Raw genomic sequence first — 56,009 nt, 5'->3', positions numbered from 1 at the left:
GTTGCACCCCCGCCGAACAGGCAACCAACCCCCAAACCCCCGCCCGCCCGCAACGCCAGGTGCAACACCGCCCGCACCAGGAGGCAAAGCGGCCCTCGGCGCACAAGCCACCAAGCACGCCGCCGAGGGCCGCACCTCCAACCGATCACGGAACCGCCAGGTCCCTAGAAGGAGGTCACTCCATGATGACACCGAACCAAGTCCCGTTCCCGCCGGTCGAGCAATGGCCCGTGCTGGCCGCCCCCGACTGCCCCACCTGCCGCCGCTCCGCCGACGTGGCATGGATCGGGCCCGCCACGTTCGCCGAGGGCGACGAGGTCAACGTCTGGCGCTGCCGCGCCTGCCCCACCGACTGGTTCATCCCCGTCACCCACTGGCCCGTGCTGGACGGCCCCGGCTGCCCGCACTGCCGCACCGTCGTCACCTGCTGGGCCGCGCTCGCCCCCGAGACCCCGGGCAACCTGTGGACGTGCGAGCACGGGCACGAATTCGTGCTCACCCCCGAAGGGATCGTCATCACCTCTGGCAACGAGGACCTGTCGGACTGGGCGCCGGTCTGGCCGCACACTCGGCGCGACCCGCAGGACGGCGAGGCCGCGTGACCATGCCGACCGCCCTGTCCCTCGGGTCGATGTGCACCGGGTACGGCGGGCTGGACCTGGCCGTGTCCGCCGTGCTGGACGTCGAGCCCGCATGGGTTGCCGACCCCGACCCCGGCGCCGCCGCGATCCTGGCCCACCACTGGCCCGGCGTGCCCAACCTCGGCGACATCGCCGCCGTGGACTGGACGACCGTGCCGCCCGTCGATGTGGTGGCCGCCGGGTTCCCCTGCACGGATCTCTCGCTCGCCGGCGCCGGTGCCGGGATCAAGGAAGGAACCCAAAGTGGGCTCTGGCTCGTCATCGCCGCCGCCCTCGGTGTACTACGACCTCGGCTCGTCGTGCTGGAGAACGTGCGCGCCATCGTTGCTCGACGACCGGGGCTCGATCGTGTCCTCACCGACCTTGCCCGCCTCGGGTTCGATGCGGAATGGACGTGTATCCGAGCATCGGACGTCGGCGCCGCACACCAGCGGTGGCGGTGGTTCCTGCTGGCCTGGCCTGCCGACGCCCCGCGCCCGCGACTCCAAGGGCCGCGGCTACGCCGACGGCCTCCCGGCGGTGGTGGAACTCCTGCCCACCCCGACCGTGTCGGAGACCAACGGGACCGGCCCGCCGGGCAGCCCGCGCAACGACACGCTACGGGCTCAGGTGGCGCTGCTACCGACCCCGCGGGCATCGGTGAACGAGAACCGGCAGACCCGCCGCACTCCATCCCAGGAAGCGGGCACACACGGCCTGAACCTGGCGGCCGAGGTGTGCAACCTGCTGCCGACCCCGCGCGCCACCCGCGGCGGATCCTCGACCGAAACCGCGGCCCTGCTGCCGACCCCGCGTGCGACCGACGGCACCAAGGGCGGCCCGAACCAGCGGGGAACCTCGGGCGACCTGATGCTGCCCTCGGCGGTGGCCCACATGTCGACTGGGGCGCCTACCGCCCCGCCATCGACCGATGGGCCCGCGCCCTCGGGCGGCCAGCTCCTACTCCCCGGCTTCCCACCGGACGCGGCGGAGCCGACCAGCTGAACCCCGCATTCGTCGAGTGGCTCATGGGCCTCCCCGAGGGCCACGTCACCGCCGTTCCCGGCCTGACTCGCAACCAGATGCTCAAAGCCCTGGGCAACGGCGTCGTCCCCGCCCAAGGCGCCGCCGCACTCACCGCCCTCCTCACCCGCCTTACCACCGACCAACCACTGTCCGAGGGAACCGCAGCATGACCAAGCCCGCATCGTTGCGCGTGGTCGACAGCGCGCCCGCCGACGCCGACCTCGACGCGACGCCGCACAGCATCGACGCCGAGCAATACGTCCTCGGCGGGGTGATGCTCTCGCCGGCCGCGCTCGCCGAGGTCCGGCCGCTGCTGGACGGCGCCGACTTCTACCGGCCCGCGCACGCTCAGATCTGGGAGGCGGTGTGCGCGCTCGCCGACCGCGGCGCGCCCGCCGACCCGCTCTCGGTCGGTGCGCACATCGGCGCCCGCCAACTGGCCAAGCTCGGCGGTGGCCCGTACCTCCACACGCTGATCAGCCGTGTTCCGACCGCGGCGAACGCTGTCTACTGGGCTCACATGGTGCGGGACCTGGCCTATGCCCGGACCGTCGCCGAGACCGGTACTCGACTCGTCCAGCTCGCCACCGTCGCCGAGGGCGACGCCGCCGAGCTGCGGGCGCAAGTGGCCGCCGAGGTCGCCGCCGTGACCGGCGCCGACCGGCGCGGCTGGCCCGACCCGACGCCGCTCTCGACCGCGCCCGACCTGCCGACGTTCCCCATTTGGTGCCTGCCGGACTGGGCCGCCGAGTACGCCGCCGGTGTCGCCGACGTCACCCAGACGCCGGTAGATCTGGCCGGGTGTCTCGCCCTTGCCGCGCTCGCCGTGGCCGCCGCCGGCAACGTGACGGTGAGCGCCGGGGCATGGTCCGAGCCGGTGAACCTGTTCCTGGTCATGGTGCTGCCGCCCGGCAACCGGAAGTCCGAGGTCTACAAGGCCATGACCGGACCCATTCGGGCCGCCGAGGGCATCCTGACCGACCTGGCCGCGCCGCTCATCGCCGAGGCGACCATTGCCCGCAAGGTCGCCGAGGCCGAGGCCGAGCGTTCGGAGAAGGCCGCCGCCGACCACCCGGACAGCCTCGAGCGGCGCGCCGACGCGTCCGCCGCGCGAATGGCTCTCGACAACGCCACGGTGCCCGCCGAGCCCGCGCTCTTCGGCGGTAACGACTCGACCGTTGAGAAGGTCACCTCACGACTGGCCGAACAGAACGGCCGATACGCCGTCATGGCGCCCGAGGGCGGCAAGCTGTTCTCAATCGCTGGTGGCCGCTACTCCGGTTCTCCGGACATCGGCGTCTTCCTGTCCGGGCACGCTGGCGAGGAAATGCGCATCGAGCGTGTGGGCCGCTCGTCCGAGCGCATCGACGCCGCCGCGCTCACCATCGGCGTGTGCCTGCAACCCGGCGTGCTGGCCGGGCTCGGCGACACCCCCGAATTCCGCGAACAGGGCTTGCTCGGACGCCTGCTGATCACCATGCCGGAATCCATGCTCGGCCACCGCAACGCCCGTCCCGCCCCCATCCCCGCGCACGCCGCCCACGCCTACGAGCGGACGCTTACCGATCTCGTCCTGTCGCTGCGAAGGTTCGGCGACCCGGACGGCACGCCCGTCGCCCTGACGTTCACGAGCGAGGCACAAGAGGCCGTCATCGACCTACTGGAGGCCACGGAACCGCGATTCCGCCCCGGTAGCGGCGACCTCGCCCACATGACCGATTGGGGCGGCAAGCTGGTCGGCGCCGTCGTGCGCATTGCCGCGCTTCTTCACCTGGCGAAGCACTTGCGCGACGGGTACGGGCGCCCGATCGACCTCGCCACATTCCGGGAAGCCTGCCAGCTCGGCGAGTACTTCACCGCGCACGCCCAAGCGGCCTATGACGCCATTGGCGCCGACCCTGCCGTTAACCACGCCCGCACCGTTCTGGACTGGGCACGCCGTACCGAAACCACCCGGTTCACCGCCCGCGACCTCATGCGCGGCCCACTCAAGAACCGCGCCCGCAAGGTCGCCGACCTCGAACCGGTCTTGCGCGTCCTGCAAACCCACGGCTGGATCCGGCAGATACCCGGCACACGGACGGGAGGACGGCCCACCTCACCGGCCTACGAGACTCACCCCGACCTGTCGGAGGACTTCCGGTGACTCGCCTCGGACGCCGCTACGTGCCGTTACCGCGCCCGGCGCAGATCTGGCGACCGGGACGCCGGGACAGGGTGACAGAAGCCGACGCAAGCCCTTGTGTCGCCTTCTGTCCCCGTGTCCCCTGTCCCCGCGCGCCCCCTCGGCCCTCGACTCGTCTCACGCTCCGTCGCCCGGCGCACAAGCCACCAAGCCCGCCGCCGGCGCCGTCCAACCGATCACGTTCAGGAAGGGCCCCAGAATGGCCGCTCGGAATCCCGCCGCGCCGTCCGACCTGCTCACGCTCGCCGAGGTGCTCGACGAGCTTCGCGTGTCCCGTAGCACCTTCGACACCTGGCGAACGCTCGGCACCGCCCCCAAGTGCTTCAAGCTGCCGAACGGGCGCATTCGCGTCCACCGCAACGACCTCGACGCGTGGCTCTCGACGCGCGCCGAGGTTGCGGAGGCGGTCTGAAGTGGCCTACTCCCACGACGTCAGCGTTTGGGAGCTGGCCAGGAAGAAGAACCGCAAGCGCGGTCACGGCGTCCGCTGGACGGTCGCCGGCAAGGAATCCTCGAAGTGGTTCACCGAACGCGCGCTGGCCGACAACTACCGGTCCAAGCTCATGCAGGCCGCGAGGAAAGGAGAGGGCTTCGACACGGACACGGGCCTTCCCGAGTCCATGGTCCGGGCCCAACTCGCGGTCACGTGGCTCGACCTCGCTTGCCGGTTCGTAGATCTCAAGTGGCCGCACGCCGCGGCCAAGTCCCGGACCGGCATCGCCGATGCCCTCGCGACCGTCACGCCGGTTCTGGTGACTTCGAAGCGCGGGAAGCCTGACGACAAGGTTCTACGCGCGGCGCTGTACGGCTGGGCCTTCCACAAGGTCCGCCGCGAGACGACCAAGCTCACCGGCAAGGAGGGCGCCGCGCTCAAGTGGCTACAGGACAACTCGTTGCGAGTCGTCACGCTCAACGAGAAAGAGCAGCGGTCGCAACTCATCCGCTCGGCACTCGACACGATCGCGCTCAAGATGGACGGCACGCCCGCCGCGGCAAAGACCGTCGCGAGGAAGCGAGCGATCTTCTACGGCGCGCTCAACTACGCCGTAGAACTCGACATCTTGCCGGCGAACCCCATCGACCGCGTGGCCTGGAAAGCCCCGGCCATCGCCGAGGAGGTCAACCGCAACGTCGTCGCCCGGCCTCGCCAGGTCCGGGCGCTCCTGGCCGCGATCGAGGACAAGCGGCCCGAACTCACCGCGTTCTACGGCTGCCTGTACTACGCCTACATGCGGCCCGGTGAGGCCAAAGTCCTGCGTAAGGGCGACTGCATCGACCTGCCCGACGAGGGATGGGGACAGCTCTTGCTCACCGGCAACTCGCCCCGCGTCGGCTCGGAGTGGACAGACGCCGGGACGAGTCACGAGGAAAGGCAGTTGAAGCACCGGGCGAAGAAGATCGCTCGGCCCGTTCCCATCCCGCCCGAACTCGTCCGGCTGCTGCGTCGTCACCTGGCCGAGCACGGGACGGCGCCGGACGGTCGGCTGTTCTCCGGTGGGCGCGGTGGGCCGCTCTCAGAGAGCGTGTACGGGCGCGTCTGGCAGCTCGCCCGCGGCATGGCGCTCACGCCCACACAGGTGGCCTCTCCCCTGGCCGGACGGCCCTACGACCTCCGCCACAGCGGCGTCACGCTGGCGCTCAACGCCGGCGTACCGGCGCCCGAGGTCGCCCGCCGCGCCGGGCACGGCGTTGACGTGCTCCTACGGGTCTACGCCGGGTGCATCGACGGCCATGAGCACATGTGGAATGGCCGCATTGAGGACGCTCTCAAGGACGACGACTAGGGAGGTCACGGCCGCAAAGCCTGTCCCGTGACTGTCCCGCGAACACCCGGCAATCGCCGGTAGGAGCCGGGACTCACCGGGAAGCAACGAGAACGGCCCCTGACAGCGTTCTAGCTGGTCAGGGGCCGTTCTGCATGGTGGTGGCGGGTGCAGGGTTCGAACCTGCGTAGGCTAAGCCGACGGATTTACAGTCCGCTCCCATTGGCCACTCGGGCAACCCGCCTGGCGCCGCTGTCGCGACGGCACTCGAAAGGATAGCGGACCTCTGGGGCGGGTGTGACATCGGCGGGTGGGGGCGTGCGGCGGGCGGGCTCGCTAGGCTCACAGGACCGCGAAGATGCTGCTGAAGGAGAGTGTGCCGGATGGCGGATAGCTCGTTCGACATTGTGTCGAAGCTCGATCGGCAGGAGGTCGACAACGCGCTGAACCAGGCCGCGAAGGAGGTGGCCAACCGGTTCGACTTCCGGAACGTGGACGCGGGGATCAAGTGGTCGGGCGAGTCGATCGAGATCCAGGGGAACACCGAGGAGCGGGCGAACGCCGTCCTGGACGTCCTGAAGGACAAGCTCGTCAAGCGGGGCATCTCGCTGAAGGCGATCGACCCGGGCGAGCCGAAGCTGTCGGGGAAGGTCTACAAGCTGGGCGTCGCGCTCAAGGAGGGCATCTCCCAGGAGGACGCCAAGAAGATCGGCAAGATCATCCGGGATGAGGGCCCGAAGGGCGTCAAGGCGCAGATCCAGGGCGACGAGCTGCGCGTCAGCTCGAAGAAGAAGGACGACCTCCAGGAGGTCATCTCCCTGCTGAAGGGCAAGGATCTGGACGTCGCCCTGCAGTTCACGAACTACCGGTAGCCGTTCGGCCGCACGTGAGGCGCACCGCCCCGCGCGGTGCGCCTCACGCCTTTCTGAGGGGTGCGCCGGACGTTCCCCCGCAGAAATGCCCGGCGCACCCGGTTCGTAGGACGCCGGGACGGGGCCATCGGTTTCGGTGAAGTCGCCGCGCCTCAGCGTCCGGCCATCCGCTCCAGGCGGGCGATCCGGTCGGCGGTCGGTGGGTGGGTCGAGAAGAGGCGGCCGATGCCGGCGCCGCGGAACGGGTTCGCGATCATCAGGGCGCTGGCGGACGCGAGCTCAGGGTCCTGCGGGAGCGGCATCGCGCGGGTGCCGGCCTCGATCTTGCGGAGGGCGCTCGCGAGGGCGAGGGGGTCGCCGGTGAGGCGGGCGCCGGACGCGTCGGCCTGGTATTCGCGGGTGCGGCTGATCGCCATCTGGACGACGACGGCGGCGATCGGCCCGAGGACGAGCATGAGGAGGGCGCCGAGAAGGCCGGGGCCCTCGTCGTCGTCGGTGCGGCCGATCGGCAGGAAGATCGCCAGGTGGGACAGGTACGTGATCACGGTGGCGAGGGCGGCGGCGACCGACGAGACCAGGATGTCGCGGTTGTAGACGTGGGACAGCTCGTGGGCGAGGACGGCCCGCAGTTCCCGTTCGTCCAGCATGCGGAGCAGGCCGCGGGTGCAGCAGACGGCGGCGTTGCGGGGGTTGCGGCCGGTCGCGAACGCGTTCGGCTGGAGCGTCTCGGACACGTAGAGCCGGGGCATGGGCTTGCGGGTCTCGGTCGACAGTTCCCGGACGAGCCGGTACAGGACGGGCGTCTCGACCTCGCCGACGGGGTGGGCGCGCATGGAGCGCAGGGCGATCCGGTCGCTGAAGACGTAGGCGACGCCGTTGGTGGCGAGGGCGATGAGCAGGGCGAGGGCCAGGCCCGCGCCGCGGCCGACCAGCCAGCCGAGCGCGAGCATCAGCGCCGACAGCGTGCCGATCAACGCTGCCGTTCTGACGCCGTTCAACCGCACTTCGCCGCCTCCCCGCCGACTCACATGGTCAACGGTTTGACCTGGTTCGACGTTCCCGTCAGGTCGCGTTCGTGACGGTCTGCAGGACGATCTGGGGCGCGATCGACAGGACGACGGCGGCGGTCGCGGCGGCCGCGACGGCGGCGCGGACCGGCAGGCCGGGAGCGGCGTCGTAGCGGGCCCCGGATCCGGCGGTGAACAGCCGCGCGGCCCAGACCAGGTAGTAGTACAGGCCGATCACGGTGTTGATCGCCATGACGACGGCGAGCCAGGTGACGCCGCCCGCGACGGTCGCGCGGAACACGACGATCTTCGCGAACAGCCCCATCACGCCGGGGGGCAGGCCGGCCAGGCAGATCAGGAAGAACGCCAGGGCGGCGGCGACGGCGGGGCTGCTGCGGGCGAGGCCACGGTAGTCGTCGAGGGTGTCGTAGGCCGTCCGGACGGAACCGTGGCGGCGGTTGAAGCCGATCACGACGGCGAACGCGCCGAGGTTCATGACGGCGTAGAGCGCGACGTAGGCGGTGGTGGCGGCGACGGCCTCGGGGAGGCGGCGGTCGCCCACGGCCAGGGGCGCGAGCATGTAGCCGGACTGGGCGACGGACGACCATGCCAGCAGCCGGATGGCCGTGTTCTGGCGCAGCGCCAGGAGGTTGCCTAGCGTCATCGTGACCGCGGCGAGGACGCCCACGACCGGGCCCCAGATGTGGGCGTAGGCGGGGAAGCCGAGCGCGAGGACGATCGCGAGTCCCGCGAAGCCGGCGGCCTTGGACACGACGGACAGGAACGCGGCGACGGGCAGCGGCGCGCCCTGGTAGACGTCCGGGGCCCAGAAGTGGAATGGGACGGCGGCGACCTTGAACGCGAACCCGGCGAGGACGAGGACGATCCCGGCGGCGGCGACGGGGTCGAGGTCGGCGGGGAGCCGTTCGAGGGCGGGCGCGACGCGGTCGAGGTGCATGGCGCCGGTGGCGCCGTACACGAGGCTGATCCCGAACAGCATGACCGCGGCGGAGACGACGGAGACGAGGAACAGCTTCAGTGCCGCCTCGGACGCCGTCCCGTCGTAGCGGCGGAGGCCGACGAGGGCGAACACGGGCAGGGACAGGGTCTCCAGCGCGACGACGAGGAGGACGAGGTCGCGGGCCGCCACGAGGGTCAGGGCGCCGATCACGGCGGCCAGGATGAGGAAGTGGTACTCCCCCGCCGGGATGTCCGAGTCGGTGATCTCCTGCAGGGAGAGCAGGACGACGACGACCGCGGCGGCCAGGACGATGCCCTGGAACAGGAGGGTGAAGTCGTCCGCGACGTAGGAGCAGGAGCGGGGGCCGCCGGAGCGCAGGCCGTCCGGGAGGCAGAAGGTGGCGCGGCGGTCGCCGGGTGCGAGGGCGGCGACGGCGATCAGCGCGGCGGCGAGCGATCCGGCGCTGAGCAGGCCGAGGAGGCGGCGCGGGGCGTCGAACGCGTCGGCGAGCAGGAGGCCGATCGCGGCGACGGCGAGGATCAGCGGCGGCGCGATCGCCGCGTAGTCGATGCCCTGGATCATCAGCCGCCTCCGAACAGGGCGCGGACCGGTGCGGTCGTCACGTCCAGCAACGTCTTGGGCCACAGGCCGACCAGCAGGGTGAGCGCGATCAGCGGCGTCCAGGCCGCGTACTCCGGCAGCGTGATCGCGGCCTCTCGGGCGGGTGCGTGCGCCGGGGACGCCTCCGGCTCGGTCCCGGCCGGCGCCGCGGAGCCTTCGGGCAGCGGCGGGGCGGACCCCTCGGGTGCGGGTGTGACGGGGCGGCGGGCGGTCACGCCGTCGGCGCGGCCGTGGGTGAGGGTGGCGAGCAGGCGCAGGAAGTAGGCGGCGGTGAGGACGGCGCCGATCGCGGCGACCACCATGAACGTCACGAACGTCTCGCGGGGCAGGTCGGCGTGCGGGCGGTACGCGCCGAGCAGCGCGAGCATCTCGCCCCAGAACCCGGCGAGGCCGGGCAGGCCGAGGGACGCGATCGACGCGAACGTGAGGAGCGACGCGAGGCGGGGCGCGGTGCCGAGCAGCCCGCCGCCGAGGGCGGTGAGGTCGGTGGTGCCCCAGCGGTCCTTGACGGCGCCGGCGAGGAAGAACAGCAGGCCGGTGATCAGCCCGTGCGCGATGTTGCCGAACAGGGCCGCGTTCACGCCGACGGGGGTCAGCGTCGCGATGCCGAGCAGGACGAAGCCCATGTGCCCGACGGACGAGTACGCGATCATCCGCTTGAGGTCGCGCTGCGCGAGGCAGGCGAGCGAGCCGTAGATGATCCCGATGACGGCGAGCAGGCCGAGCCACGGCGCCCAGAACTCGGCGCCCTCGGGGGCGAGCGGCAGCGCGACGCGGATCAGGCCGTACGTCCCCATCTTGAGCAGGACGCCCGCCAGCAGCACGGACCCGACCGTCGGGGCCTCGGTGTGCGCGTCCGGCAGCCAGGTGTGCAGCGGCCACATCGGGGCCTTGACCGCGAACCCGAGGCCCATCAGCGCGAACGCGGTGATCTGGACGCCGCGGGTGACGCCGGAGCCGTGCCGCGCGGCGAGTTCCGTCATGTCGAGGGTGCCCGCGGTGACGCCGACGAGCAGCATCCCGGCGAGGAGGAGGCCGGAGCCGAGGAGCGTGTAGAGGATGAACTTGTAGGCGGCCGCGCGCCGTCCCGGGCCGCCCCACAGGATGATCACGACGTACATCGGGATCAGGACGACCTCGAAGAACACGAAGAAGAGGATGAGGTCGAGGGCGGTGAACGTGCCCAGCAGCCCGACTTCGAGGACGAGCAGCAGCGCCGTCAGCAGCCGGATCCGTCCTCCGGCGGGCGGGTGCTTCAGCGTGTAGAGGAAGCACAGGAACGTCAGCAGCGCGGTGAGCGCGACGAGCGGCAGCGAGATCCCGTCGACGCCGAGATGGAAGCGCAGGTCGATCGCGGGCGCCCAGGCGCGGTCGATCTCCAGCTGCACGGTGGACGTGGCGCCGTAGTCGAACGCGGTCAGCGCGGACACGGCGACGAGCAGCGTCGCGCCCGAGATCGCCGCCCCGAACCGCCGCACCGCGGCGTCGCCGGGCAGGAACCGCGCGGGCGGGGCCATCAGCGCGAGCGCCCCGCACAGCGGGATCGCCATCATCAGCACGAAGATCATCGGAACAGCACCACCCCGGCCGTGATGACGATGACGCCCGCGAGCAGGCCGGTCAGGTACGCCTGCGCGTTGCCGTTCTGCGGGACGCGCAGGACGCCGCCCAGCCACCGCGCGGCGCGTCCGGTGCCGACGACGGCGGCGTCGACCCCGCGCGCGTCCACGGTGACGGTGTGCCGCGCCAGCGCCCGGACCGGCCGGACGATCAGCAGGTCGTACAGCTCGTCCACATAGAAGGCGCGGGCGAAGACGGGACGCACCCGGCCCAGCGCGCGTGCGGGGTCGAGCGCCGGATCACGGTTCCAGACGTAGAACGCCCCGCCCGCGCCCAAGGCGACCAGGACGGCGCTCAGGAGCGCCGACCCGACGTGCGGCCGCAGCTCCTCGGCCCCGAGCCCGAAGAACCCGAGAATCGCGGCGGGCACGGCCAGCGCCGCGACCGTCCACGTCATGATCCTGGACGGGTCGCGCGCCTCGAACGTGCCGCGCTGCTCGCCGAAGAAGGTCATCAGCCAGGTCCGCATCGCGTACGCGGCGGTCAGCGCGACGGTGACGAGCAGCCCGAGGTAGATCGGCCACGCGAGCGCGGACGGCGTTTCGAGCGCGTAGATCCCGACGACCGCGGAGTTCTGGTCGAGCGGTTCGTAGGCGAACCAGCCGGTCGAGTTCAGCTCCGCCTCCGGCCCGCCGTGCAGGGCGGCGTGCTGGGCGGCCTCGATGACGGAGTCCTTGCTGAACCAGCCGCTCAGCGGCGGGACGCCCGCGAGGGCGGCGAGGCCGATCGTCATCGACACGAAGGTGATCGGCATGGCGCGGCGGAGGCCGCCGTAGTGGGCCAGCATGTTCGACCCGGCGGTGACGATCACGCAGCCGGCGGCGAGGAAGAGCAGCGCCTTGAACGCGCCGTGCGTGACGAGGTGGAAGATCGCGGCGGTGTCGGCGCCGACGGCGAGGCCGCACGCCATGACGGCGAGCTGGCTGATCGTGGAGTAGGCGAGGACGCGCTTGAGGTCGTCCTGGGCGAGGGCGGCGAGGGCCGACCCGACCATGGAGATCACCGCGAGGACGCCGAGGACGGCCAGCGCGGCGGACGCGGTGGCGAACACCCCGAAGAGGCGGGCGACGACGTAGATGCCCGCCGCGACCATCGTGGCGGCGTGGATCAGGGCGCTGATGGGGGTGGGGCCCGCCATCGCGTCCGGGAGCCAGGTGTGCAGCGGGAACTGGGCGCTCTTGCCCGCGACCCCCGCGAGGAGGAGGAGCGCGGCGGCCGTCACCGCGGAGTGGGGCAGCTCGAAGACCTGGCGCAGGACGCCTTCGATGGAGAACGTCTTCGCGCTGATCCCGAGGATCAGAATTCCGAGGAGGAAACCGACGTCGCCTGAGCGGGTGACCAGGAACGCCTTCACGGCGGCCCGGGAGTTGGCCCTGTCCTCCCAGTGGTGGCCGATCAGGAAGTAGGAGCAGACGCCCATCACCTCCCAGCCCGCGTACAGGACGAGGAGGTCGCCCGAGTAGACGACGAGCAGCATCGCGGCGGTGAAGAGCGCGATGAACGCGGCGTAGGAGGAGTGGCGGCGGTCGCCGTCCATGTAGGCGACCGAGTACATCTGGACGGCCAGCGCGACGCAGCAGACCATCAGCCCGACGAGGGCGGCCAGCCCGTCCACCTGGAGGGCGACCTGGATCGGGACGGAGCCGGTGTCGATGACGGTGAGCGAGCCCGTCCGGGCCCCCGGATCGCGCCAGACCGTGAACGCGACGGCGGCGGACAGGACGAGGGAGACCGCGATCGGCGCGCACGCGATCAGCGCGGGGCCGCTGCGGAGCGGGGAGCCGCCGCCGAGGAGGCGGGTCAGGCGCGGCCCGAGCAGCATCCCGGCGAAGGCGCCGAGGAACGGCAGCAGGATCGTCAGCGAGGCCAGCCAGATCATCGGGCGGCCTCCTCGAGGTCTCCGGCGTCCCCGGGCTCATCGGCGGGGCCGGGCTCGTCGGTGCGCTCGGGGTCGCCGGTGCCCTCGGCGAGGGTCCGGAGCCGGTCGACGTCGATCGTCCGCCGGTTCCGGTACACCAGCAGGACGATCGCGAGGCCGAGCCCGATCTCCGCCGCCGCGATCACGATGGTGAACAGCGTGAGGACCTGGCCGCCGTGCAGCCGGTCGCGGAACCACACGTCGAACGCGACCAGGTTCAGGTTGACGGCGTTCAGCATGAGCTCGACCGACATCAGGACGAGGATCGCGTTGCGGCGCGCCAGCACCCCGTAGACGCCGATGGAGAACAGCAGGGCCGCGACGACGGCCGGGTAGGCGAGGTGCATCAGTCGCCCTTCCCGCGGGAGCGCGCGCCGCCGATGTCGGTGCGGGACAGGACGATCGCGCCGACCAGCGCCGACAGCAGCAGCACCGACAGCACCTCGAACGGCAGCACCCACGTCCGGAAGACCGCGGATCCCAGCGCCTCCGCGGAACCGCCGCCGGCCTCCAGGGGCATCTTCGCGTCCCCGAAGCCCATGACCACGACGGTGACCAGCAGCGCGGCGGTCGCGACGGCGACGGCCGCGGCGATCCAGCGGTTGCCTGAGTCGAGGTCGGGGGCCGTCCCGATCGGCGCCCGGGTCAGCATGATCCCGAACAGCAGCAGGACGACGATCGCGCCGACGTAGATCAGGACCTGGACCCAGGCGACGAACTCGGCGGTCAGCACGAGGTACATGCCGGCCAGCGCGCCGAACGACAGGACCAGCCATAACGCGGCGTGCACCAGCTGCCGGGTCGTCACCACCATGATCCCGGAACCGACGGCGACCGCGCCGAGCAGGGCGAAGACGATCTCCTGGCCGGTCACCGACCCGGCGCCTTCCCGGCGGCCCGCGCGGCGGCCTTCTCGGCGGCGGCCAGCTCCTTCGGCGGTTCGGCGGCGGCGTCGTGGGCCTGGGGAGGCGGGACGGTCCACATCCACTCCCGCAGCCGCTCCTTCTCGTGGGTCAGCTCGGCGATGTCGTACTCGGAGTACTCGAACTCGGGCGACCAGAACAGCGCGTCGAACGGGCAGACCTCCACGCAGATGCCGCAGTACATGCAGAGCGAGAAGTCGATGGCGAAGCGGTCCAGGACGTTGCGGGTGCGGGCGCGCCCGCCGCCCTCCGCCGGGAGCGTCTCCTTGTGGGAGTCGATGTAGATGCACCAGTCGGGGCACTCGCGGGCGCACAGCATGCAGACCGTGCAGTTCTCCTCGAACAGCGCGATCACACCCCGGCTGCGCGGGGCGAGATCGGGCTGCACTTCCGGGTATTGACGCGTGATGGAACGCCGCGTCATCGTCCGCAACGTGACCGCCAGCCCTTTGGCCAGCCCGCCTCCTGGTAGCCGTCCCACGCGCCCCATGATTGCGTACCGGGGGCCCGGGGGGAACGCGGAGGGCTCCGCGTTCGTCGAACCTGACGTGGACCTGCGCGTCCACGGCCGGACAGGCGCGGCGAAGGAGGGCATGTGAGCCAGCACGCGGACGGCCCCCACGGCCCCGATCCCGACCGTTCCGGCGCGCACCGCGCCCATCCCGGTGATCGGCCGTTCCCCCTGGGCCACCAGGGGCCTTCCCGTCCGCCGGCGGGCCGGCCGGAGGTGCCGCCGGGCTGGCGTCCACCGTTCCCGCTGCCGCCGCGGCCGCCGCAGCAGATGCCCGTCCCGGTTCCGGGGCCGGGCGAGCCGCGCGGGATCTTGTGGGCGTTCGTGCCGTTCATCACATTCGGCTATGGAACGCCGTTCTCGTTCCTGTACGCATCGGTCCGGCGTGGTTCGTGGAGCCTCGGGACGAGTGCCGCCGGCTACGGGCTCGGCACGGTGTCCGCCGTGACGATGATGCAGACGGGCGAGCCCGCCCTGATGATGTTCGGCTTCTTCCTGACGATGATGCTGTGGATCGCGGGCACGGTGCACTCGTTCGCCGTCCGGCCGTCGGTCTTCCCGCGCACCGCCCCGCCGAACCGCTACAACCAGCACGCCGTGAACGTCGCGAAGTACCGCCGGACGCTCCGCCAGGAGGCGCGCGTGCTGGCCGCCGAGGACCCGGCGCTCGCCCACGAGCTGCGGATCGGACGCCCCGACCTGCCGCGCGCCTACGACGACGGCGGCCTCATCGACGTCAACCACGCCCCGGCGGAGGCCATCGCCGCGCTGCCCGGCATGACGCCCGAACTGGTCGAGCGGATCGTCGTCCGGCGCGACGAGCAGGGCACGTTCGTGTCGGCGGAGGAGCTCGGCGTGGACGCCGACCTGCCGCCCGACATCGTCCCGCAGATCGCCGAGTACGCGATCTTCCTGCCCTGAGCGGTCAGGCCGTCGCGACCTTCACCACGCCGGTGAGCGCCAGCTGGGCCAGCGACAGCGGCACGAGCCACGCCCACGCCAGCTTCTGCAGCTGGTCCTCGCGCATCCGCGGGTAGCTGACCCGCAGCCAGATGACGAGGAACGACAGGACGCCGACCTTCAGGCCCGTCCACAGCCAGCCCAGCTCGGTATTGAGGAACGGCCCCTTCCAGCCGCCGAGGAACAGGACGGCCGTCAGGGCGCACAGCACGATGATCCCGGCGTACTCGGCCAGCAGGAACAGCGCGAACCGCAGGCCGCCGTACTCGGTGTACGGGCCGAAGATGATCTCCGAGTCGGCGACCGGCATGTCGAACGGCGGCCGGCGCAGCTCCGCGAGGCCCGCGACGAAGAACACCACGGCGCCGACCGCCTGCCAGGGCAGCCACCACCAGCGCCACTCCCCGACGATGCCCTGCATCGACAGCGTGCCCGCCGCCATCGCGACCGACGACGCCGCGAACACCATCGGCAGCTCGTACGACATCAGCTGGGCCGCGACCCGCATCCCGCCGAGCAGCGAGTACTTGTTCGCGCTCGCCCAGCCCGCCATGATCGCGCCGATCACGCCGACGCCCATCACGGCGAGCGCGAAGAACACGCCGATGCCGAGGTCCAGCGCGACCTGGCCGCCCGGCCCGACCGGTATGACGATCAGCACCAGCAGGTACGGGACGAGCGCCACGCCCGGCGCCAGCTTGAAGATCCACCGGTCGGCCGCGCGGGGGACCACGTCCTCCTTCTGCGCGAACTTCACGCCGTCCGCGACGAGCTGCGCCCAGCCGTGGAACCGGCCCGCGTACATCGGCCCGAGCCGGCCCTGCATGTGCGCCATGACCTTGTGCTCGGCCTGCCCCACCAGCAGCGGCAGGACGGCGAACGCCGCCGCCACCAGCGCCAGCTTGACGACGATCTCAAGCATCGGGCCCCTTCCCTTCCGGGGCCGGCCCCCTCGGCCCTTCCGGGGAGCGCCCCCCGGACCCCCGCGGCCCTTCGGGGGCCTCGGCCGCGGGACGCGCCCGCCTCGGCCGGTCCTCGGCCCGCGGGCGCTCCGCGACGGCCGCCCACGGGCCGTCCTCGGGGACGCCCGGGGGGCGGACCCGGCGGCGGGACGGCGCGCCGTGCCCGGACTCGCCGGGCTCCTTCGCGCCCGGCCACGGCTTAGCGACACGGGCCGCGAGGACGAAGTCCTTGCGCAGCGGATGGCCCTCGAACCCGTCCGGCAGCAGCAGCGGGACGAGGTTCGGGTGACCCTCGAACAGGACGCCGAACATCTCGGACGTCTCCCGCTCATGCCACGCCGCGCCGCGGTACACGCCCGTGGCGGTCGGCAGGACCGGGCGGCTGCGCGGGACCCGCGTCCGGACGAGGAGGTGGTGGCGCCGCTCGATCGAGTACACGTGGACGACGACGGCGAACCCGTCCTCCAGCTCGTCCACGCCGGTGAGCCAGTCGAAGAAGCCGCAGCCGAGGTCGTCGCGGGCGAAGGCGAGCGCGTCCAGCCACAGCTCGGGCGGCACCCCGACGGCGAGGCCGCCGGTCGTCTCCTCGGTGCTGATCTCCTCGCCGAAGCGGGCCGTCCAGGCGGCGGTCAGCTCGGCCGTCACCGGTCCCGCCCCCGCTCGTCGTCGTCGGTGAGGCCGGGGATGATCGACGGGTCGTGCTCGCGCACGGGCCGGACGGGCCGCGTCTCGTCGGTAGGCGACACGGGCGGCTCCGCCCGCGCGGGCTCGTCGGGCACGGGCTCGACGGGGAGGGTGACGTCGGACGGGGAGGGCGCGGACTCATCCGGCACGGGCTCGACCGGCAGGGTCACGTCCGACGGAGACGGCACGGACTCATCCGGCACGGGCTCGACCGGCATGGTCACGTCCGACGGAGACGGCACGGGCTCGTCGGGCAGGGCTTCTACGGGCAGGGTCACGTCGTCCGGGCCTGCGGCGGTCGCCCCGGCGGCCCGTTCCCGCGCGACCTCGGCGGCCATCGGATCCCAGTCGGCGGGAACCGTCTCGTCCGGCGGGGACGCTCCCGCGACGCCCGCCTCCGGCGGCGCGGGCTGCAGCGGCCGCCGCAGCACCGTGGCCGATAGCGGACGTGGCGGCGGCGCCGGAGTCACCGCGTCGTCCCGGTCGTACCGGTCGCCGAGCGACTCCGCGGCGATCTTCTCCTGGAGGTGGACGATCCCCTGGAGGAGCGCCTCCGGGCGCGGCGGGCAGCCCGGCACGTAGACGTCCACGGGGATGATCTGGTCGACGCCCTTCGTGACGCAGTAGGAGTCCCAGTAGGGGCCGCCGCAATTGGAGCACGCACCGAACGAGATGACGTACTTTGGCTCCGGCATCTGCTCGTAGAGGCGGCGGATGGCCGGCGCCATCTTGTCGGTGACCGTGCCTGACACCACCATCAGGTCGGCCTGCCGCGGGCCGGGCGCGAACGGGATCACGCCGAGCCGGATGAAGTCGTGCCGGCTCATCGAGGTGGCGATGAACTCGATCGCGCAGCAGGCCAGACCGAAGTTGAAGACCCACAGCGAGTAGCGGCGGCCCCAGTTGAGCACGAACTTGATCGGCTTCGGGGCCAGCCGCGACAGCGGGCCGACACTGGGCGGTGGCAGATCGATGGCGCTCACGGGAAACATTGTGTCAGCCTCCGCCCGCGCCGCCCCCGGCGCTCAGACCCAGGAGAGGACGCCCTTCTTGCCCGCATAGAGGAGACCGGCGGCGAGAAAACCCAGAAAGACGAACATCTCACCGAGAGTGGTCATTCCGTAACCCGGCGCGGAGAACACCGTCGCCCACGGGAACAGGAAGACCGCGTCCACCGCGAACACTACGTAAAGATATGAGAACACGTAGTAGCGAACGTACGAATGGGCCCAGTTCTCGCCGACCGGGTCCACGCCGCACTCGTACGTGGTGAGCTTCTCCGCCGTCGGCCGGTTCGGGCGCAGCAGCCGGTTGGCGGCCAGCCCGCCCGCCACGATCCCCCCGCCGACCAGCAGCAACGCGCCGAGGACGGCATACGACTCGAAGTAGGTCCGCACAAGTACCTCCCGGTGAGCATCACAACAAGTATCCAGTGGAGCCAGATGCGAGTGCGCGGCGTCCTACCTGCCGACTACCTGCCGACCCGAGCATCACAATGTCGGTGATTTGCTGCAAACTAGAGGATTGAATGGGGTCACTTTGACCTGGAAGGACGTGACCGGATGAGCAACCCTCCGCCTCCCCCGGGCTGGGAGAACCCGGGTGGCGCCTCGTGGCCTCCGCCACCGCCGCCGGCGGGCCCCGGTGGCCCTCCGGGTCCCGGTGCACCCGGCGCCCCCGGCGGACCTCCCCCCGCCCCCGGCTTCGGCGGGCCCGGGACCCCGCCCCCGTTCTACCCCCCGCCGCCCGGCGCCCCCATGGGTCCCGGGATGGCACCGCCCCGCAAGAGCGGCGGCGGCGGTGTGATCCTCGCCATCATCGGCGGCGGTGTCGCCCTGCTGGTGCTGATCGGCATCGTGGTGTTCGTGCTCGCCGTGAGCGGCGGCACGACGCCCGAGGAGAAGCTCCGGGCCGCCGCGACCGAGCTCGAGGACGACCGCGCGGTCGGTCTGAAGGGCAGCTTCGGCGGCGGCGCCGACACCCTCGAGGGCGAGCTGAGCGTCACCCGCGGCGGCCGGGCCACCGGCCCCGTCACCTGGAACAGCGACAACGTCACGCTGCTGTCGATCGACGGCAAGCTGTTCGCGAAGGCCGAGCCGGCGTACTGGCGGCGTCAGATCTCCGGTACGGAGACGCCGTACTTCCTCGGCTCCGGCCAGCAGTGGGGCCGCCTCGACGAGGACAAGCTGGAGATCGACTTCAAGCGCGAGCTGACCCCGGCGGCGCTCGCGGCGAAGCTCCGGACGGCCGCCACCACCAAGGTGAAGCCGATCGAGACGACGTGGCAGGGCAAGAAGGCCCTGAAGTTCACGACGTTCTCCTCGACGCTCTACATCACCGACGAGGACGACGCCGAGCTGCTGCGGTACGAGGCGACGACTCCGCGGGTGAAGCTGGACGTGCAGCCGAAGAGCTCCGGTGAGGCGTCGTCCGTGGTGTCCGACATGCGGACGAGCGTCGGCGAGCTGAAGGACTCCTTCGACGGCTCCGCCCGCCCGTCGGTCGCCGAGTGGAAGCGCGGCGGCTGCAACAGCAACTCCGGCTGCACGGTCGAGGCGAAGATCCGTCCGCCGTACGGCGCGGAGACGCCGGTCACGGTCGACGTCCGGTTCCGGCTGACGGCCGGCACGCTGACCGGCCGCGACCTGGGCAACTGCACGTCCACGATCACGATCACCGGCACGGAGCCGGTGTGGGCGAGCTGCCGGGTGACCAGCAGCGCGTGGACGAGCTGGGCGAAGGCCACCGGCGGCACGTTCTACAAGCACGCCGACTACAAGGTCATCGGCGCCACCTCCAGCCAGGTGCAGTCGATGCTGAGCGCGCTCGACAGCGAGTGAGGCCCCGGGTGAGCCGCGTGACCGCGCGCTGACCCGCCCTCGCTCCGGTGCCCGGCGACGCGCCGTGTCCCGCTCACGCGGGGGCGCGCCGTCGGGCACTCTTGTGCCCGGACACCTGAACGGAGCGGAGTGAACGCCGAGTGAGCGTCGAACAGGACGGCCCGCCCCCGGCCGCGGACGGCCCCGCGCCCCCCATGCCGCCCGCGCCCGGAGGCATCCCGCCCCGCGCGCCGCGGAACACCGCTCATGTGACCGGTGACACCCCCGGAGGGGCCGTGCCGCCGAAGGCGGTGGCGCGGTCCGGACGGAGGCGTCGGCGGGTGCTCGCCGTGGGCGCGCTGGGCGCCGTGGTCGTGGTGGGCGGGGCGGCGGCCGCGCTGCTGTCCGGGGAGGACGCGCCCGGCGGCAAGGGCGCCGTGAAGGCGGAGTCCGCCCCGTCGAACCTGCTGCGGGAGGCGGAGCGGCAGGTCACGGCGCCGCCGGGGCTCCGGTACGAGGGGACCTTGACCGTGAGCGGCAAGCCCCTCCAGGCCCGGCTGCGGGTCACCAAGGCGGGGTCGGCGACCGGCACGCTCACGGCCGGGGCCCTCACCGCGGACATCGTCGCGGTGGACGGCGTCACCTATGTCAGGGCCGGTCTCGCGTTCTGGCGCGACTACGCCGGGGAGCGCAGCCGTCCGGAGAACTACGCGGGACGCTGGACGAAGGCGCCCGCGACGGTGCCGGGTTTCGACGTCCCGGACGTCCTCGGCCCCGGCGCGATCGCCCGGCTGATGGTGAAGGCGCCCCCGAAGCCGGGGACGGAGACCGTGCGGGGCGCCCGCGCCTACCGGATCCGGACGGCGCGGGCCGACTACCTGGTGGCGGCCGCGGCGCCGCACGCGCTGCTGGGCGTCCGGGCGGCCGGCCGCACCGGCGCGGCCCTCACCGTCGCGCCCGTGCTGGACCCGCCGTCGATGTTCGCCGAGCTGCGCGCGCGGGTCGCCGCGCTCGGCGGCGCCGCCGACCCGGGGCTGCGGTTCGCGCCCGGAACGCCTCGGTTCAGCAACTGCAACCAGAACGTCAGCGGATGCACGGTCCGCGTGCCGGCGACGCTGACCTCGCCGGAGGGCCCCGTGCCGGACGGAGCGCGCGCGGCGCTGAGGGCCTCGATCACGTCGAAGGGGCGGCCGCTCGGGACGTGCACGGGATCGGAGCCGATCCCGTCCGGCCGAAGCCTGACGCTCCGCTGCACGGTCGCGGGGAAGGCGTGGCGGACGTGGATGCGGGCGGCGCTCGACCGGCCCGGCTCGTACCCGTACGCGGCGACGGCCCGGATCGTGGGCGAGTCCGTCGCGCCGGCCCGGGTGCCCGATCTGCTCGCGATCGTCGACCGGGAGCGCGGCACCGCGGCGGGCGGCACCGCGGCCCGCACGGGCCCCGCCGCCTCGACGAGCCCCGCCCGGCCGTGACGCGGCCTGCGGACGCGGCGGAGCCCCGACGTCCCGGGCACGGGGGGCGGTGAAGTAGAACGGAATTCGGGATGTCTACACTGCGGGGCGTGAACTCCGTGCCCCAGAGGAGCAGCCTCCGCTCCTCGACGAATCGCGCGCGGCTGGTCCGGCGTCTCCACGTCGATCTGCGCCGCCAGGCCAGTTCCCTTTGTCCGCCGGGCGGGTGAACTCGGGAGCCCGTCCAGGTCGTACCTCCGGATAGGACCTGCCCGAATTCGGCGGAATCGCGTGAACCGTTGCCGGAGGTGATACCTCTTGGGTGACGGGGCCACGACCTCCCCGAGAGCGGGACGTCACCATGACGGGCGGAGCGGTGCCCGCGGTCCATGCCTCCTGTGGCCGCGAGCCGGAACGGACCGGGCCGCATCGGGCGGAATCGTCCGGGCCGCGTGTCCCCGCGAGTCTCCCGTCCCCCGAGAACAGCATTTCATCCCGGACATACCATGAAGGTAAGCCTAAGTAGCGTCACGATCCCGGGTGCCTCCCCCGGGACGGGCGCTGCCCGTCGAGGAGGTCTTCCTCTGTGACCAAACAGGTCCAGCAGCTCGACCGCGTCATCATCCGATTCGCCGGGGACTCCGGCGACGGGATGCAGCTGACCGGCGACCGCTTCACCCAGGAGACGGCGGCGTTCGGCAACGACTTGTCGACGCTGCCCAACTTCCCCGCCGAGATCCGCGCCCCCGCCGGAACGCTCCCCGGAGTGTCCAGCTTCCAGCTCCACTTCGCCGACCACGACATCCTCACGCCGGGCGACGCGCCGAACGTCCTGGTGGCCATGAACCCGGCCGCCCTCAAGGCCAACCTCGGGGACCTCCCCCGCGGCGCGGACCTCATCGTCAACACCGACGAGTTCAGCAAGCGCAACCTCGCGAAGGTCGGCTACGCCGCGAACCCCGTCGAGGACGACTCCCTCGCCGAGTACCGGGTGCACGCGCTGCCGCTCACCTCGATGACGGTGACGGCGCTCGCCGACTTCGACATCTCCAAGAAGGACGCCGAGCGCGCGAAGAACATGTTCGCGCTCGGGCTGCTGTCCTGGCTGTACCACCGGCCGACGGAGGGCACCCTCGGCTTCCTGGAGAAGAAGTTCGCCCGCAAGCCCGAGATCATGAAGGCGAACATCGCGGCCTTCCAGGCGGGCTGGGCGTACGGCGAGACGACCGAGGCGTTCTCCGTCCAGTACGAGATCAAGCCGGCCGAGCACGAGCCCGGCCTGTACCGCAACATCACCGGGAACGTCGCGCTCGCCTACGGGCTCGTCGCGGCCGGTGAGCGCAGCGGGCTGCCGATCTACCTCGGCTCCTACCCGATCACCCCGGCCTCCGACATCCTGCACGAGCTGTCGAGGCACAAGAAGTTCGGGATCCGGACCTTCCAGGCCGAGGACGAGATCGCCGCCGTGGGCGCGGCGCTCGGCGCCTCGTTCGGCGGTGCGCTCGGCGTCACCACGACGTCCGGGCCCGGCATCGCGCTCAAGAGCGAGACGATCGGCCTGGCGGTCGCGACCGAGCTGCCGCTGGTGGTCATCGACGTGCAGCGGGCGGGTCCGTCCACGGGCCTGCCGACGAAGACCGAGCAGGCCGACCTGCTGCAGGCCATGTACGGCCGCAACGGCGAGGCCCCCGTCCCGGTGATCGCGCCGCGGTCCCCGTCGGACTGCTTCGACGCGGCGCTGGAGGCGGCCCGGATCGCGGTCAAGTACCGCACGCCCGTCATCCTGCTGTCGGACGGCTACCTCGCGAACGGCTCCGAGCCGTGGAAGCTGCCGGACGTCGACGACCTCCCGGTCATCGAGCCGGCGTTCGCGACCGCGGACGACCCCGGCTTCCAGCCGTTCAAGCGCGACCCGGAGACCCTCGCCCGGCCGTGGGCGATCCCCGGCACGGCGGGCCTGGAGCACCGGATCGGCGGCCTGGAGAAGGCCGACGGCTCCGGCAACATCTCCTACGACCCGGCGAACCACGACACGATGGTGCGACTCCGCCAGGCCAAGGTCGACGGCATCGCGAACGACGTCGAGCCCCTCGCGGTGGACGACCCGTCCGGCGAGGCCCGCGTCCTCGTCCTCGGCTGGGGCGGGACGTTCGGCGCCATCTCCGCGGCGGTGCGGCGCGTCCGGAAGGAGGGGCGGCAGGTCGCGCAGGCGCACCTGCGGCACCTCAACCCCTTCCCGGCGAACCTCGCCGAGGTGCTGCGCTCCTACGACAAGGTCATCGTCCCGGAGATCAACCTCGGTCAGCTCGCGCTGCTGCTGCGCGGCCGGTTCCTCATCGACGTCATCGGCTACAACCAGGTCCGCGGTCTGCCCTTCAAGGCGGAGGAACTGCAGGGCGTCATCCAGGATGTGATGGACAGTGAGTGAGAACGGCACCAACGGCGACGGCCACGGCCTGAACGGGCACGGCCCGCTCTCCCTCGTCCCGAAGACCGACGCGAAGCAGACGCTGAAGGACTTCAAGACGGACCAGGAGGTGCGCTGGTGCCCCGGCTGCGGTGACTACGCGATCCTGGCCGCCGTCCAGTCGTTCCTTCCGGAGCTGGGGCTGCGCCGGGAGAACATCACGTTCGTCTCCGGCATCGGCTGCTCGTCCCGGTTCCCGTACTACATGAACACGTACGGGTTCCACTCGATCCACGGCCGCGCGCCGGCGATCGCCACGGGCCTCGCCACGTCCCGCCCCGACCTGTCGGTGTGGGTGGTGACCGGTGACGGGGACGCGCTGTCGATCGGCGGCAACCACCTGATCCACGCGCTGCGCCGCAACGTCAACCTCAAGATCCTCCTTTTCAACAACCGGATCTACGGGCTGACGAAGGGCCAGTACTCGCCCACCTCCGAGATCGGGAAGATCACCAAGTCGACCCCGATGGGTTCGCTGGACGCCCCGTTCAACCCGATGTCGCTCGCGATCGGCGCGGAGGGCACGTTCGTCGCCCGGACGATCGACTCCGACCGCAAGCACCTCCAGTCGGTGCTGCGGGCGGCGGCCCAGCACCGCGGGACCGCCCTCGTGGAGATCTACCAGAACTGCAACATCTTCAACGACGGCGCGTTCGACCCGCTGAAGGACGCCGACGTCCGCGACGACATCACGATCCGGCTGGAGCACGGCGAGCCGATCGTCTTCGGCGCCGAGCGCGAGAAGGCGCTGCGCCGCACCCGGGCCGGCTCGTTCGAGGTCGTGCGGGTCACGGACGTCGACCCGTCGGAGATCGCGGTGCACGACGCGGCGAACCCGGACCCGTCGCAGGCGTTCGCGCTGTCGCGGCTGGACTCCCCGGCGTTCGAGCACACCCCGATCGGCATCTTCCGCGACGTCGACCGCCCGTCCTACGACGAGCTGATGCGGGAGCAGGTGGACGAGGCCGTCGGGACGCAGGGCCGCGGCGACCTGGCCGCGCTGCTCGGCAGCGGGGACACCTGGAGGATCGACTGACGGGACGCGCCGCGCGGTCGTAGGCCCGCCCCCGGTCTCGTGGCCGGTGGCGGGCTTTCGCGTATGAACCACCGTGCGCGGGGCACGGTTCTCCGGGGAGTGAGCACGACACCATGCGCGACGCCGTCTCACCCTGACACACTGAGACAGATCATGTAGCAGGGGAGGTGACGGATGCGGGTCCTTCCGCGTCGCGGCAAGGGTCGTCCGGACGACGGGGGCGACGCGCGCCCCGAACCGCCCACCGCGCCCCAGCAGCGCGTCCCGGTGGAGGAGCCGCCGCCGGACGCGTCGCGGCGGGACTCCGAGGCGGACACGGTGCGGATGTCGGCGGCGGAGGTGCTCGGCCAGGAGGAACTCACCTCCGAGGGCTGGGTCCCGGCCGGCCCGCCGCCCGCATGGCCGCCTCCGCCGTCCTCCACCCGGTCCGCTGCCCCGGCCCCCACCGAACCTTCCTCGCAGTCGTCTCCCAGCACGGGTTCCTCGGCCGGGACCACCGCCGCCCGGCGGGCGGTGAGCGGGGTCTCGGACGCCGACCGGAAGCGCCGGGCCCGCGCCGCAGAGCGGCAGCGCGCCGCGGCGGAGGTCAAGCGGAGCCGCGCCGGCCTGCGGCGGGGACGCCGCGACCGGCGGGCGGCGGCCGCGGCGGAGCACCGGTCCGCGCTGCTCGTCATGGTCCTCACCCTGGGCCTCCTGATCGCGTCGGTCGCGGTGACCGGCACGATGATCGCCACGTCGATGCGGACGCGGCCGGTGGCGCTGGCGGCGCCGCTGCACGTCTACCCCGTCACGCAGACGACCCCCGGGCCGTGCCCGGCCGGCGCGGCCGGCATCAACGGTCAGGCGGCGTCCGGTCCGGCCTGCTACCGGCTCGCGCAGGGCATCGCGATCCGCGAGGTGGCCGACCTGCGCGTCCAGCGGTCGCGCGTCACGTCCGGTTACGACGTGGCGGTGACGTTGCGGGCCGCCGACCGGAAGGCGTTCGCGCGGCTGACGCGGGCGACGGTGGGCCGCGATCTCGCGTTCGTGGTCCGCGAGCGCCTGATCACCCTGCCGCGCGTCGACATGCCGATCCTGGACGGCAAGGTCGTCGTGACGGGGCCTCCCGACCGCGCCGCGGCCGACCGCCTCTACCGCGAGCTCAAGGGGAGCTGACCGGTCCGGCGGTGCGGGCCTTCGGGATCCGGGCGCCGCGGAGCGGCAGCTCCTTCAGCGCCAGGACCGCCGCGAGGCCCAGCAGGGCGATCGGGACGCCCACCAGGAACACGGTCTCCAGCGCGTTCGCGAACGAGGTCAGCACGATGTGCTTGAACGGCTCCGGGAGGGCCTGGATCTGGTCGGGCGAGCCGAGATCGGCCGCGCCCGGTGGCGGGGTCGCGCGGGCTGCGCGCAGGCCGTCCGACAGCTCGCCGGACAGGCGGGTGGTGAGGATCGCGCCGAACGCGGCGACGCCCATGGCGCCGCCCAGGTTGCGGAAGAAGGAGACACCGGACGTCGTCGCGGCCATGTCGGCGGGCGGCACGGCGTTCTGCGCGGCGAGGATCAGGATCTGCATCGTGAGGCCGAGCCCGACGCCGAGGACGGCGAAGTCGAGCCCGATCACGAGGGCGGGCGAGCCGACGTGCAGGCGTGCCAGCAGGCCCATCGCGACGGCGACGAGCGCCATGCCGGCGACGGGGAACCACTTGTAGCGCCCGGTCCGGGTGACGAACTGGCCGGATCCGGTCGAGGCGATCAGCATGCCGACGACCAGCGGCAGCGTCATCAGCCCGGACGCGGTGGGGCTCATCCCCTTGACGACCTGAAGGTACTGCGGCAGGTAGATCATTCCGGCGAACATCGCGACGCCGACGCACAGCGACGTGAAGGACGTGATGAGGAACGTCCGGTTGCGGAAGAGGCGCGGCGGGAGGATGGGGTCGCTCGCCCTGCGTTCGGCGACGACGGCCAGGGCGACGAGGACGACGGTGCCCGCCAGCAGGAGCCGGCTCCAGGCGGAGGTCCAGGCGAACTCCTGCCCTCCCAGGGAGAGCAGGAGCATCAGGGTGGCGGCGCCCCCGGTGACGGTGAACGCGCCGAAGACGTCGACGCGGGTGTCCCGGCGGACCTTCGGCAGGGTCAGGACCTTCTGGGTGACGATGAACGCGACGACCGCGAGCGGGACGCAGACGAAGAAGCACCAGCGCCAGCCGAGGCGGTCGGCGTCCACGATGAATCCGCCGAGGAGGGGCCCGGTGACGGTCGCGACGCCGAACACGGCGCCCACGAAGCCGGCGTAGCGGCCGCGCTCGCGGGGCTCGACCACGTCGCCGAGGATGACCTGGACGAGGGCGGAGATGCCGCCGACGCCGAGGCCCTGGAACGCGCGGGCGGCGATGAGCTCGCCGATGCCGTGCGACAGCCCGGCCGCGACGGACGCGACGACGAACAGCAGGAGCGCGGTCTGGAACATCAGCTTGCGGCCGAAGATGTCCGACAGCTTGCCCCACAGGGGCGTGGACGCGGTCATGGTGAGCAGGGGCGCGCTCGCCACCCAGGCCAGCTGCTCCTGGCCGCCGAGGTCCCCGACGATCGTGGGGAGGGCCGTCCCGACGACGGACGTGGAGACCATCGACGTCAGCATCGCCATCATCAGCCCGCAGAGGATCTCCAGGATCTGGCGCCGGCTGTACTGCGGACGCGGCGGTGCCGTCGTCCGCTGCTCCGCCGTCCTCGCCTGCGTCACCCTGCCCCCGTACGCGCTCGCCCTCTCACCTCCGCCGATATTATGTATGCACTCGTTTACTTGCAAGCCGGTGGATACTGAACCGTGCCGCAGCGGGGCGAGGGAGAGGGCCGGGACGTGGGGACGCCGCTCGACGAGACGACACAGCCGGGCCGGCGCAAGCGCGACCGGGAGGCGACCCGCCGCCGGATCCTGGACGCGGCGCGCGACCTGTTCGGCGAGCACGGCTACGACGGCGTGACCGTCCGCATGATCGCGGCGGCGGCGGACGCGAACATGGCCCTGGTCAACCGGTACTTCGGCTCCAAGGCGGCGCTGTTTCGCGAGGTGCTGAGCAGCGAGTCCGTCCTGCGGGGCGTCATCGCGGGCGAGCCGGGCGAACTCCCCCGGCGGCTCGCCGAGCACGTCGCGCGGCGGATCCGGGAGGGGCGGCCCACCCCGCTCACCCGGATGCTCGACCGGTCCGTCGGCAACCCCGAGGTCACCGGGATCCTCCACGACTACATCGAGGCCGCCGCCATCGAGCCGATGGCCGCGCAGCTGACCGGCCCGAACCCGCGCGGCCGGGCGATGCTCGCCGCCTCGATCATCATGGGCACCGGCCCGATCCGGCGCGTGCTCGGCCTGGCCGACCTGCGCGCGCTCGACCCCGGCGAGCTCACCGAGCGGCTGACGCTGATGTTCACCGCCGCCCTCGGCCCCCTCCCGGCCGGGGACGCCGTCCACCCCGAGGCGTAGGGACGGGCGATCACGTACCGCGCCGGGAGGCCCGGCGGATACGCGGCAGGTCGGACTCGGCCGGCGCGGGCCGCGCATAGGGTGCTTGCATGAATCTGGGGGGAGCGCTCCGCGCGCGCTGGAACAGGACGACGCGTCCGGTGCGGTGGACGGCGGCGGGCACCGCCCTCGCGCTGGCGGCGGGCGGCACGGCGTGGGGGGTCGCGGCGGGCGACGCGCCGCGCGTCCGGACGACGGAGCAGCGCGTCACGGTGCCGGGCGGCCCCGGCGACGACGCGCACGTCACGCTCGACACCACGTTCTACGCGCCGGTCGGGCGGTCCAAGGGCCCCGCGATCATGCTCGGGCACGGCTTCGGCGGCGACAAGTCCGGTGTCGCGGGCGAGGCCCGCGAACTCGCCCGCGCCGGATACGCCGTACTCGCGTGGTCGGCCCGCGGCTTCGGCCGCTCCACCGGGCATATCGCCCTCAACTCCCCCGACCACGAGGTCCAGGACGCACGGCGGCTCATCGACTGGCTGGCACGGCGTCCCGAGGTCCGGCTGGACGGCCCCGGCGACCCGCGCGTCGGCATGGCGGGCGAGTCCTACGGCGGCGCGATCGCGCTCATGACCGCCGCGTACGACCCGCGCGTGGACGCCATCGCCCCGCAGATCACCTGGCACGACCTCGCCGACGCCCTCTTCCCCAACGCGACCGGCGGCGAGCCGGGCGTGTTCAAGAAGCTGTGGGCGGGCCTCTTCTTCTCCTCGGGCGCGAACGGCACCGCCTGCGGGCGGTTCCTCCCGTCCGTGTGCGAGATGTACGAGGAGGTTGCGGAGACGGGGCGTCCGACCCGCGAGGCGGTCGAGAGACTTCGGAGGTCGAGCCCCTCCTCCGTCGGCGACCGCATCAAGATCCCGACCCTGCTCGTCCAGGGCCAGGCCGACTCGCTCTTCCCCCTGCACCACGCCGACGCGAACGCCCGCGCCATCGCCCGGAACGGCGCCCCCGTCTCCATGGTGTGGTTCCAGGGCGGGCACGACGGCGGAGACCCGGAGACGACCCGCGTCCGGGGCCTGGTGCACGACTTCTTCGACGCCCGCCTGCGCGGCTCCGGAAAGGCCCCGGACGGGTTCACCGTGACGCGCGCGGGCGGCATCGACTCGTCCACGCAGGAGGTCGTGGTGGAGCAGGCGACCGCCCCCGCCTACCCCGGGCTCACCGCCGGCCCCCGCGCGCTGCCGCTGACCGGCCGCGAGCAGAGCGTCCACCGCCCGGCGGGCGGCGCCCCCGCGTCGATCTCCGCGCTGCCCGGCCTCGGCGCGCTCGGCTCTCTCGGCGACCTCGGCTCCGCCGCCGGCCTGCCCGCCGACATGCCCGGCCAGTCCGCCGTGTTCGACACCCGTCCGCTGGACGCCCCGCTGCGGCTCACCGGCGCCGCCACCGTCCGGATCGCCGTCTCGGCCCCCGGTCCGCTGTTCGCGAAGCTGTACGACGTCGCCCCGGACGGGAAGGCGTCCCTCGCCCGGCGCATCGCCGCCCCCCTCCTGGTCGACGAGGCGGGCGAGGTCACGGTGACCCTCCCCGCCATGGACCACCGCTTCGACCGGGGCCACCGCGTCCGCCTCGCCATCGCCACGACCGACATGGGCTTCGCCACCCCGGCCGCGCCCGCCACGGTGAAGGTGCGGGCCGTGTCGCCGCTGACGGTCCCGTCCGTCCCGGCGCTGACGACCACGGCCACGCCGGTCCCCGCCTGGGTGTGGTGGCTGCCCGGCGCGGCGCTGCTGCTCGCCGCGGCGCTGCTCGTCCGGCGCCGCAGGCCCGCCGCGGTCACCGACGGCGACGTTCCGCTGGAGATCACCGGCCTCACCAAGAAGTACCGGAACGGGCACCTGGCCGTCGCCGACCTGTCCTTCCGCGTCGAGAAGGGCCAGGTGCTCGGCCTCCTCGGCCCGAACGGCGCCGGCAAGACGACGACCCTGCGCATGCTGATGGGCCTGATCCATCCCGACGCGGGCGAGATCAGGATCTTCGGGCAGCGGGTCGTTCCGGGCGCCCCCGTCCTGGCGCGTCTCGGCTCGTTCGTCGAAGGCCCCGGGTTCCTCCCCCACCTGTCCGGCCGCGACAACCTCGACCTGTACTGGCGCGCCACCGGACGCCCCCGGGCCGAGGCCCACATGGAGGAGGCGCTCGAGATCGCCGCGCTCGGTACGGCGCTCGACCGCGCCGTCCGCACCTACTCGCAGGGCATGCGGCAGCGCCTCGCGATCGCGCAGGCCATGCTCGGCCTCCCCGACCTGCTCGTCCTGGACGAGCCCACCAACGGGCTCGACCCGCCCCAGATCCGCGAGATGCGGGACGTCCTCGTCACGTACGCGGCGGCCGGACGCACCGTCATCGTGTCCAGCCACCTCCTGTCCGAGGTGGAGCAGACCTGCACCCACGCGGTCGTCATGGCGGGCGGACGCCGCGTCGCCGCCGGCCCCGTCAGCGAGATCACCGGCTCCGGCCGCCGCCTCGAGGACGCGTTCCTGGAACTCATCGGAGAGAAGTCATGACCTACGCCGTGCGGCGGACGCTGCCGCTGCGGGTCGAGGCCGTCCGGCAGTTCCGGCGCCGCCGCACCCTCGTCGCGTTCGCGATCCTGCTCGCCCTGCCGTGGGTGCTGGTCGGCGCGTTCAAGATCGGCGGTGACCCCGGCCCGGACGGCTTCCCGAGCCTCGTCGACGTCGCGACGTCCAGCGCCCTCAACTTCGCCCTGTTCGCCCTCTTCGTCTCGACGGGATTCCTCCTCGTCGTCGCCGTCGCCCTCTTCTGCGGCGACACCGTGGCGAGCGAGGCGAACTGGTCGTCTCTGCGCTACCTCCTCGCCGCGCCCGTTCCCCGGGCCCGCCTCCTGCGCCAGAAACTGATCGTGGCGCTCGCCTACGCCGTCGTCGCCGTCCTCAGCCTCCCGGCGATGGCGCTCCTCGCGGGCACCGTCGCGTTCGGCTGGGGCCCGGTCGAGCTCCCCACCGGCGGCACCGTCCCGGTCGGCACGGCCCTCTCCCGCATGGCGATCATCGCCGGCTACTCACTGATCGCGCAGCTGGTCGTCGCCGCCCTCGCGTTCCTGCTGTCCGTCACCACGGACTCCCCGCTCGGCGCGGTGGGCGGTGCGGTCGGCCTCGTGATCGTCAGCAACATCCTGGACGCCGTCACCGCCCTCGGCTCCTGGCGCGACTTCCTGCCCACCCACTGGATGTACGCCTGGATGGACGCCCTCCAGCCCCAGATCCAGTGGACTGGCATGGCCAAGGGGGCCGCCATCTCCACCGCCTACGCCGCGATCCTGTTCGCCCTGGCCTTCCGCCGATTCCAGACCCGCGACATCGTGTCCTGAAAAACGGTCGAACGTGACGAGGTGCATCACATAAGCTCACTGAACCTCAGGGGCACCGTCCACGTCCTACGGGGTACACGCGACATCGGCTCGATGGACGGGTTAACACCCGGCCCGACGGGGGAGATGATCACCATGGCACGGCAGCAGCTCGTCAAGCGCCCCAAGCCCCCACGTCAACCGAGCCCCCTCGACCTCAGGACGCCCTCGGGCCGGCTTCTGCCGTACTGACCGGCCTCCCACCTCCCGCGGACCGCACAGGGCCTCCTCGCCACGAGGAGGCCCTCGACCTATCGGCGTCGTGCCGGAAGGACACCCACATGGCGGACGAGATGGAGCGGCTCACCGGGCTGCTCTACGAGATCGGCCTGCTGAAGCGCTACAAGCGCACCGGCTGGCTCGTCGCGGGCGTGAACGACCCGGAGAGCGTCGCCGACCACTCCTTCCGGACGGCCGTCATCGCGAGCGTCCTCGCCGTCCTCGAAGGCGCGAACCCGGAGCGCGCCGCGCTGCTCGCCCTGTTCCACGACACCCAGGAGACGCGGCTGACGGACGTCCCGCACCTGGGCCGCGCCTACCTGACGAAGGCCCCGAACGAACAGGTCACCGCGGATCAGACCGCCGGCGTCCCGCCCCCGGTCGCCGCGATGATCGGCTCCGCGGTCGCCGAGTTCGAGGCGCGCGACAGCCTCGAGGCCCGCTGCGCCCGCGACGCCGACAAGCTGGAATGCCTCGTCCAGGCCATCGAGTACGGCGACCACGGCAACCGGAACACCCACCACTGGGTCGCGAGCGCCCTGCCCGAGCTCCAGACCGGGTCCGCGAAGCGCCTGGCCGAAGAGGCCCAGCGGACGAACTCCCTCGACTGGGCGATCCGCGCCGTGTCCGGGCCTACCAGACGCGGGTGAGGTGGAAGTACAGGACGCTTCCGACGCCCTTCGCGTCCATGGCGCCCATCACGTGGTCGTCGTCGATCCGCCGGAAGTGGTCGATGATCGGCTGGGTGTCGTACACCATCGCGGCCGACACGAGCCCCCGGTGCGACATCTCGCGCAGCCGCGCCATGCCCATCCCGTCGAACGAGTGGATCTCGTCCTTGTCGTCGAGGCAGAGCAGCGGCTCGACGTTCTCGGCGTCGTTGAAGCGCTTCCCGTACCAGCGCATCTTGACGAGCCGCGCCGCCATCGGCTCGCTCCCGTCGAACAGGCCGCCCCGCCACGTCCCGAGCATGGCGTCGGGGGCCACGGCCCCCAGCTCGGCGAACACCTTCTCCCCCGAGGCGCTCCCACCCCGGATGAGTTCCAGCACGTCCATTCGGCTTCCTTCGATTCGCGCCCGACGGCCGCGATCCTACGTCAGCGCTCACTTACCGGAGGAGCCGCCCCGGTCGACCTGCTGCACGGCCTCGTACGTCGGCCCCCTCAGCTGCTGGAACAGGCCGGCGGGCACCAGACCGAGGATCGGCCGCCGGATGGGATTGAACCGCCGCGGCTCGCTCTCGTCGCTGCGCGCGGGGCCGCTGAGGACGAGTTCGCCGAACCGCTCCCACGCACCCTTCCCGTCCGCCACGACCAAGTCCAAGACCATCGGCCCCTCACCGATGGCGCCCTCGAGGGCCGCGAAATCGGCCGGGATCTCCCGGTCCCCCCGCGCGATCGCCCCCAGCATCACGAGCCGGTCACCCGCCCTGTAGGGCAGGAGAGACCCGTAGAACTGCGGACTCCACCTCATCACCGGCCGCAGCGTGAAGCGCCCCAGGGCACCGCTGCCGGTGGTCGCGAGCAGCAACTCCGACTCCTCGCCCCCGGGCGCCCGCCACCTCAGCGCCAGACCCAGCAGATCGGGCACCGACGTCGGCAGCCCCACCGACCGCGACATCCGGGCCACCCCGCGCAGTTCGGCCGCGTCGTCCAGGAACGGCACACCCCACCCGCGGGACCGCCCGCTCAACCGCAGCGTCGCGTCCAGCACCACCCCCTGCGGATGCAGCGGCCGCCCGCCCCGCACCCGGGCCAGGGTCGTGAACACCTTCACGAACCCGGCGGTGACGCCCCGGGCGAGCACATCCCCGATCCCGCCGCCCGCCTCTTCTCCCCCGGACGGCCGGACAACGCGCGGCCGCTGCCGCAGATCCTCAACCATGGTCCGCTCCCCGATACGGCTTGTCCGGCCGGGAGTACCCCGCGACGCAGACCGGAAACAGGCCATGGATGCTCCTCAGAAGAGAGCCCGCCCCTTCGTCGTCTGCACCGCGGTGCCCGTCCGCCTCGTTCACTTTCGGGCCTCCTCGCACACTTCTGACCATTGTCGGGGGACGGTGTGTCAGCCTGTCGGCATGATCAATGTGCGACGGGTGTGGATGATCCGGCATGGGCAGAGCGAGTCGAACGCCGGCCTGCCGACGAACGGGCCGGGCGCGGCCCCGCTCACGGCGCTCGGCCGGGAGCAGGCCGCGCGGATGGCCGCGGCGTTCACGGCGCCGCCCGACCTCATCGTGAGCTCACCGTTCGTCCGCGCGCGGCAGACCGCCGAAGCGACCGTCGAGCGGTTCCCTGCGGTGCCGTACGAGGAATGGCCCGTCGAGGAGTTCACCTATCTCGGTGCGCTGCACGGGCCGCGGACCACCGGCGAGCAGAGGCGCCCATTCGCCGAGGCATATTGGGAACGCGCCGACCCCGCGTACGTGAACGACGGCGACGGCGAGTCGTTCGTGGCGCTCATCGCGCGGGCCAACGCCTTCCTGGAGCGGCTCGCCGCGCTCCCCGACGAGGGAATGGTCGCGGTGTTCACGCACGGCCTCTTCATGAAGGCGGTGATCTGGTCGGTCCTCACCGGCGTCACCGTCCCGGACGTCGCCGCGATGCGGGCCTTCCGCCACTTCAACGGCGCGTGCAACGTTCCGAACTGCACGGTCACCGAGTTGTGGCGCCCCAACGGCCAGTACGGATTCCGCGTGGTCGGCGGCGGGACGACCCACCTGGCGGACGCGTCCACAGCCCAGTCACCCGTCTCCTCCGCCTTCCTGGACTGACCAGGAGACCTCCGCGGCCAGGAGTTTTACTACCTCGAGGAGTAAAGTGCAGGTGGTCAACCCTGCTCACTCAGGCTTCGGGGCGGGGCCGACGGCGGCCACAGGCTACGCCTCCAGGCCATCGGGGCGGAGCACGCCACCGCCAGAATCAATCCCGGTGTCGTGCTGTCGACCCCGAAGAAGCCCTCGATGAGGATGGACGCCGACAGGATGGCCGAGCCGGTCAACGCCCAGGTGATGCGGTAACTGAAGGCCTTCACGCCCCCCGCGGCCAGCACCGCGGCGAACGTGAGGACGAATCCCGCCGCCCAGCTCACAACAGCGATCAGATACGGCTCACGCGGGACGGTCAGGACCGCAACGATCATGCACAGGAACGCCGCCGACGACAGGGCCTTCATCCGCATCGAACCGGGCACCCCCACACAAGATCCACGAGCGACACGACGTCAATCTATCCCACCTGAAACCATGCTGATCTGCACCGATGTCGACACGGATGCCGAGTTCACCGTCCAGAGCGAGTGCCGGCGCCTCCCTCACCGGGCTGGTGGTAGCCGTCAGTGCCCAAGAGCCGGGCTGGGGGCGGGGCGGGTCATACGGCTACCACCTTGATGCCCTTTCCGCAGAGGGTCGTCATGTCGTCCTCGTCGGAGGTCAGAAGGACGACGGGCTTGGGGGCCTGGAGCGCGGTCGAAGCGACGACCGCGTCGATCGCGTACTTGTGCCCGTGAAGGCGGTGAGCGCGAAGCAGGTCGACGGCCACCGTGCTGATCTCTTCGGTGACCGGTTCGATGCGGAGCCTGGACAGATACCAACGAAGCCTGTCCGGCTTGGTCCGGACGTCCTGGGCTTCGATCGGGGTGAGCGCACTGATCATCACGCGGAAATCGTTGTCCTGGGCTTCGCGGACCAGAGCGGTGACGCGTTGATCGGCCCCGCACCACTTGACCAGGCCCTCACAGTCGAGGACGAGCGTCCCCGCGCTCAGCCTGCTTCGTGCCCGGCCCACTCGGCGCCCTCCTGCAACTCGGGCGCCGCCTTGACCGCACGGAAGAGATCTGCGGCCTCGTCGCGAAGCGCCTGCGGGATCGGACCCGAGGCGTCCTCATTGGCCTGCAGTGCCTCTTCGAGCAGGTCCCGCTCGATCTGACGCTCAACGGCGGCGTCGACGTAGGCGGAGAAGCCGCGGGTTCCCACCCGTTCGCGGACAGCACGAATGTTCCCGGCTCTCAGCGAGACGCTCGCCTTCACCGCCGGGCCTTCACCCAGCCCGAACTCCTTCTCCTCCGCAGCCATGCCCGCAGTTTACTACCTCAAGTAGCAAAACTTCAGTCGTTGCCGCTACTCGGCGGGGGCCACGCCTACGGGGCAGGAGAGGCCGGTGCCGCCGAGGCCGCAGTAGCCGCCGGGGTTCTTGTGCAGGTACTGCTGGTGGTAGTGCTCGGCGAAGTAGAACGGGCCGGCTTTGGTGATCTCCGTGGTCACGGGGCCGTGGCCCGCCTTGCGGAGGACGGGTTCGTAGGCGTCACGGGAGGCTTCGGCGGCCTTCCGCTGGGCGTCGGAGTGGGTGAAGATCGCTGAGCGGTACTGAGTGCCGACGTCGTTGCCCTGGCGCATGCCCTGGGTGGGGTCGTGGGACTCCCAGAAGACGCGCAGGAGCGTCTCGTAGGTCGTCTTGGTCGGGTCGAAGACGACGCGGACGGTCTCGGTGTGGCCCGTCCGCCCGCTGCAGACCTCTTCGTAGGTCGGGTTCGGGGTGTGGCCGCCCTCGTAGCCGACGGACGTGGAGACGACGCCGGGGGTCTGCCAGAACTTGCGTTCGGCGCCCCAGAAGCAGCCGAGGGCGAATTCGGCGATCTCGGTGCCATCCGGGTAGGGCGGGGCCAGGGGGGCGTCGAGGACCTCGTGGTGGGACGGGACGGGGAGGGGTTCGTCGCGGCCGGGGAGTGCCTGCTCCGGGCTGACCATCTTCGGGGTACCGAACATGGTCCCAGCGTACTCGACAGTAGTGTGTCTGATTTGGCTAATTACGTGCTGGTATCGTGCTCTCGTGAATCGTCAGGGGTTGGGGTACGGCGCCGCCGCGTACGGGCTGTGGGGGCTGTTCCCGCTGTACTGGCCGCTGCTGAAGCCGGCCGGCGCGGTGGAGATCCTGGCCCATCGGATCGTGTGGTCGCTGGTCGCCGTGGTGGTCGTCCTGGCGGCGGCGCGGAACTGGGGCTGGATCCGGACGCTCGGGGCGCGGCGGTTCGGGCTGCTGAGCGCGGCGGCCGTGATCATCTCGGTGAACTGGGCGACGTACATCTACGCCGTCAACTCCGGGCACACGATCGAGGCGGCGCTCGGGTACTTCATCAATCCCCTGATCAGCGTGCTGTTCGGGGTCGTGATCTTCCGGGAGCGGCTGCGGGCGTGGCAGTGGGCGGCGGTCGGGCTCGGGACCGCGGCGGTGCTGGTGCTGACCGCCGACTACGGGCGGCCGCCGTGGATCGCGCTGGTCCTCGCGTTCTCGTTCGCGACCTACGGGCTGCTCAAGAAGTTCGCCGCCATGCCGTCGGCGGAGAGTCTGAGCGTCGAGACGGCGGTGATGCTCGTCCCGGCGCTGGGGTACGTGGTGTGGATCGGTGGCGGGACGTTCGGGAGCGAGGGCACCGGGCACGTGTTGCTGCTGGTGGGGGCCGGTGTGGTGACGGCGATCCCGCTGATGCTGTTCAACGCGGCGGCGACCCGGCTGCCGCTGAGCATGATGGGGATGCTCCAGTACCTGGCTCCCGTGCTCCAGTTCCTCATCGGGCTGCTGGTGCAGCACGAGGCGATGCCCGCGAGCCGCTGGGCCGGGTTCCTGCTGGTCTGGGTGGCCCTGGTGGCACTGACGTGGGACGGGGCGCGGGCCATCCGGCGAAGGCCCGTGCTGGAAACGGTGCACTGAGCGGGCCGCAGGCACTAAAGTGCCGGACGTCACATTCCGGCCCGAAGGAGCCTCCTGTTGCGTCTGCTCAGCGTTGCGGTGTTGGGAACGGCCCTGGTCGCGGCCGGGTTCGCGGCCCCCGTGACGGGCCTGGCGACGGCGGGCGCGAAGACGGTCGAGGACGAGGGGATCGCGGTGCGTCCCGGGGTTGCGCGGCCGGGGCAGCGGGTCGAGGTCGCGGTGCCGGGGTGCCCGCGCGGTGGACGGGTGGCCTCGCGGGTGTTCGTCCTGCCGGTGACGCTGCGAAAGGGCGGCGGGGTCGCGGTCGTGCGCCGCACCGCGGAGGCCGGCACCCATCCGATCACGGCCACGTGCGGCGGCCGCGAGGTGGTCGGGGAGTTCCGTGTGTCCGGTGGATTCGCGTGGCAGGCCATCCTGTCCGACGCTGAATAGCGAATTCCGGCCTTTTCTCGGACATACACCCTCTGTGTCCGCTCTGCTACCTCCCTCCTGACTGAGTTGACCTGACCTGTCCGCCACCTGGGGCGATCCAGTCAGGACATCTCGACAAATGAGACAAGCCGTTCATCAAGTGATCGAGGTCACTCATAACGGCCATACTCTGCTGCCCGCTCGACCCTTGAAGGCGTTAAATGATCATGTGATACTCCCACTTAACGCTACAAATCACCCAAGGCTCATAGACGCGGACAGAGACCACCAATCGCCCATCTGACGCGCCGTCGACCCACCCTGCCCGGCGGCCCCCAGACGGGCCCGGATCGCCTTCAACTTCACATCGAGGGGCAGTCGAGAATGTCGGTTGACGTCGGCGGCTTTCCGGTACGGAAGGCCAGGAACTTTCCGCTCCACCGCACGGTCGCGCGGTTCGTGCGCGACCCGTTGCGGGAGCTGGAGCGCATCAGCACCGAGGCCGGCGGCGAGGTGGCGCGGATCGACCTCGGCGCATCACGTCCCTTCCTGGTCACCCATCCGGACCACGTCCAGCAGGTCCTGCGCGGGGAGTCGGAGAACTTCGTCCGGGACGGCACGTTCTGGCGTCCGCTCAACAGCCTCTTCGGCGACAGCATCATGTCCGAGTACGAGGAATGGGAGCGCAGCAAGCGCATCCTGCAGCCGGTGTTCTCGACCCGCACGATCCGGTCGCTCAGCGACGCCATGGCGCGGGCGATCAACGCCGCGGTGGTGCAGCTGGACGAGCCGGCCCGGAACGGCACCCCCATCGAGGTGCTGCCGGAGATGGGGCGGATCGTCCACGAGACCGTCATCAAGGTGCTGTTCGGCGACAAGATCCGGCAGGCGGAGGCCGACCGGATGATCCCCGCCATGGAGCAGCTCGCCACCTCGATCGCGTTCCGCTTCCTGCTGCCGTTCGTCCCGCGCTCGATCCCGCTGCCCGGCGACGCCGCGTTCGCGGACGGGCTGAAGGTGATGGACGAGACGCTCTACGAGCTCGTCGACCGGTTCCGGTACGACGCGGGCGAGGGCTACGACATCTTCACCGCGCTCTGCAAGGCGCGGATGACCGAGGGCAGCGGGCTCGGCGACGAGTGGGTGCGCAGCAACCTGCTCGCCATGTGGGCGACCAGCACCGAGACGACGACGGTCGCGCTGACCTGGATCTGGCCCATGCTGGAGAGCCGGCCCGAGGTCGCGGGGCGGCTCCAGGAGGAGATCCGGCGGGTCGTCGGGACGGACGACGTCAAGCCCGAGCACCTCCGCGAACTGCCGTACGTGAAGCAGGTCGTCCAGGAGCTCCTGCGCATGTACCCGGTCGGGTGGATCTTCCCGCGCATCGCGTTGAAGGACACCGGCATCGGCGGGGTGAAGGTGAAGGCGGGGCAGACCGTCCTCGTCAGCCCGTTCCTCACCCACCGGCTGGAGTCGGTGTGGGAGAACCCGCTGGAGTTCGATCCGGAGCGGTTCGGCCCGGAGCGGGTCCGCGCCCATCACCGCTACGGCTACTACCCGTTCGGCGGGGGTCCTCATCAGTGCATCGGACGGCACGTCTTCAACATGGAGGCGGAGCTCATCCTGACCAGCATCCTGAGCCGCTACACCCCTTCCCTCCTGCCGACGGACGGTCCGGTGCAGGCCCGGATCGGCGCGACCCTGCGCCCGAACCAGCCGCTGCACCTCGTCCTGAAGCCGATCGACGGCGAGCCGGCGTCATGACCGCGGCGACGTCCGAGCGTCCCGCGGAACCTCCGCATACCGTCCCGACCGCGGCACTGGAATCGGGGACGATCTGCGCCGTGGCGGGCCAGTCGCAGCGCCAGATGCGGTCGTGGGCCGCCGAGTACCCGGGCCTGTACGGGTCGGACGCGTTCGACCCGGCGCTGTTCAGCACGCTCGCGCTCGCGGCGGCGTTCAGCGGTCCCGGCCGCACCGCCGCGGACCTGCGGATGGCCAACCGGATGTGCCTGTGGTGCTTCGGCCTCGACTGGCTGATCGACTACAAGGCCGCGTCCCGGGCGGAGGTCACCGCGCTCGTCCGGGGGTGCGCCGCCATCGCCGAAGGCGGGGACGGGAGCGGCGGGAACGCTGATCTCAGCCGGTTCCTCGCCGATGTCCGGGACGAACTCGCGGCCATGCCCGCCTTCCCCGCCCTCCGCGACGCCTGGCTGGACGAGTTCCGGCGCATGCTCGACGCCATGGCCCTCGAATGGGACTGGAATGCGGCGCTGAAGAACGGCGGCGGCGCGCCGACCTTCGAGCGGTATCTGGCGAACGCCGACAACCTCGGCTTCTCGGTCGTTTTCGCCTCGCACTGGATCGCGTCCGGAGGGCACGGGGACGTGTCCGCCGTGCGGGAGGCGAGCTGGGCCGTCCAGCGGGTCATCCGCCTCCTGAACGACATCGGGACGTACGAGCGGGACAAGCAGTGGGGCGACCTCAACGCCCTGATGCTGGACCGCACTCCCCGTCAGGTCGAGGAGCGCGTCGCGGCGCTCACCGGGGAGGCGCGCCTGCTGCTCGCGGACGTCCGGCCCACCGCGCCGGATCTCGCCGACTACATGGAACGCCAGATGGACTTCTGCACGGGCTTCTATGGGGTAACCGACTTCTGGGGCACGCTGTGAGCATCGACGACCGTCCGCTGACGGAGACCCTTCCTCCTTCCGCACACCACGTCTCGGCTCCGCGCGGCTCCAGGTCCGCACACGGCGAGCGGCGCACCGGCTCCCCGGCGGTGGACATCGCGGCCGCGGCGCACGAACTGATCGCCGGTCTGGTCGCGCATCCGTGGGGGCAGGTCTCCCCCTCGGTGTACGAGACCGGCCGGCTGGTGTCGCTCACCCCGTGGCTCAGCGGGCACGCCGAGCGGGTCGCCTACCTCCTGGAGCGGCAGCACCCGGACGGGACGTGGGGCGCTCCCGACCACGGGTACGCGCTCGTCCCTACGCTGAGCGCGGCGGACGCGCTGCTGTCCGTCCTCACCGGCCCGGCGGGAACGCTCCCCGGCGCGGCGGCACCGCTGGTGCGGGCGGCGGACGCGGCGCTCCGGGCCGTCACCGCGCACATGTGCGGGCCGTCCGCGCCCGTCCTCGACCTGCCCGACCTGCCGGCGATCGAGCTGATCACGCCGGCGCTGATCGACGGGATCAACGCGTCGCTGGACCGGCTCCGGGAGCGGGCCGTCCCGGGTCTGGACGCGTGGGCGGGCCACCGGCTGATCCCGCCGCACGGCATGGACACGGCGAAGCTCCAGCTCGTCCGGGCGCTGCTCGGGTCGGGCGCGGAGCCGCCGCAGAAGCTGCTGCACGCTCTGGAGGTCCTCGGCCCGGAGGCGGCGGGGCTGCCGCAGCTGTCCCCCGAGGACACCGGGACGATCGGCGCCGCTCCGGCGGCGGCCGCGGCGTGGCTCGGCCTGCAGGGACCGGACGAGTCGGGCGACCCGGCGCGCTGGTACCTGGAGACGGTGGTCGCGCAGCACGGCGGCCCGGTGCCCTGCGGATTCCCGCTGACGGTGTTCGAGCGGGGATGGGTGCTGGCGTGGCTGCGGCGCGCGGGCGTCCCGGTCACCGTGCCGCCGCAGCTGGTGCTGAGCCTGACCGCGCCGCTCGGCCCGGCGGGCACCCCGGCCGCGGCCGGACTGCCCGCGGACGCCGACACCACGGCGGGCGCCCTGTACGCGCTGGCGCTCCTGGACGCGCCGCGCCGCCCCGATCCGCTGTACCTGTACGAGCTGGACACGCACTTCTGCACCTGGCAGGGCGAGGACGGTGCGTCGATCACGACGAACGCGCATGTTCTTGAGGCATTCGGCCAATTTCTGGTGACCGCCGATCCCGGCGACGAAGCGGCCGGGCGGTACGCCGCGACGGCCGCGAAGGTGGCGGGCTGGCTGCGCGGGCAGCAGCGGACGGACGGGAGCTGGGCCGATCGATGGCACGCGTCCCCGCATTACGCCACGGCGTGCACGGCGATCGCGCTCGCGAAGTTCGGCGGGCGGGAGTCGGCGGAGGCGGTCGCGGCGGCGCGCCGCTGGGTGCTCGGCTCGCAGCGGCCGGACGGCTCGTGGGGCCGCTGGGCGGGCACCCCGGAGGAGACGGCGTACGCGGTCCAACTGCTGATGTTGACCGGGGGGTCATTCGCGCCGGGCGCGGCGGCGGCGGTCGAGCGCGCGCGTCCGGCGCTGATCCGGTCACTGACCAGCGGCGCGGCCGGCGCGGCGGACGAGCCGGCGCTGTGGCATGACAAGGACCTCTACCGGCCGTCCGCGATCGTCCGGGCGGCGGTGCTCGCGGCGCTGCATCTCAGTGAGTGGAACGTCGCGTTTCCGTAAGGTGAATTTCGCCACACGGATACGTACCGGACATCCCTTCAAATGCGAAGAAATCGGCCTGCGGTTGCGTTTAGGTTGAGGGGATATGGCGGTGTTGCTAGTGTTCTACGCCGTATGGAACGGCGACACGGTCGCCCCTGCGAACCCATGACACCACCCGCCCGTGACCCGCATTTTCCGATCCGGAAGCGGTGACGGGCCAATCCACATATTGTTGGGGCGATGGTAATGCGCTTCCGCAACTCGCGCCTGCGAACCAAGATCACGGCGCTGTTGCTCTCGCTGACCGCACTCTGGGTTTTCGCGGCCTGGGTCACGCTGCGGGAGGGCGTCAACCTGCTCACCGTCAGCACCCTCGACACGGCGCTCGCCGAGCCGACCGACCCGCTCCTCGCCGAGCTCCAGAAGGAGCGACGGCTGAGCATGGTGCAGATGGCGCGGCCCGGCCCGGCGACGCGGAGCGCGCTGAACGCCCAGCGGGCCCGGACGAACAAGGCCCGTGCCGAAGTCGTCCGGCTGGCCCGCGGCGGCAGCGTCGGCCGGTTCGCCGGCGACGTGCTCGAGCGGCGGATCGACGAGGAGCTCGACCGCCTCAAGGGCCTGGAGTCCTACCGGCGGTCGGTCGACGCGGGCGCCACGGACCGCAACAGGATCGCGGCCGGGTATTCCGAGGTCATCGAGTCCATTTTCCGCGTCTACGATTCGCTCGCCACGCTGGACGACAAGGATTTCGCCCGCGATACCCGGACCATCCTGGAGATCAACCGCGAGTGGGAACTCCTCTCCCAGGAAGACGCGATGCTCGTCGGCGCCCTCACCGCCGGACGCCTCACCCAGGCGGAACAGGTCGCCTTCACCCAGCTCGTCGGTGCCCGGCGCAGCGACCTCGCCCGCTCGCTTCTCAACTATCGAGACTCCGACCGGCTCCTCCACGACGGGCTTATCAAGAGCCCGCGGCTCGCCACCATCCGGGCCCTGGAGGACCAGGTCATGCAGGCGCGCCCGAGCCGTCCCGGCCGCGCCCTGCGGCCCGGCGTGACCGCCGAGCAGTGGACCGCCGCCGCCGAGCCCGCCGTCGCCGAGATGCGCGAGCAGATCCAGGCGTCCGGCGACCGGCTGGTCGAGCGCGCCACCCCCATCGCGATCGGCGTCATCGTCCGGCTGCTGCTCGCCGGCGGCCTCGGACTCCTCGCGGTCATCGCGTCCATCGTCGTGTCGATCACCACCGCGCGCGCCCTGGTCAGGCAGCTCGAACGGCTCCGCGGCGCCGCCTGGGAGCTCGCCGAGCAGCGGCTGCCCGGCGTCGTCGAGCGGCTCGGCCACGGCGAGAAGGTCGACGTGGCCGTCGAGGCGCCGCCGCTCCGGTTCGGCAACGACGAGATCGGGCAGGTGGGCCGCGCGTTCAACGCCGTCCAGGAGACCGCGATCCGGACCGCCGTCGAGCAGGCCGAGCTGCGCCGCGGCATCCGCGACGTCCTGCTCAGCCTGGCGCGCCGCACGCAGACCCTCGTGCACCGGCAGCTCACGATGCTGGACGTGATGGAGCGCCGCCGCGACATCGAGACCAAGGACCTCGAAGAGCTGTTCAAGCTCGACCACCTCGCGACCCGCATGCGGCGCAACGCCGAGAACCTCATCGTCCTGTCCGGCGCCCTCCCCGCCCGCGGATGGCGCAACTCCGTCCCGATGGTCGACGTCGTCCGCGCCGCGGTCGGCGAGGTCGAGGACTACACCCGGGTCACCGTCCTGCCGTTCGGGCCGGTCGAGCTCGCCGGCCGCGCGGTCGGCGACGTCACCCACCTGCTCGCCGAGCTGATCGAGAACGCCGTGACGTTCTCCCCGCCGGACACGGTCGTGCAGGTCGGCGGGCACATGGTCGCGAGCGGCTTCGCCATCGACATCGAGGACCGCGGGCTCGGCATGACCGACGAGAAGCTCGCCGAGATCAACGAGCGGATCGCCGACCCGCCCGACTTCAACCTGCAGAGCTCCGTCCAGCTCGGCCTGTTCGTGGTCAGCAAGCTCGCCGAGCGGTACGGGCTGCACGTGCAGCTGAAGCGGTCCGCGTACGGCGGCACCACCGCCGTCGTCGTCGTCCCCCGCGACCTGATCGTGGAGGCGCGGCCGCAGGACGGGCCCGTCCCCGTGGCCGCGGGCACCACCACGCCGGGCGGCCTGGCCGTCCGGCAGCCGACCACCATGACCGCGGGCCACGGCAGCGGGCCGCACGCGCAGTCCGTCCCGGCCCAGTCCGTCCCGGCGCAGCCCGCGCTGGTCGCGGTGCCGCCTCCCGCGCTCGAGGCGCCCGAGCCCGCCGCCCCCGCGCCGGCCACGGTGGAGCCCACCGTGCTCCAGGCCGACCACCGCGCCGTCCCGCCCCCGCGGCAGGACGGCGGCGTCCCCGCGACGGAACGCCGCTCCCACGCCATCGGCGACCGTCCCGGCGCTCAGCCGGCCCCCGAACCCGCGGACGGGGGGCGTTCCGAACCGATCCAGCCGGAGGACCAGCCACCCGTGCCCGACACATCCACGACCCCGTCCGGCCTGCCGGTCCGGGTTCCGCAGGCGAACCTCGCCGAACCGCTCCGCACCGACGAGCCCGTCGTCGTGGAGGCGGCCGACGAGCCGGACGACCCGGGGCGGTCGCCCGAGGAGATCCAGCGGATCATGGGGGCGTACCAGCGCGGCACCCGCCGGGGCCGCACCGAGGCGGCCGAGGCGCAAGGCGCGCCGGCGGTAGAAGGCGAGGACGACGCGTGATGCAGAAGGCCGGTTCGTCATCTGACCTGGGATGGCTGCTGGACGACCTGGTCCACCGGCTCCCCCACGCCCGCAGCGCGGTCGTGCTCTCCGCGGACGGCCTGCTCATGGCCTCCTCCGAGGGCGTGACCCAGGACGACGGCGAGCACCTCGCCGCCGTCTCCGCCGGGATCCAGAGCCTGGCCAAGGGCGCCGGCGTCCGCTTCGGCGGCGGCCCCGTCCGCCAGACGATCATCGAGATGCAGTCGGCGTTCCTGCTGGTCACGGTGGCCGGCAAGGGTGCGTGCCTGGCGGTCCTCGCGGAGGAGGACGCCGATGTCGGCCTGATCGCCTACGAGATGGCGATGCTGGTCACCGCCATGGGCCACCACCTCACCTCGCCCGCCCGCGCCGAGGCGGAGGGGCGCTCGGCATGATGCCCCCCGAGGACCGCACCCCGCTGGAACAGAGATCGGACGAGCTCACGCCCATGGACCGGCTGCTGGACGACCACGCCGGCCCCATGGTCCGGCCGTACGTGATGACGAGCGGCCGGATCGAGCCGACCCGCGGCAAGTTCGACCTGATCACCCTGGTCGTCGCGGTCGGCCCGGAACCGGAGGGCGCGATCGGGCTGGGCCCCGAGCACCTCGAGATCATGCGGCTGTGCCAGGCGGTGTTGTCGGTGGCGGAGCTCACCGGCCACCTCAACCTGCCGGTCGCGACCGTCCGGGTCCTGCTCGGCGACCTTCTCGACAAGGGGTTCGTCTCGATGCAGGAGCCCGAACCCGAGGCGGACATGCACGACATCAGGCTCTACAAGGCGGTGATCGATGGTCTCCGGGCGCTCTGACCGGGCCCGCCGGCTCCCCACCGCGGTCAAGATCGTGATCGCGGGCGGGTTCGGGGTGGGCAAGACGACCATGGTCGGGACGGTCTCCGAGACGGCGCCGCTCCGCACCGAGGAGCTCCTCACCGACGAGAGCGTCGGCGTCGACGACATCTCCGGCGTGGAGGCCAAGACGACCACGACCGTCGCCATGGACTTCGGCCGCATCACCATGCGGAACGAGTACGTCCTGTACCTGTTCGGCACCCCTGGCCAGGAACGCTTCTGGTTCATGTGGGACGAGGTCTCGCTCGGCGCCCTCGGCGCCGTCGTCCTGGCCGACACCCGCCGCCTGTCGGACTGCTTCCCGTCCGTCGACTACTTCGAGCGGCGCAACACCCCGTTCGTCGTGGCGGTGAACTGCTTCGAGGGCTCCCAGAAGTACGACCTGGCGGAGATCCAGATGGCCCTCAACCTGGGTCCCAAGGTCCCCGTCATGCTCTGCGACGCCCGCAACCTGGAGTCCTGCAAGGAGGTCCTCATCGACCTCGTGATCCACGCGATGAAGTCGCGCGGACTGGTGGACCCCGAGCCGCAGAACGCGTGACGCACCGGGGGTCCGCGGCGTCCACCGTCGCGGGCCCCGGTGCCGCGATCGCGTGCGGAGCTAGCCCGTGCGCGACACCACGTAGTCGCAGAGGCCGGTGAAGGCGGCCCGCGCGGGGATGTCGGGGAGGGTGAGGAGTTCGCCGCGCGCGTCCTCGGCCCAGCGGCGGAGGTCGGCGCGGGCGCGCTCCATGGCCGGGTGGCCGCGCAGGAGGGCCAGGGCCTCGGCGTGCAGGGCGTCGTCCGTGAGGTCCTGGACGAGGAGTTCGCGCAGGCGGGCGTCGTCCGGGCCGGAGCCCACGCCCGCGAGGACGTGGTGCATCGGGAGGGTCCGGATGCCCTCGCGCAGGTCGGTGCCCGGCGTCTTGCCGGACTGCTCCGCGTTCGAGTCGATGTCGAGGATGTCGTCCGAGAGCTGGAAGGCGACACCGATCTTCTCGCACGCGGACGTGATGGTGTCGGTGACGTGCGGCGGGGCGCCCGCGAGCATCGCGCCGAGCTGGCCGGAGACGGCGATGAGCGACCCGGTCTTGTCCGCGACGACCTGCAGGTAGTGCTTGAGCGGGTCGGCGTCGGCGGGGCCGACGGTCTCCTGGATCTGGCCGCGGACGAGCCGCGCGAACGCGCGGGCCTGGACGCGGACCGACTCCGGGCCGAGGTCGGCGAGGATGTCGGACGCGCGGGCGAACAGGTAGTCGCCGGTGAGGATCGCGACGGTGTTCGTCCAGCGCGCGTTCGCGGACTCCTGGCCGCGGCGGACGGTCGCCTCGTCCATGACGTCGTCGTGGTAGAGGCTGCCGAGGTGGGTCAGCTCCACGACGACGCCGGCGGGCACCACACCGGGCGCGGCCGGGTCGCCGAACTGGGCGGCGAGCAGCACCAGCGTGGGCCGGAACCGCTTGCCGCCCGCTTCGACGAGGTGCTTGGAGGCCTGGGCGAGCAGCGGATCGTCGCCGCGGACGGACTCGAGGAGCCGCGCCTCGACGGACGCGAGGCGCTCTTTCACGTCGGCCGCGAGGGCCGCGTCGATGGGGAGGCCGAACGGGCCCGTCCCACCCGACTCCTCAGCGAAAGCGCTACTCACCCAAGACCCCCTACCGGACGAACATCTGCGTTGCGGCATGCCCCGCGAGGTCCAGCACCGGCTGGGGGAGCACACCGAGGACAACAGTAGCCGCCAGGCCGAGCACGACGGCAGCCGCGGTCGCCGGGCTGACGACGACGGTGGGCCCGTCGGCCTCCGGCTCGCTGAAGAACATCACGACGATCACGCGGACGTAGAAGAACGCCGCGATGGCCGAGGAGATGACGCCGACGACGACGAGCGGCGTGGCGTCCGCCTCGACGGCCGCCTTGAACACCGCGAACTTGCCGGTGAAGCCGCTGGTCAGCGGGATCCCGGCGAAGGCCAGCAGGAAGAAGGCGAACACGCCGGCGATGAGCGGGGACCGCTTGCCGAGCCCCGCCCAGCGGGACAGGTGCCCGGCCTCGCCGCCCGCGTCCCGGACCGTGGTGACGACGGCGAACGCGCCGACCGTGGTGAAGCCGTACGCGGCGAGGTAGAACAGGGTGCTGGACAGGCCCTCGCGGGAGGTGGCGATCACACCGGTGAGCAGGAAGCCCGCGTGCGCGATCGACGAGTAGGCCAGCATCCGCTTGATGTCGGTCTGCGTGATCGCGATGACCGCGCCGGCGATCATTGTGATGATCGACACACCCCACATCGCGGGCCGCCACTCCCACGTCAGGTTCTCGAACGCGACGAAGAAGACCCGCAGCATCGCGCCGAACGCGGACACGAGGGTGCAGGACGCCATCAGCGCCGTGATCGGGGTGGGGGCGCCCTGGTACACGTCCGGCTTCCACATGTGGAACGGGACGGCGCCGAGCTTGAACAGCAGCCCGAGGGCCAGCAGCGCGATCCCGCCGAGCAGCAGCGTCTCGCTGCCCGCGTCCCGGCCGGCCTCTGCGGCGATGTCGCCGAGCTTCACCGAACCGGCGTACCCGTACAGCAGCGCGATCCCGTAGAGGAAGAACGCGGACGAGAACGAGCCGAGCAGGAAGTACTTGACGGCGGCCTCCTGGGACAGGAGGCGCCGCCGGCGCGCGAGCCCGCACAGCAGGTACAGCGGCAGCGACATGACCTCGAGCCCGACGAACATCGTGAGCAGGTCGTTGGACGCGGGGAAGATCAGCATGCCGCCGACGGCGAACATCAGCAGCGGGAAGACCTCGGTCTGGATGATCCCGGCGGCGGTGGTCCGCTGCTCCGCCTCGCTGCCGGGCAGCGCGGCGGCCTGCGCGGCGAAGGACCCGGTCCCGCGATCCGCGATCAGCAGCAGGCTGACGAGCGCGAGGATGAGGATGGTGCCCTGCAGGAACAGGGTGGGTCCGTCGACGCCGAGGGCGCCCTCGGCGGCGACGGCGTGCGTCTCGTCCCGCAGGCCGAGGACGATCGTCCAGGCGAAGCCGCCCGCGAGGCCGAGGAACGCCAGCGGCACCTGGACGGTGTACCGCCAGGTCCGGCCGACGAACGCCTCGACGAGCACCCCGGCGACGGCGACGCCGAGGACGAGCAGGATCGGCATGATCTGCCCGTACTCGATGTGCGGCGCCGGGATGTCACCGCCCGGCGCGAGGGCGGCGCTCACGTGACTGGTCATGGACGGGCTCCGTTCTCGGCGACATTGCCGGTGACCTTCGGCGCCGGGTCACGCTGGTCGACCCGGACGAGGGTCTCCTTGACCGACGGGTTGATCACCTCGAGCACCGGCTGGGGGAAGAAGCCCATCGCCACGATGATCGCGATGATCGGGGCGACGGCCCATTTCTCCCGGGCGGTGAGGTCCTGCATGCCCTCCACGGCGGGAACCTTGGGGCCGCCCATCGTCCGCTGGTACATCCACAGGATGTAGATGGCGGCGAGGACGATGCCGCTGACCGCGAGGATCGCGGCCCACCGGTGGGCGCTGAACGTCCCGACGATGACGAGGAACTCGGACACGAACGTCGACAGGCCGGGCAGCGACAGCCCGGACAGGCCGGCGATGAGGAACATCCCGGCGAGGACGGGCGCGGCCTTCTGCACGCCGCCGTAGTCGTGGATCCGCGCCGACCGCCGCCGGACGATGAGGAACCCGACGATGAGGAACAGCGCGCCGGTGGAGAAGCCGTGGTTGATCATGTAGAGCGCGGCGCCGGACTGGGCCTGCGACGTCATCGCGAAGATGCCGAGGACGATGAAGCCGAAGTGCGACACCGACGTGTAGGCGATGAGGCGCTTCATGTCGACCTGGCCGATCGCGAGGACCGCGCCGTAGATGATGCTGAGCACGGCGAACGCGAGGACGACCGGGGTCGCCCACTTGGCGGCGCCGGGGAACAGCTCCAGGCAGAACCGCAGCATTCCGTAGGTGCCGACCTTGTCGAGCACACCGACGATGAGGACGAGCGCGCCCGTCGGGGACTGCTGCGCGGCGTCCGGCAGCCAGGTGTGCACGGGCACCATCGGCGCCTTGATCGCGAACGCGATGAAGAAGCCGAGGAACAGCCATTTGGCGGTGGTCGGGTCGATGGTGAGCTGCGTCAGCTCGCTGAACAGGAACGTGCCGTGCCCGACGCCGCCCTCTGCGGGCGACTTGGCCGACAGCGGGTACAGCCAGAGGACGGCGACCAGCATGAGCAGCCCGCCGAACAGCGAGTACAGCAGGAACTTCACGGCGGCGTAGGACCGCTGCGGCCCGCCGAAGTACCCGATGATGAAGTACACCGGGACGAGCATCGCCTCGAAGAAGACGTAGAACAGGAACACGTCGGTCGCCGCGAAGACGCCGATCATGGCCGCTTCCAGCGCCAGCAGCAGCGCGAAGTACGTCTTCGCGGACCGCTTGGCGGGAACGTCGGTACCGCCGGAGCGGTCGGCCTCCGTCCAGGACGCCAGGATGACCAGCGGGACGAGGATCACCGACAGCAGGATCAGCGTCAGCGCGATGCCGTCGACGCCGACCGCCCAGTGGACCCCGAACTCCTTGATCCACCAGTACTTCTCTTCGAACTGGAACCGCGCGCCGCCCGTGTCGAAGTTCGCCGCCATCACCACGGTGAGGACGCCGACGACGACGGAGACGAGCAGCGCGAACTGCTTGACGAGCGCCTCCCGCTCCCGCGGCAGCAGCGCCACGAGGGCGGCGCCCACCAGCGGCAGCGCGATGAGGACGCTCAGCCAGGGAAAGTCGCTCATGCCACATTCACCACCAGGAGCGCCGCGACGATGACCGCCGCGCCGAAGACCATTGAGAGGGCGTAGGACCTGGCGAATCCGGTCTGGATGCGCCGGATCCGGCCGGACGTTCCGCCGATGCCCGCGGCGACGCCGTTCACGGCGCCGTCGACGCCGCGTCCGTCGAACCAGACCGCGAGGCGGGTCAGCCACTGGCCGGGCCGCATCAGCAGCGACTCGTTGAGCGCGTCGCCGTAGAGGTCCTTGCGGGCCGCGACGGTGAGGAACGATCCGGCGGGCTGCTCGCGCGGCACCGGCCGGGCGCCGTACTGCCGCCAGGCGATCCCGGCGCCGATTAGCATCAGGACGAACGTCGCGGCGCCGGGCGCGGTGAGCCACGCGAAGTGGTGCTCGTGCTCGGGCTTGCCGACGACGGGTTCGAGGAACTCGGCGAAGCCGCCGAGGACGAGGAAGCCGCCCGCGAAGACCGAGCCGATCGCCAGCACCATCAGCGGGACCGTCATGACCTTCGGCGACTCGTGCGGGTGGACGTCGTCCGCCCACCGCTTCTCGCCGAAGAACGTCATGAACATGACCCGCGACATGTAGTAGGCGGTGATGCCCGCGCCGATCAGCGCGCACGACCCGAGGATGATCCCGGACGTGCCCTCCTTCGCGTACGCGGCCTCGATGATCCCGTCCTTGGTGAACCAGCCGGACAGGAACGGGAAGCCGATGATCGCGAGGTAGCCGAGCCCGAAGGTCGCATAGGTGATCATCATGAAGCCGCGGACGCCGCCGAACCGGCGCATGTTCACGTCGTCGTTCATGCCGTGCATGACCGAGCCGGCGCCGAGGAACAGGCCGGCCTTGAAGAAGCCGTGCGCGATGAGGTGCGCGATCGCGAACACGTACCCGGTCCTGCCGAGCCCCGCCGCGAGGTGCATGTAGCCGATCTGCGACATCGTCGAACCGGCGAGCGCCTTCTTGATGTCGTCCTTGCCGCAACCGATGATCGCACCGGCGAGCAGCGTGGCCGCGCCGACGATCGTCACGACGAGCTGCGCGGTGTCGGACATCTCGAAGATGGGCGCGGACCGGACGATCAGGTACACGCCCGCGGTCACCATCGTCGCCGCGTGGATCAGCGCCGACACGGGGGTCGGGCCCTCCATCGCGTCCAGCAGCCAGGACTGCAGCGGCAGCTGCGCCGACTTGCCGCACGCGCCGAGCAGGAGCAGCAGCCCGATCGCGGTCGCGGTGCCGGTGCTGAGCTGCGACGCGAGCCCGGCGTGCTCGGCGCCCTCGCCGAGGACCTGGTCGAAGCCGATCGACCCGAACGTCGCGAACATCAGCGAGATCGCGAGGACGAGCCCGATGTCTCCGACGCGGTTGACGACGAACGCCTTCTTCGCCGCGGTGGCGGCGGTCGGCTTGTGCTGCCAGAACCCGATCAGCAGGTAGGACGCGAGACCGACGCCCTCCCAGCCGAGGAAAAGGATCAGGTAGTTGCCCCCGAGGACCAGCAGCAGCATCGCCGCGACGAACAGGTTCAGGTACGCGAAGAACCTGCGCCGGTCCGGGTCGTGCGACATGTAGCCGATCGAGTAGATGTGGATCAGCGATCCGACCCCGGTGATCAGCAGGACGAAGCTGATGGACAGCGGGTCCACCAGGAGGTCCATGCCGACCGTGAAGGAGCCGACGTCGATGAAGTCCCACAGGTGCACGGTGCGGCGCCGCTCCTCGGCGCCGTATCCGAGCATCTGGACGAACATCGCCGCGCCCACGCCGAACGACGCCACCGACATGGCGACGCCGAGCAGGTGACCCCACTTGTCGGTGCGCTTCCCCCCGATCAGGAGGATCGCGGCACCGGCGAGCGGGAGCGCGACGAGGAGCCAGGACGCGGCCTGGATGCCTTCCGCTTTCATCCCCGCCCTCTCAGTACTTCAGCAGGTTCACGTCGTCGACCGACGAGGACCTGCGGGTCCGGAAGATGGTCATGATGATGGCCAGGCCCACCACGACCTCGGCGGCGGCGACGACCATCACGAAGAACGCGATGATCTGCCCGTCGAGGTTGCCGTGCATGCGGGAGAACGACACGAACGCGAGGTTGGTCGCGTTCAGCATCAGCTCGATGCACATGAACACCACGATGGCGTTGCGGCGGACGAGGACGCCGAGCGCCCCGATCGTGAACAGGATCGCGGAGAGCGCCAGGTAGTGCCCGGGACTCATGAACCAGCCTCGCCTTCACTGCCGGTGCCGGCGCCGCCCGCGCCGCCGGTGCCCCCGGCGGCCGGGGTGCCGGCGATGACGGCGCGGGACTCGGCGTCCGCGCCCTTGGCCTCCTCGCTGATCGCCTTGACCGCGGCGATGTCGGCCGCGACGGCGTCCCGCTCGGTCTCGCCGTGCAGGTCGGCATGGCGGGACGCGGTGTCGGTGCGGGCCGCGATGACCGGGTTGACCGACAGCTCGGACGGCGTCCCGTCCGGCAGCAGCGCGGGCATGTCGACGGCGTTGTGCCGGGCGTAGGTGCCGGGGCCGGGCAGCGGCCCCGGGTGCTCGCCGCTGCGGAACCGGCCGACCGACAGGTCCTTCTGCGTCGGCTTCGGCTCGGTCCGCTCGCGGTGCGCCAGCACCATCGCGCCCAGCGCCGCGGTGATCAGCAGCGCGCTGGTCGCCTCGAACGCGAACACGTAGTCCTTGAACAGCAGCCGGGCGAGGCCGATGACGTTGCCCTCGGCGTTCGCGTCGCGGAGCCCGGCGGAGTCGCCGAGCGCGGCGTTCCCGAGCCCGGCGGCCAGCAGGACGATGAAGCCGAGCGATGCGACGATCGCCCAGAACCGCTGGCCCCGGATCGTCTCCACCAGCGAGTCGGTCGAGCTGACGCCGACCAGCATCAGGACGAACAGGAACAGCATCAGGACCGCGCCGGTGTACACGATGACCTGGACGAACGCGAGGAACGGCGCGTCCTGGACGGCGTACAGCGCGGCGAGCGACAGCATCACGGTGGCGAGCAGCAGCGCCGAGTGCACCGCCCGCCGCATGAAGATCATGCCGAGCGCGGCGCAGACGGACACGGCGGCGAGCAGCCAGAAGAAGAACGGCTCGCCGGACTGCTTGTCGGCGACCTGCCCGGCGAGCAGGTGGGCGGTGCTCACGTGCGGTCACCGCCCTTCTGCGAGCGCTCGCGGCGCTTCGCCTCGTCGATGCTCGACCGGCCGCCGGCCTCGTCCGGGATGGCCGGAGCGTCCGCCTCGGGCTGGAGGCCGAGACGGTAGTAGTCCTCCTCGGTGTCGCCGAGCCGCATCTCGTGCGGCGGCGCCTCCATGCCGTCGCGCAGCGGCGCGAGCAGCATGTCCTTGGTGTAGATGAGGCTCTCCCGGCTGTCGTCGGCGAGTTCGTACTCGTTCGTCATCGTGAGCGCCCGGGTCGGGCACGCCTCGATGCAGAGCCCGCAGAGGATGCACCGCAGATAGTTGATCTGGTAGACGCGGCCGTACCGCTCACCCGGCGAGTACCGCTCGTCGGCGGTGTTGTCGGCACCCTCGACGTAGATGGCGTCGGCGGGGCACGCCCAGGCGCACAGCTCGCACCCGATGCACTTCTCCAGTCCGTCCGGCCACCGGTTCAGCTGGTGCCGGCCGTGGAAGCGCGGGGCGGTCGGCTTCTTCACCTCGGGGTACTGGACGGTCTCGCTCTTCATGAACATCTGGTGGAACGAGACCCCGAACCCCTTGACCGGGTTCAGGAAATCAGTGAGTCCCACGGGTGACCTCCTCGGAACGCGTTCCGATCGTGGCCGCCCGGGCACCGGTGCCCGCGGTGCGGCCGTGGTAGTGCGGGGCGTCCAGCGGCGGCACCGGGAACCCGCCCGCGAACGGGTCGGCCGGTGCGGCGCCGGCCTCGGCCGCCGCGCCCTCCTCGCCCTCGCCGCCGCGGAGCATCTCCCACAGGATCGTGCCGCCGAGGATCGCCGCCGCGACCACGACCGTGACGATCGTGATCTGCTGCATGTCGTAGCCCTCGTTCTTGAAAGCCCGGATCGCCGCGACGAGCAGGATCCAGCCGAGCGAGAACGGCATGAGGATCTTCCAGCCGAGCTTCATCAGCTGGTCGTAGCGGACGCGCGGCAGCGAGCCCCGCAGCCAGATGAAGAAGAAGATGAACAGCCAGAGCTTCACCATGAACCACAGCACCGGCCACCAGCCGCTGTTCGCGCCCGCCCACACCGTGGAGATCGGGGCGGGGGCGCGCCAGCCACCGAGGAACAGCGTGGTGGCGAGCGCCGACAGCGTCGCGAGGTTGATGTACTCGGCGAGGAAGAACATCGCGAACTTCAGCGACGAGTACTCGGTGTGGAAGCCGCCGACCAGCTCGCCCTCACCCTCGGGGAGGTCGAACGGGATGCGGTTCGACTCGCCCATCATCGTGATCACGTAGACGACGAAGGACGGGAACAGCAGCACCGCGAACCAGGTGTCGTGCTGCGCCGCGACGATGTCCGAGGTGGACATCGACCCGGCGAACAGGAACACCGCGACGAACGACAGCCCCATCGCGATCTCGTAGGAGATCACCTGGGCGGACGAGCGGAGCCCGCCGAGCAGCGAGTAGGGCGACATCGACGACCAGCCGGCCAGCACGATCCCGTACACGCCGATCGACGACATCGCGAGCACGAGCAGCACGGCGACGGGCAGGTCGGTGCCCTGCAGCGCCGTCTGGTGCCCGAACACCGACACGTTCGGCCCGAACGGGATGATGATGAACGAGATGAACGCCGGGACCGCCGACAGGATCGGCGCGAGGACGAACACCACCTTGTCCACCTGGCGGGGGACGATGTCCTCCTTCAGCGCCAGCTTCACACCGTCCGCGAGGCCCTGCAGCAGCCCGAAGGGGCCGTGCCGGTTCGGGCCGACGCGCAGCTGCATCCGCCCGATCACGCGCCGCTCGACCCACATCGAGATCAGCACGGTGAGGACGAGGAAGACGAAGATGACGAGGACCTTGCCGCCGATCAGCCACCACGGGTCCTTGCCGAAGTCCTGCAAGGTGGGATCGGCGGCCGGGGCGGCCGCGAGCGGGCTCATTCGGTGCCTCCTGCGGGCTCGGCCGCGACCGTGGCGTCCGGTGCGGTCGCGACCTTGACGACGGCCCCCGCCGTGACGCCCAGATCGTGGTGGAGCGCGCAGCCGGCCGAGTTCGTCGGCAGCCACACCACCCGGTCGGGCAGGTCGGGGGTGAGCTCCAGCGGGAGCGTGACGGCTCTCCGTCCGGCGGAGACGGTCACCGTCCCGCCGGCCTTCGCTCCGATCTCCGCGGCCGTCGCGGGCGACAGCCGCGCGACGGCGGGCTTCGCGGTGCCGGCCAGGAACGGCTCGCCGTCCTGCATCCGGCCCCGGTCGAGCAGCATCCGCCAGGTGGCGACGAGCGCCTCTCCCTTGCCGGGGTGCGGCGCGACCGCCTGCGGGACGTTCGGCGCGTCCGGCCGCTCGCCCCGGTGCGCGCCGAGCTCGGTGAGCTCGCGGCGCGCCGCCTCCGGGCCGGGCAGGCCGAGGTGGACGTCCATCTCGTTCGCGAGGGCGTCCAGCACCCGCAGGTCAGACATGC

General features: G+C 71.6%; 54 protein-coding genes, 1 tRNA gene and 1 pseudogene (1 of these 56 cut by a window edge). 28 read left to right on the top strand and 28 right to left on the bottom strand.

The features are described from left to right. The first annotated feature begins 185 nt into the window (after positions 1-185). From IE99_RS0104435 to IE99_RS0104415, 6 genes and pseudogenes are all read left to right on the top strand, one after another. Positions 186-602: a hypothetical protein gene (locus tag IE99_RS0104435; protein WP_211258719.1), complete on the top strand. Its 417-nt coding sequence runs from the start codon at positions 186-188 to the stop codon at positions 600-602. 2 nt (positions 603-604) lie between these two features. After that, positions 605-1,042, top strand: a pseudogene (locus tag IE99_RS32930) (DNA cytosine methyltransferase); the annotation flags it as partial. A 606-nt stretch (positions 1,043-1,648) separates the two neighbouring features. After that, positions 1,649-1,816 carry a hypothetical protein gene (locus IE99_RS32925; protein ID WP_245623058.1) on the top strand — a complete coding sequence of 56 codons (168 nt, stop codon included), beginning with the start codon at positions 1,649-1,651 and terminating at the stop codon, positions 1,814-1,816. Next, positions 1,813-3,792, top strand: a complete 1,980-nt coding sequence (locus IE99_RS0104425) for a DUF3987 domain-containing protein (RefSeq protein WP_030163943.1) — start codon at positions 1,813-1,815, stop codon at positions 3,790-3,792. The genes IE99_RS32925 and IE99_RS0104425 overlap by 4 nt, the downstream gene beginning before the upstream one ends. A gap of 238 nt (positions 3,793-4,030) precedes the next feature. Continuing rightward, entirely contained in the window at positions 4,031-4,243 is a 213-nt protein-coding gene (locus IE99_RS0104420) for a helix-turn-helix transcriptional regulator (RefSeq protein ID WP_030163941.1), read from the top strand. 1 nt (position 4,244) lies between these two features. Beyond that, entirely contained in the window at positions 4,245-5,615 is a 1,371-nt protein-coding gene (locus tag IE99_RS0104415; RefSeq protein WP_030163939.1) for a tyrosine-type recombinase/integrase, read from the top strand. A 138-nt stretch (positions 5,616-5,753) separates the two neighbouring features. Here the strand turns inward: IE99_RS0104415 and IE99_RS0104410 are convergent. Beyond that, positions 5,754-5,838 (bottom strand) — tRNA-Tyr (locus tag IE99_RS0104410). A 139-nt stretch (positions 5,839-5,977) separates the two neighbouring features. Here IE99_RS0104410 and IE99_RS0104405 point away from each other — a divergent pair. After that, the gene (locus IE99_RS0104405; protein WP_030163938.1) at positions 5,978-6,466 is read left to right on the top strand and encodes a YajQ family cyclic di-GMP-binding protein; all 489 of its coding nucleotides are present in this window, start codon (positions 5,978-5,980) and stop codon (positions 6,464-6,466) included. Between the two features lie 152 nt (positions 6,467-6,618). Here IE99_RS0104405 and htpX read toward each other — a convergent pair whose 3' ends face one another. Genes htpX through IE99_RS0104370 form a run of 7 tightly spaced genes read right to left on the bottom strand, consistent with a single transcriptional unit; the run spans position 6,619 to position 13,940 of the window. Next, a complete protein-coding gene (gene htpX / locus IE99_RS0104400; protein ID WP_030163935.1) occupies positions 6,619-7,470 on the bottom strand; it encodes a zinc metalloprotease HtpX in 852 nt (283 codons plus the stop codon). A gap of 58 nt (positions 7,471-7,528) precedes the next feature. Beyond that, complete coding sequence (locus IE99_RS0104395; protein WP_030163933.1) at positions 7,529-9,016, bottom strand: NADH-quinone oxidoreductase subunit N; 1,488 nt, start codon at positions 9,014-9,016, stop codon at positions 7,529-7,531. Continuing rightward, the gene (locus IE99_RS0104390) at positions 9,016-10,623 is read right to left on the bottom strand and encodes a complex I subunit 4 family protein (protein WP_030163931.1); all 1,608 of its coding nucleotides are present in this window, start codon (positions 10,621-10,623) and stop codon (positions 9,016-9,018) included. The genes IE99_RS0104395 and IE99_RS0104390 overlap by 1 nt, the downstream gene beginning before the upstream one ends. Continuing rightward, positions 10,620-12,554, bottom strand: coding sequence for an NADH-quinone oxidoreductase subunit 5 family protein (locus tag IE99_RS0104385; RefSeq protein WP_037558634.1), 1,935 nt, complete (start codon positions 12,552-12,554; stop codon positions 10,620-10,622). Before IE99_RS0104385 ends, IE99_RS0104390 begins: the two co-directional genes overlap by 4 nt. After that, on the bottom strand, positions 12,551-12,940 hold the full coding sequence (gene nuoK, locus IE99_RS0104380; RefSeq protein WP_030163927.1) for an NADH-quinone oxidoreductase subunit NuoK: 390 nt from the start codon (positions 12,938-12,940) through the stop codon (positions 12,551-12,553). The genes IE99_RS0104385 and nuoK (IE99_RS0104380) overlap by 4 nt, the downstream gene beginning before the upstream one ends. Next, positions 12,940-13,467 carry an NADH-quinone oxidoreductase subunit J family protein gene (locus tag IE99_RS0104375; protein ID WP_037558632.1) on the bottom strand — a complete coding sequence of 176 codons (528 nt, stop codon included), beginning with the start codon at positions 13,465-13,467 and terminating at the stop codon, positions 12,940-12,942. Before IE99_RS0104375 ends, nuoK (IE99_RS0104380) begins: the two co-directional genes overlap by 1 nt. Beyond that, positions 13,464-13,940: a 4Fe-4S binding protein gene (locus IE99_RS0104370; RefSeq protein WP_211258718.1), complete on the bottom strand. Its 477-nt coding sequence runs from the start codon at positions 13,938-13,940 to the stop codon at positions 13,464-13,466. Before IE99_RS0104370 ends, IE99_RS0104375 begins: the two co-directional genes overlap by 4 nt. 171 nt (positions 13,941-14,111) lie before the next feature. On the opposite strand from IE99_RS0104370, the gene IE99_RS0104360 reads away from it, so the two are divergent. After that, a complete protein-coding gene (locus IE99_RS0104360; RefSeq protein WP_051711963.1) occupies positions 14,112-14,948 on the top strand; it encodes a ComEA family DNA-binding protein in 837 nt (278 codons plus the stop codon). Positions 14,949-14,952: 4 nt separating this feature from the next. Here IE99_RS0104360 and IE99_RS0104355 read toward each other — a convergent pair whose 3' ends face one another. From IE99_RS0104355 to IE99_RS0104340, 4 genes are read right to left on the bottom strand one after another with little or no spacing between them, the layout of a single operon-like run. Next, positions 14,953-15,909, bottom strand: coding sequence for a complex I subunit 1/NuoH family protein (locus tag IE99_RS0104355; RefSeq protein ID WP_030163917.1), 957 nt, complete (start codon positions 15,907-15,909; stop codon positions 14,953-14,955). Continuing rightward, positions 15,902-16,594, bottom strand: coding sequence for an NADH-quinone oxidoreductase subunit C (locus IE99_RS0104350; RefSeq protein WP_051711962.1), 693 nt, complete (start codon positions 16,592-16,594; stop codon positions 15,902-15,904). Before IE99_RS0104350 ends, IE99_RS0104355 begins: the two co-directional genes overlap by 8 nt. After that, the gene (locus tag IE99_RS33615) at positions 16,591-17,625 is read right to left on the bottom strand and encodes an NADH-quinone oxidoreductase subunit B (RefSeq protein WP_084219274.1); all 1,035 of its coding nucleotides are present in this window, start codon (positions 17,623-17,625) and stop codon (positions 16,591-16,593) included. Before IE99_RS33615 ends, IE99_RS0104350 begins: the two co-directional genes overlap by 4 nt. 33 nt (positions 17,626-17,658) lie before the next feature. Beyond that, positions 17,659-18,030, bottom strand: a complete 372-nt coding sequence (locus tag IE99_RS0104340) for an NADH-quinone oxidoreductase subunit A (protein WP_030163906.1) — start codon at positions 18,028-18,030, stop codon at positions 17,659-17,661. Positions 18,031-18,402: 372 nt separating this feature from the next. Between IE99_RS0104340 and IE99_RS0104335 the strand changes: the two genes are divergently transcribed. The 6 genes from IE99_RS0104335 (at position 18,403) to IE99_RS30015 (ending at position 25,561) form a co-directional block, all read left to right on the top strand. Next, a complete protein-coding gene (locus IE99_RS0104335; RefSeq protein WP_157610041.1) occupies positions 18,403-19,473 on the top strand; it encodes a hypothetical protein in 1,071 nt (356 codons plus the stop codon). Between the two features lie 140 nt (positions 19,474-19,613). Next, on the top strand, positions 19,614-20,924 hold the full coding sequence (locus IE99_RS0104330; RefSeq protein WP_157610038.1) for a LolA-like protein: 1,311 nt from the start codon (positions 19,614-19,616) through the stop codon (positions 20,922-20,924). A gap of 71 nt (positions 20,925-20,995) precedes the next feature. Beyond that, positions 20,996-21,133 carry a putative leader peptide gene (locus IE99_RS33610; protein ID WP_425423790.1) on the top strand — a complete coding sequence of 46 codons (138 nt, stop codon included), beginning with the start codon at positions 20,996-20,998 and terminating at the stop codon, positions 21,131-21,133. Between the two features lie 356 nt (positions 21,134-21,489). Continuing rightward, positions 21,490-23,331 carry a 2-oxoacid:acceptor oxidoreductase subunit alpha gene (locus tag IE99_RS0104325; RefSeq protein WP_030163900.1) on the top strand — a complete coding sequence of 614 codons (1,842 nt, stop codon included), beginning with the start codon at positions 21,490-21,492 and terminating at the stop codon, positions 23,329-23,331. Further along, positions 23,324-24,406: a 2-oxoacid:ferredoxin oxidoreductase subunit beta gene (locus IE99_RS0104320; protein ID WP_211258717.1), complete on the top strand. Its 1,083-nt coding sequence runs from the start codon at positions 23,324-23,326 to the stop codon at positions 24,404-24,406. The genes IE99_RS0104325 and IE99_RS0104320 overlap by 8 nt, the downstream gene beginning before the upstream one ends. A 174-nt stretch (positions 24,407-24,580) precedes the next feature. Further along, complete coding sequence (locus tag IE99_RS30015) at positions 24,581-25,561, top strand: SecDF P1 head subdomain-containing protein (protein ID WP_051711961.1); 981 nt, start codon at positions 24,581-24,583, stop codon at positions 25,559-25,561. Here IE99_RS30015 and IE99_RS0104310 read toward each other — a convergent pair. Further along, the gene (locus tag IE99_RS0104310) at positions 25,548-27,131 is read right to left on the bottom strand and encodes an MDR family MFS transporter (RefSeq protein ID WP_051711959.1); all 1,584 of its coding nucleotides are present in this window, start codon (positions 27,129-27,131) and stop codon (positions 25,548-25,550) included. The two genes, IE99_RS30015 and IE99_RS0104310, sit on opposite strands and share 14 nt — an antisense overlap. An 84-nt stretch (positions 27,132-27,215) precedes the next feature. Here IE99_RS0104310 and IE99_RS0104305 point away from each other — a divergent pair, with 84 nt between their 5' ends. From IE99_RS0104305 to IE99_RS0104290, 4 genes are all read left to right on the top strand, one after another. After that, positions 27,216-27,869 (top strand): TetR/AcrR family transcriptional regulator, encoded by a 654-nt coding sequence (locus tag IE99_RS0104305; protein WP_245623052.1) that lies wholly within the window; start codon positions 27,216-27,218, stop codon positions 27,867-27,869. Positions 27,870-27,958: 89 nt separating this feature from the next. Further along, on the top strand, positions 27,959-30,412 hold the full coding sequence (locus IE99_RS0104300) for an alpha/beta fold hydrolase (RefSeq protein ID WP_084219271.1): 2,454 nt from the start codon (positions 27,959-27,961) through the stop codon (positions 30,410-30,412). Next, positions 30,409-31,236 carry an ABC transporter permease gene (locus tag IE99_RS0104295; protein WP_030163887.1) on the top strand — a complete coding sequence of 276 codons (828 nt, stop codon included), beginning with the start codon at positions 30,409-30,411 and terminating at the stop codon, positions 31,234-31,236. Before IE99_RS0104300 ends, IE99_RS0104295 begins: the two co-directional genes overlap by 4 nt. 320 nt (positions 31,237-31,556) lie before the next feature. Beyond that, positions 31,557-32,144, top strand: a complete 588-nt coding sequence (locus tag IE99_RS0104290; RefSeq protein WP_030163884.1) for an HD domain-containing protein — start codon at positions 31,557-31,559, stop codon at positions 32,142-32,144. On the opposite strand, the gene IE99_RS0104285 is transcribed toward IE99_RS0104290, so the two are convergent. Both IE99_RS0104285 and IE99_RS28815 read right to left on the bottom strand, forming a co-directional pair. Beyond that, on the bottom strand, positions 32,128-32,550 hold the full coding sequence (locus IE99_RS0104285; RefSeq protein WP_030163881.1) for a DUF4334 domain-containing protein: 423 nt from the start codon (positions 32,548-32,550) through the stop codon (positions 32,128-32,130). The genes IE99_RS0104290 and IE99_RS0104285 overlap by 17 nt on opposite strands. A 48-nt stretch (positions 32,551-32,598) precedes the next feature. Then, positions 32,599-33,378 carry a hypothetical protein gene (locus IE99_RS28815; protein WP_051711957.1) on the bottom strand — a complete coding sequence of 260 codons (780 nt, stop codon included), beginning with the start codon at positions 33,376-33,378 and terminating at the stop codon, positions 32,599-32,601. Between the two features lie 193 nt (positions 33,379-33,571). Between IE99_RS28815 and IE99_RS28810 the strand changes: the two genes are divergently transcribed. Then, positions 33,572-34,267, top strand: coding sequence for a histidine phosphatase family protein (locus tag IE99_RS28810; protein WP_051711955.1), 696 nt, complete (start codon positions 33,572-33,574; stop codon positions 34,265-34,267). A 56-nt stretch (positions 34,268-34,323) separates the two neighbouring features. Here IE99_RS28810 and IE99_RS0104270 read toward each other — a convergent pair whose 3' ends face one another. The 4 genes from IE99_RS0104270 to msrA all read right to left on the bottom strand — a co-directional run bounded on the left by IE99_RS0104270 (position 34,324) and on the right by msrA (position 36,256). Continuing rightward, the gene (locus tag IE99_RS0104270; RefSeq protein ID WP_157610035.1) at positions 34,324-34,674 is read right to left on the bottom strand and encodes a hypothetical protein; all 351 of its coding nucleotides are present in this window, start codon (positions 34,672-34,674) and stop codon (positions 34,324-34,326) included. A gap of 188 nt (positions 34,675-34,862) precedes the next feature. Next, positions 34,863-35,279: a PIN domain-containing protein gene (locus IE99_RS0104265; protein ID WP_030163873.1), complete on the bottom strand. Its 417-nt coding sequence runs from the start codon at positions 35,277-35,279 to the stop codon at positions 34,863-34,865. Continuing rightward, positions 35,255-35,566 carry a hypothetical protein gene (locus IE99_RS0104260; protein ID WP_051711953.1) on the bottom strand — a complete coding sequence of 104 codons (312 nt, stop codon included), beginning with the start codon at positions 35,564-35,566 and terminating at the stop codon, positions 35,255-35,257. Before IE99_RS0104260 ends, IE99_RS0104265 begins: the two co-directional genes overlap by 25 nt. 45 nt (positions 35,567-35,611) lie before the next feature. Further along, a complete protein-coding gene (msrA, locus tag IE99_RS0104255; RefSeq protein ID WP_030163871.1) occupies positions 35,612-36,256 on the bottom strand; it encodes a peptide-methionine (S)-S-oxide reductase MsrA in 645 nt (214 codons plus the stop codon). A 64-nt stretch (positions 36,257-36,320) separates the two neighbouring features. Here msrA and rarD point away from each other — a divergent pair, with 64 nt between their 5' ends. The 9 genes from rarD to IE99_RS0104210 all read left to right on the top strand — a co-directional run bounded on the left by rarD (position 36,321) and on the right by IE99_RS0104210 (position 46,163). Next, a complete protein-coding gene (gene rarD, locus IE99_RS0104250) occupies positions 36,321-37,199 on the top strand; it encodes an EamA family transporter RarD (protein WP_037558628.1) in 879 nt (292 codons plus the stop codon). A 57-nt stretch (positions 37,200-37,256) separates the two neighbouring features. Further along, a complete protein-coding gene (locus tag IE99_RS0104245) occupies positions 37,257-37,631 on the top strand; it encodes a hypothetical protein (RefSeq protein WP_157610033.1) in 375 nt (124 codons plus the stop codon). 363 nt (positions 37,632-37,994) lie between these two features. Next, entirely contained in the window at positions 37,995-39,374 is a 1,380-nt protein-coding gene (locus IE99_RS0104240) for a cytochrome P450 (RefSeq protein WP_051711950.1), read from the top strand. A gap of 80 nt (positions 39,375-39,454) precedes the next feature. Next, a complete protein-coding gene (locus IE99_RS0104235) occupies positions 39,455-40,282 on the top strand; it encodes a terpene synthase family protein (RefSeq protein ID WP_245623051.1) in 828 nt (275 codons plus the stop codon). After that, positions 40,279-41,988 carry a prenyltransferase/squalene oxidase repeat-containing protein gene (locus IE99_RS0104230; protein WP_245623050.1) on the top strand — a complete coding sequence of 570 codons (1,710 nt, stop codon included), beginning with the start codon at positions 40,279-40,281 and terminating at the stop codon, positions 41,986-41,988. Before IE99_RS0104235 ends, IE99_RS0104230 begins: the two co-directional genes overlap by 4 nt. A 222-nt stretch (positions 41,989-42,210) precedes the next feature. Further along, positions 42,211-44,748 (top strand): nitrate- and nitrite sensing domain-containing protein, encoded by a 2,538-nt coding sequence (locus IE99_RS0104225; protein WP_245623049.1) that lies wholly within the window; start codon positions 42,211-42,213, stop codon positions 44,746-44,748. Continuing rightward, complete coding sequence (locus IE99_RS0104220; protein ID WP_211258727.1) at positions 44,748-45,164, top strand: roadblock/LC7 domain-containing protein; 417 nt, start codon at positions 44,748-44,750, stop codon at positions 45,162-45,164. The genes IE99_RS0104225 and IE99_RS0104220 overlap by 1 nt, the downstream gene beginning before the upstream one ends. Further along, positions 45,161-45,580, top strand: a complete 420-nt coding sequence (locus IE99_RS0104215; protein ID WP_084219267.1) for a DUF742 domain-containing protein — start codon at positions 45,161-45,163, stop codon at positions 45,578-45,580. Before IE99_RS0104220 ends, IE99_RS0104215 begins: the two co-directional genes overlap by 4 nt. Next, positions 45,561-46,163, top strand: a complete 603-nt coding sequence (locus IE99_RS0104210; RefSeq protein ID WP_030163854.1) for a GTP-binding protein — start codon at positions 45,561-45,563, stop codon at positions 46,161-46,163. The genes IE99_RS0104215 and IE99_RS0104210 overlap by 20 nt, the downstream gene beginning before the upstream one ends. Positions 46,164-46,223: 60 nt before the next feature. Here IE99_RS0104210 and IE99_RS0104205 read toward each other — a convergent pair whose 3' ends face one another. The 9 genes in view from IE99_RS0104205 to IE99_RS0104165 are tightly spaced (at most 43 nt apart) and all read right to left on the bottom strand, a layout consistent with a single transcriptional unit that may run on beyond the window. Continuing rightward, positions 46,224-47,246, bottom strand: coding sequence for a polyprenyl synthetase family protein (locus tag IE99_RS0104205; protein WP_051711945.1), 1,023 nt, complete (start codon positions 47,244-47,246; stop codon positions 46,224-46,226). A gap of 10 nt (positions 47,247-47,256) precedes the next feature. Beyond that, on the bottom strand, positions 47,257-48,825 hold the full coding sequence (nuoN, locus tag IE99_RS0104200) for an NADH-quinone oxidoreductase subunit NuoN (RefSeq protein ID WP_030163850.1): 1,569 nt from the start codon (positions 48,823-48,825) through the stop codon (positions 47,257-47,259). Continuing rightward, a complete protein-coding gene (locus IE99_RS0104195; protein ID WP_030163848.1) occupies positions 48,822-50,402 on the bottom strand; it encodes an NADH-quinone oxidoreductase subunit M in 1,581 nt (526 codons plus the stop codon). The genes nuoN and IE99_RS0104195 overlap by 4 nt, the downstream gene beginning before the upstream one ends. Further along, on the bottom strand, positions 50,399-52,315 hold the full coding sequence (nuoL, locus tag IE99_RS0104190) for an NADH-quinone oxidoreductase subunit L (protein WP_030163845.1): 1,917 nt from the start codon (positions 52,313-52,315) through the stop codon (positions 50,399-50,401). The genes IE99_RS0104195 and nuoL overlap by 4 nt, the downstream gene beginning before the upstream one ends. Positions 52,316-52,325: 10 nt before the next feature. Next, positions 52,326-52,625 (bottom strand): NADH-quinone oxidoreductase subunit NuoK, encoded by a 300-nt coding sequence (nuoK, locus tag IE99_RS0104185; RefSeq protein ID WP_030163843.1) that lies wholly within the window; start codon positions 52,623-52,625, stop codon positions 52,326-52,328. After that, a complete protein-coding gene (locus IE99_RS0104180; protein WP_051711943.1) occupies positions 52,622-53,554 on the bottom strand; it encodes an NADH-quinone oxidoreductase subunit J in 933 nt (310 codons plus the stop codon). Before IE99_RS0104180 ends, nuoK (IE99_RS0104185) begins: the two co-directional genes overlap by 4 nt. Then, complete coding sequence (gene nuoI, locus IE99_RS0104175; RefSeq protein ID WP_245623057.1) at positions 53,551-54,105, bottom strand: NADH-quinone oxidoreductase subunit NuoI; 555 nt, start codon at positions 54,103-54,105, stop codon at positions 53,551-53,553. Before nuoI ends, IE99_RS0104180 begins: the two co-directional genes overlap by 4 nt. A gap of 43 nt (positions 54,106-54,148) precedes the next feature. Then, positions 54,149-55,489, bottom strand: coding sequence for an NADH-quinone oxidoreductase subunit NuoH (gene nuoH, locus IE99_RS0104170; protein WP_030163838.1), 1,341 nt, complete (start codon positions 55,487-55,489; stop codon positions 54,149-54,151). Next, on the bottom strand, positions 55,486-56,009 hold the 3' portion of the coding sequence (locus tag IE99_RS0104165; RefSeq protein WP_084219265.1) for an NADH-quinone oxidoreductase subunit G. It continues 1,951 nt past the right edge of the window; the window shows 524 of its 2,475 coding nt (coding positions 1,952-2,475); its start codon lies beyond the right edge, outside the window; its stop codon occupies positions 55,486-55,488. Before IE99_RS0104165 ends, nuoH begins: the two co-directional genes overlap by 4 nt.

Origin of the sequence: Spirillospora albida (genome assembly GCF_000718255.1) — a bacterium.
GTDB classification, from domain to species: domain Bacteria; phylum Actinomycetota; class Actinomycetes; order Streptosporangiales; family Streptosporangiaceae; genus Spirillospora; species Spirillospora albida.
This window is presented reverse-complemented; position numbering and strand designations above follow the sequence as displayed.

Excerpts from the sequence above, each read along its gene's own strand:
- IE99_RS0104210 (WP_030163854.1), top strand. The coding sequence starts at position 45,561 with ATGGTCTCCGGGCGCTCTGACCGGGCCCGCCGGCTCCCCACCGCGGTC.
- IE99_RS0104295 (WP_030163887.1), top strand. The coding sequence starts at position 30,409 with ATGACCTACGCCGTGCGGCGGACGCTGCCGCTGCGGGTCGAGGCCGTC.
- IE99_RS0104385 (WP_037558634.1), bottom strand. The coding sequence starts at position 12,554 with ATGATCTGGCTGGCCTCGCTGACGATCCTGCTGCCGTTCCTCGGCGCC.
- IE99_RS0104270 (WP_157610035.1), bottom strand. The coding sequence starts at position 34,674 with ATGCGGATGAAGGCCCTGTCGTCGGCGGCGTTCCTGTGCATGATCGTT.
- IE99_RS0104435 (WP_211258719.1), top strand. The coding sequence starts at position 186 with ATGACACCGAACCAAGTCCCGTTCCCGCCGGTCGAGCAATGGCCCGTG.
- IE99_RS0104390 (WP_030163931.1), bottom strand. The coding sequence starts at position 10,623 with ATGATCTTCGTGCTGATGATGGCGATCCCGCTGTGCGGGGCGCTCGCG.
- IE99_RS0104395 (WP_030163933.1), bottom strand. The coding sequence starts at position 9,016 with ATGATCCAGGGCATCGACTACGCGGCGATCGCGCCGCCGCTGATCCTC.
- nuoL (WP_030163845.1), bottom strand. The coding sequence starts at position 52,315 with ATGAAAGCGGAAGGCATCCAGGCCGCGTCCTGGCTCCTCGTCGCGCTC.
- IE99_RS0104215 (WP_084219267.1), top strand. The coding sequence starts at position 45,161 with ATGATGCCCCCCGAGGACCGCACCCCGCTGGAACAGAGATCGGACGAG.
- IE99_RS0104370 (WP_211258718.1), bottom strand. The coding sequence starts at position 13,940 with ATGACGCGGCGTTCCATCACGCGTCAATACCCGGAAGTGCAGCCCGAT.
- IE99_RS0104225 (WP_245623049.1), top strand. The coding sequence starts at position 42,211 with ATGGTAATGCGCTTCCGCAACTCGCGCCTGCGAACCAAGATCACGGCG.
- IE99_RS0104195 (WP_030163848.1), bottom strand. The coding sequence starts at position 50,402 with ATGAGCGACTTTCCCTGGCTGAGCGTCCTCATCGCGCTGCCGCTGGTG.
- IE99_RS0104425 (WP_030163943.1), top strand. The coding sequence starts at position 1,813 with ATGACCAAGCCCGCATCGTTGCGCGTGGTCGACAGCGCGCCCGCCGAC.
- IE99_RS33610 (WP_425423790.1), top strand. The coding sequence starts at position 20,996 with ATGTCTACACTGCGGGGCGTGAACTCCGTGCCCCAGAGGAGCAGCCTC.
- IE99_RS0104405 (WP_030163938.1), top strand. The coding sequence starts at position 5,978 with ATGGCGGATAGCTCGTTCGACATTGTGTCGAAGCTCGATCGGCAGGAG.
- IE99_RS0104285 (WP_030163881.1), bottom strand. The coding sequence starts at position 32,550 with ATGGACGTGCTGGAACTCATCCGGGGTGGGAGCGCCTCGGGGGAGAAG.
- nuoI (WP_245623057.1), bottom strand. The coding sequence starts at position 54,105 with ATGTTCATGAAGAGCGAGACCGTCCAGTACCCCGAGGTGAAGAAGCCG.
- msrA (WP_030163871.1), bottom strand. The coding sequence starts at position 36,256 with ATGTTCGGTACCCCGAAGATGGTCAGCCCGGAGCAGGCACTCCCCGGC.
- IE99_RS0104355 (WP_030163917.1), bottom strand. The coding sequence starts at position 15,909 with ATGCTTGAGATCGTCGTCAAGCTGGCGCTGGTGGCGGCGGCGTTCGCC.
- IE99_RS0104290 (WP_030163884.1), top strand. The coding sequence starts at position 31,557 with ATGGCGGACGAGATGGAGCGGCTCACCGGGCTGCTCTACGAGATCGGC.
- IE99_RS0104300 (WP_084219271.1), top strand. The coding sequence starts at position 27,959 with ATGAATCTGGGGGGAGCGCTCCGCGCGCGCTGGAACAGGACGACGCGT.
- IE99_RS0104335 (WP_157610041.1), top strand. The coding sequence starts at position 18,403 with ATGGCACCGCCCCGCAAGAGCGGCGGCGGCGGTGTGATCCTCGCCATC.
- IE99_RS30015 (WP_051711961.1), top strand. The coding sequence starts at position 24,581 with ATGCGGGTCCTTCCGCGTCGCGGCAAGGGTCGTCCGGACGACGGGGGC.
- IE99_RS0104420 (WP_030163941.1), top strand. The coding sequence starts at position 4,031 with ATGGCCGCTCGGAATCCCGCCGCGCCGTCCGACCTGCTCACGCTCGCC.
- nuoH (WP_030163838.1), bottom strand. The coding sequence starts at position 55,489 with ATGAGCCCGCTCGCGGCCGCCCCGGCCGCCGATCCCACCTTGCAGGAC.
- IE99_RS33615 (WP_084219274.1), bottom strand. The coding sequence starts at position 17,625 with ATGTTTCCCGTGAGCGCCATCGATCTGCCACCGCCCAGTGTCGGCCCG.
- nuoK (WP_030163843.1), bottom strand. The coding sequence starts at position 52,625 with ATGAGTCCCGGGCACTACCTGGCGCTCTCCGCGATCCTGTTCACGATC.
- nuoK (WP_030163927.1), bottom strand. The coding sequence starts at position 12,940 with ATGCACCTCGCCTACCCGGCCGTCGTCGCGGCCCTGCTGTTCTCCATC.
- IE99_RS0104260 (WP_051711953.1), bottom strand. The coding sequence starts at position 35,566 with ATGGCTGCGGAGGAGAAGGAGTTCGGGCTGGGTGAAGGCCCGGCGGTG.
- IE99_RS0104240 (WP_051711950.1), top strand. The coding sequence starts at position 37,995 with ATGTCGGTTGACGTCGGCGGCTTTCCGGTACGGAAGGCCAGGAACTTT.
- IE99_RS32925 (WP_245623058.1), top strand. The coding sequence starts at position 1,649 with ATGGGCCTCCCCGAGGGCCACGTCACCGCCGTTCCCGGCCTGACTCGC.
- IE99_RS28815 (WP_051711957.1), bottom strand. The coding sequence starts at position 33,378 with ATGGTTGAGGATCTGCGGCAGCGGCCGCGCGTTGTCCGGCCGTCCGGG.
- IE99_RS28810 (WP_051711955.1), top strand. The coding sequence starts at position 33,572 with ATGATCAATGTGCGACGGGTGTGGATGATCCGGCATGGGCAGAGCGAG.
- IE99_RS0104220 (WP_211258727.1), top strand. The coding sequence starts at position 44,748 with ATGCAGAAGGCCGGTTCGTCATCTGACCTGGGATGGCTGCTGGACGAC.
- nuoN (WP_030163850.1), bottom strand. The coding sequence starts at position 48,825 with ATGACCAGTCACGTGAGCGCCGCCCTCGCGCCGGGCGGTGACATCCCG.